This is a genomic window from Thalassotalea litorea, assembly GCF_005843925.1.
Classification (GTDB): domain Bacteria; phylum Pseudomonadota; class Gammaproteobacteria; order Enterobacterales; family Alteromonadaceae; genus Thalassotalea_A; species Thalassotalea_A litorea_A.
In genome coordinates, this window is record NZ_VCBC01000021.1 from 1 (window position 1) to 40,796 (window position 40,796).

General features: G+C 43.3%; 37 protein-coding genes and 1 pseudogene. 17 read left to right on the forward strand and 21 right to left on the reverse strand.

From position 1 onward, the window contains the following. Window positions 1-247: 247 nt before the first annotated feature. The gene (locus FE810_RS15965) at window positions 248-709 is read left to right on the forward strand and encodes a GAF domain-containing protein (protein WP_138321494.1); all 462 of its coding nucleotides are present in this window, start codon (window positions 248-250) and stop codon (window positions 707-709) included. Window positions 710-845: 136 nt separating this feature from the next. Continuing rightward, a complete protein-coding gene (locus FE810_RS15970) occupies window positions 846-2,189 on the forward strand; it encodes an amino acid permease (protein WP_138321496.1) in 1,344 nt (447 codons plus the stop codon). Between the two features lie 267 nt (window positions 2,190-2,456). On the opposite strand, the gene FE810_RS15975 is transcribed toward FE810_RS15970, so the two are convergent. Continuing rightward, entirely contained in the window at window positions 2,457-3,098 is a 642-nt protein-coding gene (locus FE810_RS15975) for a PEP-CTERM sorting domain-containing protein (protein ID WP_138321498.1), read from the reverse strand. 1,007 nt (window positions 3,099-4,105) lie between these two features. Beyond that, on the reverse strand, window positions 4,106-4,999 hold the full coding sequence (locus tag FE810_RS15980) for a hydrogen peroxide-inducible genes activator (protein WP_138321500.1): 894 nt from the start codon (window positions 4,997-4,999) through the stop codon (window positions 4,106-4,108). Between the two features lie 148 nt (window positions 5,000-5,147). On the opposite strand from FE810_RS15980, the gene ahpC reads away from it, so the two are divergent. The 3 genes from ahpC to FE810_RS15995 all read left to right on the forward strand — a co-directional run bounded on the left by ahpC (window position 5,148) and on the right by FE810_RS15995 (window position 8,945). Then, a complete protein-coding gene (ahpC, locus tag FE810_RS15985) occupies window positions 5,148-5,711 on the forward strand; it encodes an alkyl hydroperoxide reductase subunit C (RefSeq protein ID WP_138321502.1) in 564 nt (187 codons plus the stop codon). A 74-nt stretch (window positions 5,712-5,785) separates the two neighbouring features. After that, window positions 5,786-7,345 carry an alkyl hydroperoxide reductase subunit F gene (gene ahpF, locus FE810_RS15990; RefSeq protein WP_138321504.1) on the forward strand — a complete coding sequence of 520 codons (1,560 nt, stop codon included), beginning with the start codon at window positions 5,786-5,788 and terminating at the stop codon, window positions 7,343-7,345. A 160-nt stretch (window positions 7,346-7,505) separates the two neighbouring features. Then, on the forward strand, window positions 7,506-8,945 hold the full coding sequence (locus FE810_RS15995; protein WP_138321507.1) for an MFS transporter: 1,440 nt from the start codon (window positions 7,506-7,508) through the stop codon (window positions 8,943-8,945). An 88-nt stretch (window positions 8,946-9,033) separates the two neighbouring features. Here FE810_RS15995 and FE810_RS16000 read toward each other — a convergent pair whose 3' ends face one another. Continuing rightward, a complete protein-coding gene (locus FE810_RS16000; protein ID WP_138321509.1) occupies window positions 9,034-9,666 on the reverse strand; it encodes a PEP-CTERM sorting domain-containing protein in 633 nt (210 codons plus the stop codon). Window positions 9,667-10,150: 484 nt separating this feature from the next. On the opposite strand from FE810_RS16000, the gene FE810_RS16005 reads away from it, so the two are divergent. Both FE810_RS16005 and FE810_RS17305 read left to right on the forward strand, forming a co-directional pair. After that, a complete protein-coding gene (locus tag FE810_RS16005; RefSeq protein WP_138321511.1) occupies window positions 10,151-10,384 on the forward strand; it encodes a DUF2061 domain-containing protein in 234 nt (77 codons plus the stop codon). A gap of 7 nt (window positions 10,385-10,391) precedes the next feature. Then, window positions 10,392-10,523: a hypothetical protein gene (locus FE810_RS17305; protein ID WP_370738939.1), complete on the forward strand. Its 132-nt coding sequence runs from the start codon at window positions 10,392-10,394 to the stop codon at window positions 10,521-10,523. Here the strand turns inward: FE810_RS17305 and FE810_RS16015 are convergent. Next, complete coding sequence (locus FE810_RS16015) at window positions 10,520-11,050, reverse strand: DUF3574 domain-containing protein (protein WP_171022400.1); 531 nt, start codon at window positions 11,048-11,050, stop codon at window positions 10,520-10,522. The genes FE810_RS17305 and FE810_RS16015 overlap by 4 nt on opposite strands. Window positions 11,051-11,107: 57 nt before the next feature. On the opposite strand from FE810_RS16015, the gene FE810_RS16020 reads away from it, so the two are divergent. Then, window positions 11,108-11,800, forward strand: coding sequence for a hypothetical protein (locus tag FE810_RS16020; protein WP_171022401.1), 693 nt, complete (start codon window positions 11,108-11,110; stop codon window positions 11,798-11,800). A gap of 587 nt (window positions 11,801-12,387) precedes the next feature. Beyond that, the gene (gene arsB, locus FE810_RS16025) at window positions 12,388-13,407 is read left to right on the forward strand and encodes an ACR3 family arsenite efflux transporter (protein WP_138321519.1); all 1,020 of its coding nucleotides are present in this window, start codon (window positions 12,388-12,390) and stop codon (window positions 13,405-13,407) included. A gap of 192 nt (window positions 13,408-13,599) precedes the next feature. Here the strand turns inward: arsB and FE810_RS16030 are convergent, their stop codons facing one another. Further along, the gene (locus FE810_RS16030; protein ID WP_306416985.1) at window positions 13,600-14,313 is read right to left on the reverse strand and encodes a DUF6942 family protein; all 714 of its coding nucleotides are present in this window, start codon (window positions 14,311-14,313) and stop codon (window positions 13,600-13,602) included. On the opposite strand from FE810_RS16030, the gene FE810_RS16035 reads away from it, so the two are divergent. From FE810_RS16035 to FE810_RS16045, 3 genes are all read left to right on the forward strand, one after another. Then, entirely contained in the window at window positions 14,313-15,011 is a 699-nt protein-coding gene (locus FE810_RS16035; RefSeq protein ID WP_246037083.1) for a response regulator transcription factor, read from the forward strand. The genes FE810_RS16030 and FE810_RS16035 overlap by 1 nt on opposite strands. Before the next feature lie 15 nt (window positions 15,012-15,026). Further along, window positions 15,027-16,277: a sensor histidine kinase gene (locus tag FE810_RS16040; RefSeq protein WP_138321521.1), complete on the forward strand. Its 1,251-nt coding sequence runs from the start codon at window positions 15,027-15,029 to the stop codon at window positions 16,275-16,277. Window positions 16,278-16,343: 66 nt separating this feature from the next. Beyond that, the gene (locus FE810_RS16045) at window positions 16,344-17,420 is read left to right on the forward strand and encodes a type 1 glutamine amidotransferase domain-containing protein (protein WP_138321523.1); all 1,077 of its coding nucleotides are present in this window, start codon (window positions 16,344-16,346) and stop codon (window positions 17,418-17,420) included. Between the two features lie 96 nt (window positions 17,421-17,516). Here the strand turns inward: FE810_RS16045 and FE810_RS16050 are convergent, their stop codons facing one another. From FE810_RS16050 to FE810_RS16060, 3 genes are read right to left on the reverse strand one after another with little or no spacing between them, the layout of a single operon-like run. Next, the gene (locus tag FE810_RS16050) at window positions 17,517-18,074 is read right to left on the reverse strand and encodes a carboxymuconolactone decarboxylase family protein (protein WP_138321525.1); all 558 of its coding nucleotides are present in this window, start codon (window positions 18,072-18,074) and stop codon (window positions 17,517-17,519) included. Window positions 18,075-18,092: 18 nt separating this feature from the next. Beyond that, window positions 18,093-18,899 (reverse strand): SDR family NAD(P)-dependent oxidoreductase, encoded by an 807-nt coding sequence (locus FE810_RS16055; protein ID WP_138321527.1) that lies wholly within the window; start codon window positions 18,897-18,899, stop codon window positions 18,093-18,095. A gap of 8 nt (window positions 18,900-18,907) precedes the next feature. Continuing rightward, window positions 18,908-19,900, reverse strand: coding sequence for a zinc-dependent alcohol dehydrogenase family protein (locus FE810_RS16060; protein ID WP_138321529.1), 993 nt, complete (start codon window positions 19,898-19,900; stop codon window positions 18,908-18,910). A gap of 107 nt (window positions 19,901-20,007) precedes the next feature. Here FE810_RS16060 and FE810_RS16065 point away from each other — a divergent pair, with 107 nt between their 5' ends. Next, window positions 20,008-20,904 (forward strand): LysR family transcriptional regulator, encoded by an 897-nt coding sequence (locus FE810_RS16065; RefSeq protein WP_138321531.1) that lies wholly within the window; start codon window positions 20,008-20,010, stop codon window positions 20,902-20,904. An 845-nt stretch (window positions 20,905-21,749) separates the two neighbouring features. Here the strand turns inward: FE810_RS16065 and FE810_RS16070 are convergent. From FE810_RS16070 to FE810_RS16105, 8 genes and pseudogenes are all read right to left on the reverse strand, one after another. Beyond that, window positions 21,750-23,105, reverse strand: coding sequence for a leucyl aminopeptidase family protein (locus tag FE810_RS16070; protein ID WP_138321533.1), 1,356 nt, complete (start codon window positions 23,103-23,105; stop codon window positions 21,750-21,752). Window positions 23,106-23,334: 229 nt separating this feature from the next. After that, entirely contained in the window at window positions 23,335-24,906 is a 1,572-nt protein-coding gene (locus FE810_RS16075) for a cryptochrome/photolyase family protein (protein WP_138321568.1), read from the reverse strand. Between the two features lie 74 nt (window positions 24,907-24,980). Continuing rightward, window positions 24,981-25,106: pseudogene (locus FE810_RS17245) on the reverse strand (DUF2256 domain-containing protein); the annotation flags it as partial. Then, window positions 25,106-26,632, reverse strand: coding sequence for a DASH family cryptochrome (locus FE810_RS16085; protein ID WP_138321537.1), 1,527 nt, complete (start codon window positions 26,630-26,632; stop codon window positions 25,106-25,108). The gene FE810_RS16085 and the pseudogene FE810_RS17245, both read right to left, overlap by 1 nt. A gap of 299 nt (window positions 26,633-26,931) precedes the next feature. After that, the gene (locus tag FE810_RS16090; protein ID WP_246037084.1) at window positions 26,932-28,275 is read right to left on the reverse strand and encodes a magnesium transporter; all 1,344 of its coding nucleotides are present in this window, start codon (window positions 28,273-28,275) and stop codon (window positions 26,932-26,934) included. Window positions 28,276-28,280: 5 nt separating this feature from the next. Beyond that, window positions 28,281-29,105, reverse strand: coding sequence for a mechanosensitive ion channel family protein (locus FE810_RS16095; protein WP_138321541.1), 825 nt, complete (start codon window positions 29,103-29,105; stop codon window positions 28,281-28,283). Between the two features lie 207 nt (window positions 29,106-29,312). After that, window positions 29,313-29,573, reverse strand: a complete 261-nt coding sequence (locus FE810_RS16100) for a hypothetical protein (RefSeq protein ID WP_138321543.1) — start codon at window positions 29,571-29,573, stop codon at window positions 29,313-29,315. Between the two features lie 137 nt (window positions 29,574-29,710). After that, window positions 29,711-30,541, reverse strand: a complete 831-nt coding sequence (locus tag FE810_RS16105) for a LysR family transcriptional regulator (RefSeq protein ID WP_138321545.1) — start codon at window positions 30,539-30,541, stop codon at window positions 29,711-29,713. Window positions 30,542-30,769: 228 nt separating this feature from the next. Here FE810_RS16105 and maoP point away from each other — a divergent pair, with 228 nt between their 5' ends. The 3 genes from maoP (at window position 30,770) to FE810_RS16120 (ending at window position 34,285) form a co-directional block, all read left to right on the forward strand. Continuing rightward, window positions 30,770-31,111, forward strand: a complete 342-nt coding sequence (gene maoP / locus FE810_RS16110; protein ID WP_138321547.1) for a DUF413 domain-containing protein — start codon at window positions 30,770-30,772, stop codon at window positions 31,109-31,111. A 155-nt stretch (window positions 31,112-31,266) separates the two neighbouring features. After that, complete coding sequence (gene gshB, locus FE810_RS16115; protein WP_138321549.1) at window positions 31,267-32,313, forward strand: glutathione synthase; 1,047 nt, start codon at window positions 31,267-31,269, stop codon at window positions 32,311-32,313. Continuing rightward, window positions 32,297-34,285, forward strand: a complete 1,989-nt coding sequence (locus FE810_RS16120; protein WP_138321551.1) for a flavohemoglobin expression-modulating QEGLA motif protein — start codon at window positions 32,297-32,299, stop codon at window positions 34,283-34,285. Before gshB ends, FE810_RS16120 begins: the two co-directional genes overlap by 17 nt. A gap of 115 nt (window positions 34,286-34,400) precedes the next feature. Here FE810_RS16120 and FE810_RS16125 read toward each other — a convergent pair whose 3' ends face one another. The 5 genes from FE810_RS16125 to FE810_RS16145 form a co-directional block, all read right to left on the reverse strand. Further along, a complete protein-coding gene (locus tag FE810_RS16125; RefSeq protein ID WP_138321553.1) occupies window positions 34,401-34,850 on the reverse strand; it encodes a hypothetical protein in 450 nt (149 codons plus the stop codon). A 726-nt stretch (window positions 34,851-35,576) separates the two neighbouring features. Further along, complete coding sequence (locus FE810_RS16130; RefSeq protein ID WP_138321555.1) at window positions 35,577-36,554, reverse strand: transposase; 978 nt, start codon at window positions 36,552-36,554, stop codon at window positions 35,577-35,579. A gap of 312 nt (window positions 36,555-36,866) precedes the next feature. Continuing rightward, complete coding sequence (locus FE810_RS16135; protein ID WP_138321557.1) at window positions 36,867-38,174, reverse strand: MFS transporter; 1,308 nt, start codon at window positions 38,172-38,174, stop codon at window positions 36,867-36,869. 17 nt (window positions 38,175-38,191) lie between these two features. Then, complete coding sequence (locus tag FE810_RS16140) at window positions 38,192-38,533, reverse strand: cupin domain-containing protein (RefSeq protein WP_138321559.1); 342 nt, start codon at window positions 38,531-38,533, stop codon at window positions 38,192-38,194. A gap of 204 nt (window positions 38,534-38,737) precedes the next feature. Then, window positions 38,738-39,616: an NAD(P)-dependent oxidoreductase gene (locus FE810_RS16145; RefSeq protein WP_138321561.1), complete on the reverse strand. Its 879-nt coding sequence runs from the start codon at window positions 39,614-39,616 to the stop codon at window positions 38,738-38,740. 934 nt (window positions 39,617-40,550) lie between these two features. Here FE810_RS16145 and FE810_RS16150 point away from each other — a divergent pair. Beyond that, the coding region (locus FE810_RS16150; RefSeq protein ID WP_138321563.1) for a hypothetical protein at window positions 40,551-40,796 on the forward strand (246 nt) is incomplete at its 3' end.

Here is a 40,796-nt window from a genome sequence, read left to right on the forward strand (position 1 = left end):
CTGCAATCAAAGCCTTGTCTAAAAGCCTTTAAATTCTCACTGAGTGAGCAATAATTTAATGGGATTGGTATTATTTTATCACCTGCAATGCAATTTGATTGCTAATTGAGTGCATATCGAGTGCAAACGCGTTGAAAGCTAAGGGAAGCGCTCGTGGTGGAAATCCTGTTTTTTTACTGATATCCAAAATGCCGTCTATCCTTAAGTCAAGCTCAGCACTTCTGATCAATAATCGGTGATTTTCGGTATGTATCCTCAGGATTTCAAATCTCTTTGTAACGACATATTAAAAGAAGGACGCCAACGACTGGCGATGAGTATGGGTATCGTCAGTCATATTCACGATGATCGCTATAAAATTGTCGCGATTTCTTCTCTAACCGGTGTTTTTGTCGCGGGAGAAGATTTCCCCTTGAAAGATACCCATTGTCGCGACGTTTACGAACAACAAAAAACCATCGCACTCACCCAAATAGATGATATTCCTGGGCTTCAACTTCACCCCCTATATGACAGCCTTGCGCTAGAGGCATATATATCTTCACCGATTATTGTCGACAACAACGTCTGGGGGACGGTAAATTTTAGCTGCATGCAAGTTCGAGAAAAACCATTCTCTGACAGTGACATTGCGTTTGTAGAAAATGCGGCAAGCTCAATTGCAAATGAACTTATCAGTTTTTCCAAGCCGATAATAATTAATTGCTAAAGATTCCACTTCGCTTTTATACTCCGCGCGGTTAACACGGCCTGTTGCTATTCCTGTGTTTAAAACATTCCTTCCTTTACAACATTCCTCCATCCACGTAGGCTGTTTCGCACAAACTACCAATAAAGCCTGATGCATGTCACAACAAAGCAACACTAATCACTCTCAAAAATTAGGATTCTGGACTGCCACCTCGGTAGTTACTGGCAGCATGATAGGCAGTGGCATATTCTTGTTACCCGCGTCTCTGGCGCACTTCGGTAGCATCAGCCTTGGCGGCTGGCTGTTTACTGCCCTAGGCTCATTATCCCTAGCGTACGTTTTTGCCAAATTGTCCCAATATATTCGTGGCTCTGGGGGACAATACCTATACTGTCGGCAAGCATTCGGTCCATTAACCGGTTTTTTCACCGCCTGGGGCTACTGGCTTTGTGTGGTGTCGGCCAACGCTGCCATTGCCATCGCGTTAGTCAGTTATCTAACGGTATTTTTCCCGGCGTTAAAAGACTCTAACACCCTATCTATGCTAACGACGTTGGGCTGTATCTGGGGCCTCGCACTTATCAATATCCGCGGCGTCAAGCTTGCGGGCCAAGTGCAGTTATTGACCACCTTATTAAAACTTCTTCCCTTAGTTGCCATCGCTTTTATTGGCCTTTTTTACATCAACCCTGAGCATTTCCAGCCACTTAATTTAAGTGAACAATCGGATTTCTCAGCATTAACCGCAACAGCAGCCTTAACAATGTGGGCATTTGTCGGCATGGAAGCGGCCAACAACATTGCTGGTGAAATTAAAGATCCGGAAAAGAATGTAGCACGTGCGGCAATGCTCGGTACGTTAGTCAGTGCCGTAGTTTACATTTTTGGATTTATCGCAGTGATGGGAATTATTCCTCCCGAAACACTACAGCAATCAAATGCGCCCTACGCAGAAACCGCGGCGTTTTTATGGGGCGATACCGGTTATTACCTGATTGCTGCCTGTGCGGTTATTTCATGTTTTGGTGCATTGAATGGCTGGACCCTTGCGGTTGCTCAAATTCCTTTGGCCGCAGCCAAAGAAAATATGTTTTTATCCACCTTTGGCAAACTGTCGAGATTTCAGACACCTGCAAACGGAATCATAATCTCAACGATACTGGTCAGCCTGTTAGTGCTGATGAACTATAACGAAAGCCTGATCGATCAATTTACAATAGTGATCTTGCTGTCGACCTTAACCTCGGTATTGCCTTATTTGGTATCTTCCCTTGCCCACATAAAAATGTCCGGTAAAGATAGTATTCGCCATTCAAAAGTGAACACGACCATTACCAGTTTTGCCGCATTGTTTTCGGCCTGGATCATATACAGCATTGGGATGAAGACAGTAATATTTGGGGTTATCTTGCTGTTGGCAGGTTTCCCTATGTATTGGTATTTACAGCGAAAAAGCGCCAATCAATCCCTAAATGATAAAATCGTAGATACGCATTAAGTAACGGATTTAAACTACTTTAGAAAAGTTTAATCGATAGAACAACAAAAAAGGCGATGTGTTGAAACCAACAATCATCGCCCTTTTTTTCTTAGCTATTTAGCTATTTAGCTATTTTTACCAAGCCTGTTAATGGTTAAGAACTTAACAAATAACAGCCTAAAGCTATTTACTTTCAAACGTCGACCAGCGCCGTTATCTTTTGGGTTTTGAAAAATAGGCCCGCTTAATTAAGGCCCACGACTAGCCCCACCACCAGACCCGGAACTATTGAGAGCGACGATATTTCATCCCGCCAATTCCCAACAGAGCCGCCGCAAATAACAGCATGGTGCCAGGTTCAGGGATCCCTTGCGGTGGTTCACCAATAAAGAACGTTAGTGACTCTAAGTATCCCGTAAATTGGTCGGTGGCACCTGCGATAGTGAATGCGCTACCGGATAAAGGCACATCTAACGCGGAACCCACTTCGTAATATAAGGCTGTATCCAAAATACCACCCGCTACGAGTACGAGTCCGTCGGCCATTTCCTGATGACCATCTAGGCCCATCAAACCATTGAAGCTAATGCCCGTTATGGTTACTGCTTCGTTGAAAGAGAGGATCAGTACATCGCCGTAGGCTAAATTGTCGCCATCAGCCGCACTGTCGACACCGAGGCCACCATTCGCGGGGAAATCCTGAATGACTATTTCCTGGCTTGTCACAATGAGTTCAAGACCAAAATAGCTAAAGGACAAGCCCATGCCTTCACCAACAATATCCGACGAGACTAAATCAAAAATGAAGGTTAAAGAACCATCTTCATTTTCGATATAATCGGTTTGTCCGGGGATCACAGCACCAAAACTTTGGGCTGACAAAAAGGTCAAGCAGGTTGCAAAAATTAGTTTTTTGAGAAGTTTCATGAACTCTCCTTACTGAACATTAATTAATGACAAAAATTCAAGGAGGTATTTATTGGTGTTATTAACCTGAACAATCGTACCGCGCTTGCTCTGCAAGCCACTATCCAATGCAGGAACTGCACCACTTTAATAACTTTTTTATTTAAATCTAATTATCAATACGTTACAAATTACTGATAAATAACTTATTACAATGAAGTGTCAATTTGTAAAAGACTCTGACATAAGACGCGGAGTCAAATCTAACGCAAACGCAGATCCCCACTTTCGTGAGAATGACGGAACAAAGTGCCAGCTAAAGCTCTAAAGGTGACAAACACAGCTAAAAACACTGTGTTAGGGTGACGGCCGCAGCAAACAACACTGCGTCTGGTGACAAATTGAACTGAAGTTCTCTTAGGGTGACTACCCTTGCCGTCATTCCCAGACACTACTGGGAATTTAATGCAAAAGCAGATCCCCACTTTCGTGAGGATGACGGTGGGAGTTAGGGTGACGGCAGGGGCAGTGCCCGTTTGGCTTTTAACCGACGAAGTCGTCCACCCAAAAACCTGCAGGGACTAAGGTTTTATCCACCCGACGAAGTCCTCCACCCAAAAACCTGCAGGGACTAGGGTTTTATCCACCCGCGCAGCCTTCTCGTCATTCCCAGACACTACTGGGAATCTAACGCAAAAGCAGATCCCCACTTTCGTGAGGATGACGGAGGGAGTTAGGATGACGGCTGGGGCAGTGCCTGCTAGGCTTTTAACCGGCGAAGTCCTCCACCCAAAAACCCGCCAGGGCTAGGGTTTTATCCACCCGCGCAGCCTTCTCGTCATTCCCAGACACTACTGGGAATCTAACGCAAAAGCAGATCCCCACTTTCGTGAGGATGACGGTGGGAGTTAGGATGACGGTGGGAGTTAGGATGACGGTGGGAGTTAGGATGACGGTGGGAGTTAGGATGACGGTGGTGAGGTACTTGGATGACGACAGTGCGATTGAGAATGTACCCTCATAGCTCGTTAATCGGCCAGCTGTTGTTTAAAACACTCGATCAAACACTCGATATTGGCGGTGCCAACATAATTTGGCCGAATCAAAAATGCCAGTGTCCGGTGAGGCCCAGGTTCATTAAGATGCACGGCTTTAAGCTCGCTGCTATTTGTCACAAGTGCGTCTAATGCCATTTCTGGGACGATTGTCGTACCAAGCTGACCCGCCACCATTTGCACCAATGTCGTTAAACTTGTAGCACTAAGTCCCCGATTATTGGAACTCACGGGCAAGTGACAAGCCGCCAACGCATGCTCTTTTAAACAATGCCCGTCCTTTAGCAACAACAAGTGGGATAATTCCATTTCATCGGAACGAATTTCCTGTCGCTGCGCCAATTTATCTTCTTTGTTGGTGATCCAGTAGAAATCTTCTTGCCAAAATTCAAAGGCGATTAACCCATCATGGGGATAAGGTAAGGCTAAAATTGCCGTATCAAGTTCGCCGCGGCGCACCATATCAACCAGAACATTGGACTTGTCTTCGACAATTCGCAATTGCGATTGAGGATACTGTTGGCGTACACCGGGTAAAACCTTGGGTAATAAATACGGGGCGATCGTCGGTATCACGCCAATACTCATTGGTGCGGACAACGGCTGTTTATGCATTTTTGACAGCAAATACAATTCATCGACATCCAGCTTTATTTTTCTTGCCTGCTGTAAAATTCCCTTCCCTAACTCTGTAACCAGCACTTTTTTGTTATCCCGTTCAAAAATGCTTACCCCGAGTTGCTTCTCCAGCTCATTTATTGCGGTGCTTAATGCCGATTGTGAGACCGCACAGTGATCCGCAGCATTCTTAAAATGTAAGAACTTTTCCACCGCCAGTGCATATTTAATTTGTTTTAACGAGATCATATAAACTCATAGTTCTATAAAACTGATTATTAAATTCTATTTAATTAATTTTATTAATCAAGCGAAAATCACTAATCTGTGTTCATCGAGTCGGGGCATCCCGAACAGTTAACCGTAATTTCAAGCACGACAAAAGAGGAAAACAACAATGGCTAAAATCAATCAATCTATCCCAGAATTTAAAGCGGAAGCGTTTCATAATGGCGAGTTCAAAACCATTAGCAGTGATGATGTGAAAGGCAAGTGGTCGATCTTTTTATTCTATCCGGCGGACTTCACGTTTGTATGCCCAACCGAGTTAGAAGATATGGCAAATCACTATGATGAGTTACAACAGCTTGGTGTTGAAGTTTATGCGGTATCCACTGACACTCACTTCTCTCACAAAGCCTGGCATGACACCAGCGAAGCGATTGGTAAAATCAGATTTCCGATGCTTGGCGACCAAACCGGTCACATCACTCGTGGCTTTGATGTGATGATCGAAGAAGATCACATGGCAATGCGCGGTACCTTTCTGGCTGACCCTGACGGCATTATTCAGGTGGCAGAAATTCACAACGGTGGTATCGGACGCAGTGCCAAAGACATGGTTCGTAAAGTGAAAGCGGCACAATATGTACGTGAAAATGATGGCGAAGTATGCCCGGCGGCGTGGGAGCAAGGGGAAGAGACCTTAACCCCAAGTCTGGATTTAGTTGGCAAAATTTAATTCCCGACAAACCGTCTAATCAAGCGGGCTATTCGGCTCGCTTACTTTCTTACTTTACCCGGAATGTAAAACCTATGCTTAATAACGATATTCTAAATGCTCTAAAGGCTTACACGAAAACCATGACAAATAACGTCACCCTGGTTATGCAACCGGGTGAACATCCAAAACGTCAGGAGTTGGAGGAGTTTCTGGAGAAACTCTGTTCAGTCAGCGAAAATCTGAACTGGCAAATCAGTCACTTTGATCTCGGATTAAACAGTCCACTAAGTTTCGCAATACAAGTGAATGATGAGCTCAATGGCGTCGTTTTTTCTGGGATCCCAGCGGGACACGAATTCAATTCTCTGATCTTAGCGATTCTGCAATCTTCAGGGACTGCATTAAAGCTCGATAGCAGCCTGCAAAGCCTGATCAAATCCGTTGCAGAACCTCTGCACTTTGAAGTATTTGTCAGTCTGTCATGCCACAATTGCCCGGATGTCGTACAGGCATTAAATCAGTTTGCGATGTTAAACCCACAGATCAGTAGTGAAATGATCGACGGTGGTTTATATCCAGACATTATAGAGTCGCGCAATATTCAGGGCGTCCCAAGTGTTTATCTAAACGGTGAACCGTTTGCAAACGGCAAGGTTGATACCGCAATCCTTATTGAAAAATTGCAAACACACCTGGGTGAAAACTTTAAAGCGTCTGCTTCGATCGAACAGAGCCCCACGCAGGACGTAACTGTTATTGGCGGCGGACCCGCAGGCGTTTCAGCAGCGATTTACAGTGCCCGTAAAGGCCTGAAGGTAACATTGATTGCCGACCGCATTGGTGGTCAGGTAAAAGATACTGTGGGGATTGAAAACCTGATTTCCGTTTCAAAAACTACCGGTAGCGAACTGACCAACAACCTTATTGCGCATATGAATGATTATACGATCAATCTCAAAGAGCATATTCGCGTCGACAAAATCGAAAAAGGTGACGTCAAAACACTAACCCTGTCCAGTGGAGAAGTGTTAACGACGAAAACCCTGATCATTGCCACCGGAGCAAAATGGCGAGAACTCGGTGTCGAAGGTGAAAAAGAAAATATTGGTCAGGGCGTCGCCTACTGTCCACACTGTGATGGTCCGTTTTTTAAAGGCAAAGATGTCGCGGTAATTGGCGGTGGTAATTCAGGTGTCGAAGCGGCTTTGGATTTGGCTGGTATGGTAAAAAGCGTCACCTTATTCGAATTTTTGCCAGAACTTAAAGCGGATAAAGTATTAGTCGAAAAAGCCGAACAAAGTGCCAACATTAAGATAATAAAGAGTGCGAAAACGGAAAAAGTGCTGAGTGATGGCACTAAGGTCACCGGGCTACGTTATCAAGATCGGAATACCGAAGAAATAATGGATGTCGATTTGGACGGTATTTTTGTGCAAATTGGTTTAGTGCCTAATTCGGAATTTGTCAGCAATCTGGTTGAGCGCAACAACTTTGGTGAGATCATTATTGATGAAAAAGGGCAAACGTCAGAGCCTGGGGTCTTTGCCTGTGGCGATGTCACTACAGTTCCCTATAAGCAAATAGTGATTGCAATGGGCGAAGGTTCTAAAGCCTCATTATCCGCCTTTGACTACCTGCTGCGAGCGGCGTAACCCCAAAACCAATGCAAGTTGGCTGTTTCGAAAAAGAAATGGCCAACTTTTTTGTTTCTGAACGAGTTTCTTGATTGTATTTTCTGGTTTGTATTTTCTTCATTAAAGTTTGCGCTAAGCTTAATCTTAAGTACTGGTTTTTATCCCATCAAAAACAGCCATGAAGTCTTTCCCTGCCCTGTATTTCAGTAATCTGTTATTAGCCATCGGCACTGGCTTATTGACCACATATCTCGCTCTGTACTTAACCAAAAGTAATGTTAATGCATTTTGGATTGGCTTGTTGATGAGTAGCTATTATGCTGGCTTGCTGACTGGCTCTAAAATGGGGTATCTGTTAATCAAACAGGTGGGACATATACGAGCCTACGCTGCAAGTACCGGAATGATAATTGCCTGTTGTGCCGTCCACGCGTTAAATGATCACATTTTGGTATGGCTGGCCATTCGCTTTATCTTTGGCATCGGCATGATGTGCAACTTTATGATTTTAGAAAGCTGGTTAAATGAACAAGCAGAACCAGAACAACGAGGACGATTATTCGCCTTTTATATGATTACCGCTTATTTAGGCATGGTCATTGGGCAGTATACAATTTCCTGGTTTAGTGACCTCGGAACTGAGCCATTGTTAATGGTTATTATTTGCATATCCCTTTGCATTATCCCCATCGCCACCACAAGGCGGATCCACCCATCGCCGTTAAAAGAAACCCATTTTAGTGTCCTTTCGTATTGGCGAAAAACACCACAGGCGCTGACCACCATTCTTTTTTCTAGCATGATTATCGCCAGTTTTTACGGCCTATCTCCGGTATTGATGAAAGACACTGGATTTAATGCTCAGCAGATTGCTTTGGTCATGAGTTGCACCGTTCTCGCAGGGCTTATTGCACAATGGCCAATGGGAATATTATCTGATAAATTTTCGCGAAGTGTGTTAATACGCATCAATGTGTTGTGTCTGACGTTTATCTGCATCGGAATTTTCATTGTCCCCTTTACCTTTACCCATATGATTTTGCTAAGTTCATTGTTTGGCTTGTTTGCATTTTCTCTTTATCCGCTTGCATCGGCACTCGCAAATTCTCGTGTTGAGCAGGGAGACAGGGTTGGAGTGTCTTCCGCGCTCTTAATGACGTTTGGGGTTGGTGCCGGCTTTGGTACACCTTTAATCGCCAAGGCGATGGACATTTTTGGCTATGTATTGCTGTATGGGATCATGGCGAGTATTTCCACAGTTCTATTGATTTTATTGATATTTATGAATACTCGTCTGCGAACTGAAACCCCCGAAAATAGTGAATATGTCGTCACCACATCCGATCTTAGCTCATCGCCTCTTGCTGCATCGTTTGACCCTCGTATTGACGAAGAAGTTGCCCATGAGCAATTGCTGGATGAAAAACTAGAAATGGATGTTGAGCAAGAAATGAATTCTGAAAATGTGAAGAATACAGAAGATGCCAGATGTGAAACTGATTTGAATACAGGCTTGGCTGAGGATTTAGCTGAGAAGTTCAAGAACAATAAAGACAATAAAGACAATAAAGACAATAAAGACAATGATGACGATACGCCAGACAATAAAAAAGAGTGAGACTTTAGGCTCACTCTTTTATCGATTGTTTACTTAAAATTGAATGACAACACAAATTATAAGTTGTATCCAACTTAAGGTTTATTGCTTAGCTGCGACGTTTTAAGAAACGACAGCCAAATAAGCCAGAAGCTAACAGCAATAGCGTACCTGGCTCAGGTACGCCAAGTGGCGGCTCGCCAATGAAAAACGTGATGGATTCCACATAACCGGTAAAATCTGCATCTGCGACCACATCAAAGCTGGAAATCAGACCGCTGTCTGGTAATGTGCCTTGCCCAGTCAATGAATAAGCGGCAGCATCTAGACTGTTACCATTCACAGAAACCATGCCATCAGCCATTTCTTCATGGCCATCGCCTGACTGCAAACCATTAAAAGCTATACTGATCAGCGTAATAGGATCATTAAAAGCAAAGGTCATTGATTCACCACCTGCTATATTGTCGCCATCAGGATCTGGCTCAATACCTAAGCCCCCATCGGATGGTTCATCTTGAATGACAATATCACTGCCCGTGACCAAAACTTCAAAGAAGTCGATGCTAAAAAGCAAGCCATCGCCCTCGCCTTCAATATCAGACGTGACAAGATCAAATATCATGGTTATGGAAGAGTCATCGTTAACGATAAAATCCGTTTGACCCTCAACGACAGCAGAATGTGCCTGAGTACTTAAAGCCATTGCACCGGCTAGTGACATATATTTTAGAAATTTCATAGGTTGCCCCTCGAATCGTTAAAAAGTGATCGAAAGACATAAGTGGAGATTTTTATTAGTATTCTACAACCATTTACATCTAACACCGTTTTACATTTAACACATCCCCAAAATTAATTACTGTCTGGGGAACCCACCTTTTCGTACAAACACTACTACCTGGAAATTCTTATCTCGAAAAAGTCGGCATCATAGCAATGCATTAATTACGCCAAAATATAGGTAAATTATATTTATGTTTTGAAACAATAAGTTGGGTTGGATTTTCAAAGAAGCTTGATGCAACGTCGATTGCAGACGTAAATAATTCCGACAACATGAAAACGGTGAAAGGTAAAAGCAGAAAGATGAAAGGTGGCAGAAGGAAGGGAAAAAGACAAAAGTAATTCACTATATTAGAACGTTATGTTCGGCAAAATTTAATGTCGTTGTGGCGCGAACTATTAGAAAATATCGGTATTGAATTCCCCTTGAGACCTCGAACATGAACAAGACATTTAGCTTTGCCATCACCCACTTTTCTGTAGCATTCCTGGTGACCTACTTGCTTACGGGCGACCTATTGCTTGGCAGTTTAGTCGCGATTGTCGAACCTCTCGTAAACACCTTTGCCTACCACATTCATGAAAAAATCTGGAATGCAAAAATGCACACAGGAGAACAAAAGCATGCCCCTTCATCAAAACATGGATCCTTATATTTTGCTCAGCACGCTTAATATGAAGATGCGTAATGACAACGTCGGCTTACTTCACGTTTGTTGTCAGTATGATTTAAATGAAAAGCAAGTCTGCAATATACTTAACCCACTGGGGTGGCATTATGTCGAGGCGATAAAGCAATTTAAACCTGCCTAGTCGCCCTCCACAAATAACCAATGTTGCAATGCAGAAACCGTAACCATAACCGATTGTTGATTAAACTCGACTCGATAGATATCACAGACATTTGTCACCGTTTCCAGCTTATCTTTTGTGGTAACGAAAACAACGACTTTACTACGTTCTTGCTGCCCTTGATAATAGCCTTTACTATCGAATACCGTGAAGCCTATCAAGCGCTGCGCCAGTGTGTTTTTTTCAAATTCGAGCCAGCGTTTTTCAGAGATCGCTGAGCCATTTTTCTCGGTCAGGCCAAAATACATGTGTACAACAACGTCCGTGCTAACCTGCACAGTTTCTACTTGCTCCTGATACACTTGAGACTGATTGGATTGGGCTGGGCTCGCTTCATTTTCTGCTAATGACTGACAACCTAAAACTAAGTTCATCAACAACATGCCAACCATTAGGCGCAGCCAGAATTTCTGCTGTATCAAGCGCCGCTGGCGACTTAGTTTGCGTTTGGCAAACATCGATGTTTCCTCTATTTCAAAAACTTTCAAACTTTTTCCCTTATGGTCGCGACTATTAAAGTATCGCCAAACCGCTAGGAAAACAAAATGCAAATTATCAAAACTCTCAACACTGGTGTTGTTATTCTGACTGCCAGTTGCCTTCCCTTCTTTGTTTCGACATACGTCGATGCCAATGAAGTGTCTACTCAAAATCAAGAGCAAGTTCAGAACCAAGTGCAGAACCAGAAACACGCGAATGTACGGTCGAAAACCAAGGAAAGTAATCACATACATGTCGTCAATTCAAGCAACAAAGGAAGTCATCAAGGCACCGTTTTTCATGTTAATGGCACGACATTTACCTGGGAACAACTTAACAAGGAACAGCAACAACAACTTATTGGCATTGAGAAAAAACTGAAAGAATCTGAACAACAACTAACGGCCCAAACCGATGGAATAGAACAAATTGCAAAGCAGATAGAAGTGAAAGCCAAGGAGATCGAACAACAAGCTCGTAAGATGGAAACAGCGACGATAAAAATTGAACTTGAAGAAATGAGCTACCGGGAACTGGAAGGATTACAGCATAAATTGGAGACAGCCACCCGTCAATTCGAAAAAATTATTCGAGAGAAAGAACAGGAACTCAGGGCCATCGAAGGTACGCTCCCTGAAATCGACCAAAAACATGTTCAGGCTATTGAAGCCCAGGCTCGCGAATATGAAGCGGCACTAGTGGTTATTGCCAAAGCGTTCGCCCCGACAATTGAACAGAAAGTCGATGAAGCGAAGTGATAGAGTCAAACCCCAGACAGTCAAACGCTTTAACAAGACACCCATCACAAAATTCGTCGACGAGTGATTAAAAACACTTTAACTAGACACCCATCGCAATATTCGTCGACGAGTGACTAAATATCTCCAATTGTAGCGAAATAATGCAGGAGAATTAAAAACTACCTTCCTCCTCCGTCATTCAGACTCGAATTGTTATGCCAAATAGTAGCAAGATTACTAAAAAGCGCGATTAGCCCTCGTAGCTTTGCCGCTTTTCGCTTCCCAACCGCCAATTATATTCGGATTGAACGCTGCCCTAATTGCCCCAAAAAATTAACGCCCTATCAACAGTTATCAAGACACCCATAGTTATCAAGACACCCACGTCAAACAACATAAAAGGCAAATCCTCCTAAGGCAATGAGCATGCAAGATAGCCCCAATAAAATATGTACTTCCCAAGTTTTTCGTAATCAGAATAAGGATTCTTATTTGTGGGTGTCTGGATAACGATTTATAGATGGGTGTCTTGATAAGGATTCATTTAGGCGTATATTTTCGGCTAAGCTTTAGTACATTCTTAACTTTGGGGCAAATTAACCGAAATGGGCATCTTTGAACGCTATCTCTCTTTGTGGGTCGGCATTTGTATCATTGCCGGTGTTATATTAGGGAATATTTTTCCTGATTTATTTGCATCTCTGGCGGCACTTGAATTTGCCAACGTTAATTTTATTGTCGCCATTTTGATCTGGGTGATGATTTATCCGATGATGGTGCAAATCGACTTTTCATCCATTAAGGATGTCGGTAAAAAACCCAAAGGCCTTATCCTGACCCTGGTGGTGAACTGGTTGATTAAACCGTTTACCATGGCCGCATTAGGCTGGCTATTTTTCCGGGTTATTTTTGTCGATTTGGTTGACCCGCAATCGGCCAATGAATACATCGCGGGAATGATTTTACTGGGAGTAGCGCCCTGTACCGCTATGGTCTTTGTCTGGAGTCAACTCACCAAAGGCGATGCCAACTACACCCTGGTTCAGGTATCGGTTAATGATATCATCATGATATTTGCGTTTGCGCCCATTGCCGCTTTTCTGCTTGGGGTTAGTGATATTCAGGTACCTTGGGAGACATTGCTATTCAGTGTTGTTCTTTATGTCCTCATTCCCTTAATTGCCGGCATATGGACCCGCAAGAAATTGGAGTCAAGTAAAGACAAACATGAGCTGGAGCACTTTCTGGCCAAGATCAAGCCCTGGTCGATGGCGGGATTGCTTGGTACTGTGGTGTTGCTGTTTGGGTTTCAGGCAGAAGTCATCACTGAGAAACCGCAAATTATCGTACTTATCGCGATTCCCTTATTGATCCAAACCTATGGCATTTTTTTTATTAGCTATGGCGCCGCCAAAGCGATGAAATTACCTCACAATATTGCCGCTCCCGCATGCATGATCAGTACATCCAATTTCTTTGAATTGGCTGTTGCTGTCGCTATTTCTCTTTTTGGTTTACATTCTGGCGCAGCGTTAGCAACGGTCGTTGGCGTGCTCGTGGAAGTGCCGGTAATGCTATCGCTGGTTGCGATAGCAAATAGAACGAGACATGTGTTCGACAATTAAACTTAAAAACCCCCTGCGGGCGTTTTTTGCCTTAAGAGGGAAACTGCGCTGTTGGAGTCAAAATAGGATTTTGAAGGTGGAGTCGAAGTAAAAGTCACTTCGATGGTGGAGTCGAGATGAAACGCATCTCGATGTATGGGCGCAGTCGCCGACAGAGTTCTAACTTAACAACCGTCCAACTTGCGACATTTCTTATTGAATGTCAGTTAGCTTCTTTATCAAATCACACAGATAGATGATTTTTATATTTGATAGTTGTCGATAATCAAAATAAGGACAGACGATTAAGTTTTGGCTTTCGCTAATCGCAAATTCTTCGTTCAGCCACACAAGATTAGGTATTGCCAGCGTTTTAGCGTAGGTTCGCCCCATAACAATACGAATGCTTGCATCTGGATACAGATCAAAATCTGGCTTTGAAAACAACAGCACCGTTTGGCTTTGACATTGCAAAAGTTGTTGGTCACGATATTGTTGCCAACTCGAAAAGTCCTTCGATATGCCGCTAAACTCATTAGGCGCGCCTTGCATCCCTGCCAAAGCATAGACAAATTTTGCATAAACATTGAATACCTTACGCCAGCCGTTGCCACAAGCGTTACCGATCATTTCAATCTCAGAATTTCTCAGCGGTTTTACCTGGGAAAGTTCCGATAAATCGTCATGTTGTGGAACATTGGCAATGTAAACTTGCAGCGATGCATGGGGATCACCAAGCCCATATGGGCAGACGGTAGATGGGCTATCAGGTATATTCATATTCAATTTTTCTTGGCTAAGCTCAACCAAGAGTTGCATTATCTCTATAAGGTTAATATCGTTGATGGTAAATAATCGTACTGATTTCACCACAATTTCACCGATGAAGGAATAGATTACTTGCTGATACGCAAAAGGATAACGCATTGAACATACTTGTAATCGAAGACAATCAAACCATCGCTAAGCAAATGGTTGAATTTCTATCTGGCCATCAATATCAAGTGGATTATGCGGATAACGGTACCCTTGGTGAGCATTTAGCGTTATCCAATATCTACGATGTTATTTTACTCGACTTAAACCTGCCGGACATTGATGGTTTAGATCTTTGCACACAGATAAAATCAAAAGCCAATTATAATCCTCCCATATTAATGTTAACCGCCAGAGACAGCTTTAAAGATAAAGCTGCGGGATTTCACCAGGGCGCGGACGACTATCTGACGAAACCCTTTGACTTACGAGAGCTGCCTTTACGTTGTGAAGCTCTCGCCAGACGCCATAATCTGCACCGTTCAAAAGTTCTAACCCATGGCGAGATAACCTTAGATCTCGACTCAAAAACGGCGACAAGAAAAGGACAACCATTGTCCCTTACAGGTATTGGTTTTAAAATATTGAAAATATTGATTGATGCGCACCCTCAGCCCGTTTCCCGCTCAATGCTAATTCATAAACTCTGGGGCGATTTCCCTCCAGCGAGCGACGCGTTAAAATCCCATATCTATGCACTGCGTAAATCCTTGGATAAACCTTATTATAAGCCTTTACTCACGACGCTTAATCATATTGGCTTTAAGCTGGAACGCTCAAAAACTGATGACACAAACACCAACGATTGAACAGGAAAACAAATCATGAGTTTCAGGCTTTCAGGGATTAAGCAACAGACCCTACTCATCATGGTAAGTTTTGCCATAGGATTGACGGTGTTGTATCTGGGACTGTCAATTATTACAGCCTTCATTGTCGAAGACACCATGATTAGCAAAGTGATGAAGCGTCAGGCCCAAAACATTTCTCAGCAATACAACTTAAATGGTACTTTACCGCCATTGGATGAGTCGATATTTACTCTCTACACCGACGAGCAATCGATGCCAAAATGGTTGCAACACGCGGTAAAAAAGCAATCTGATGATCAGGAAATATTCACCGAAGACAACCACCACTATCATTACATGGCCATTTATTTGAGCGAAGAATCAAAAGGCTATCTGATCGCGGAAGTGTCCTCATGGCTGGTGGTGTCAAATCAGCCAAAAGTCTTTCTAATTTATATCGTTGGATTGGTTATTGCCTTATTAATAGCGATATTTCTGGCGTTTCACTTAACCCGCTACATCGTCAGCCCTGTTCTCATGCTCACTCGAGCGGTTGAAGAAAAACAGAGTATTGAGAGCAACGCTCGAATGCCGCACTTAAAGCATGAATTAGGTTATTTATCAGATTCCATGCAAATGAGCTTCGACCGCCTTGATCAAGCCTTGCTCAGAGAACAAAATTTTACCAAGGATGTCAGCCATGAATTACGTACACCACTGACGGTACTTACAAATACCGCCACCTTAATGGCGCAGCGTGGCTGCAAGCAACAAGATATCGAAGATATTCACACCGCCACCCAAAAGCTAAGTCAGCTTGTTGAACAATTATTTGTATTGGCACGGGGTGAATCCCATGAATCGCAACGGTGCCTGGTAAAACCAATGATCGAGCAAGCGTTATTGTCATTGTTAGAAACGGATATCGGTGAATGGGATATTCGTTTAACCATCGACGACCAACAATACCTTCAGGCACCGTCAGCACTATTGAATATTCTCATCCGTAACCTTATTGAAAATGTATTTCGTCACGCCAGCGCCAAACGTATAGATATTGTATGGCACCAACAAACGTTAACGATTGCTAACCCAATTGTTGAAAGTCTGCCGGATAACCTTACCCACTCTCAAGTAAAATCAACCGCAAGCAATGGGCTTGGCCAAGGATTATTTCTGGTGCAGCGGATCTGCCAGCAATGCCATTGGCAGTTAACCACAACGATGACAGAGGGGTGTCGCAAACAATTTATGATCGCCATAGACTTTTCCAACCAATATTAGTTAATGAATTTCACCTGAAATTCACCTTAACCTGGTTATCCTCATTACAACTTAGGAGGAAACATCATGTTAAAAAAACTTTTCATTACCTTGGGCATTGTTGTCAGTATCATCGGCATATCCACCGTTAGTGGTTATTACTGGTTAAAAGGCGTGATCCCAAAACAGGATTATGCAGCTTTAAAAGCCAGTAAAGCTCAAGACATCCCTTATCTGCAACAACAAATCACACCGTCACGGGGAAAAATCCTCGCTGTAGTTACCAGCATTGATACGATGGGTGAGAGCGGTAAAAGTACGGGCTATGAACTTACGGAGTTGGCCCGGGCATACTGGGTATTTAGCATTAATGGCTATGAAGTCGATATTGCCAGTACCGAAGGTGGTAAGCCTCCGGTTGTGATTGATGGCGATGATATGGGCGCGTTTGACTATGCCTTTTTAAATGACGATATCGCTCAGCAAAAAGTTGCCAACTCGTTACATATCGATAACGTTAGCAGCGAAGATTATCAGGCGGTCTATTTCGTTGGCGGTAAGGGTGCGATGTTTGATTTCCCTGATAATCATGCGTTGCAACAACTGGTAAAAGAGCTTTTTCAGCAAGATAAAGTCATTGCGGCGGTATGTCACGGCCCGGCGGCTTTAGTGAATGTTAGGCTAGACAATGGTGAATTTTTAATCGCCAATAAACAAATGAGTGCATTTACCAACGAAGAAGAGTTGTTTTTAATCCCTAATGCCGAGCAAATATTTCCTTTTTTACTGGAATCGAAATTGCTGGAAAATGGAGCCGATTTTGAAGGTGGCACCGCTTATTTGGAACAAGTAAGTCGTGATGGTAACTTAATCACAGGACAAAATCCCTGGTCGGTATGGCCATTAGCTGAAGAGATCATTATCGCGTTGGGACATAAGCCTGTGCCCAGACTACCAACCAATGAAGAAACCAGTATCGCGTTATTGGGCAGCTATGAACAAAACGGCTTTCATTATAGTAAGCAACGGATACTCAACAGCAGTGAAAACTATCAGACAACGTTAGTGTTAATGCACGGTATTCTGGCGATGATGAAATTTGAAATCCGTAAAGGTATCGAACTTATGCGTCTTGCCGATTTGATCAGCGATCAACAGACATAAACAGATATGTGGTTCCTACCTTTCTTTAACTATGCAGACAATCAACGCCCTGACAAAGGACGTTGATTGTCATAAATTGAGTAGATTATAAAGTCGCTAACTATCCTTAGGATCCCAGGCAAATGGTTGAAATGGTTTGTCCACAGGAGTGTCGGCAATATGGTTGGTGTAGTTACTCATCACCTTCATGGCGATGCCAAGAATAATTTCGAGAAGTTGTTGCTGACCATATCCCGCATCATAAAAACGTTTAACCTCATCGTCACTTATGTGACCTCGGTTTCTAACCAGAATCAATACCGTATCCTGCAGTGCCTGCAGTTTGTCATTTGGCATCGGCTGACGGTTTCGTAATGCTTCGGTTAAGGCCGGATCAACCTTCATCGAGTGGGCAATGCCGGTATGGGCAGGCACACAATAATGGCATTCATGTTCAACATTGACGGTTTGCCAAACTACGGTAAGCTCCTCAGCGTCGAAGGAAGTTTGCTCGAACAATTTGCCAAGTTGCTGGTACCCTTCCAATAAACCTGGAGCTTCCGCCATCACGCCGTGGAGGTTGGGTATCATCTGATAAGCTTGTTGCGATGCCTCTAGCAGAGGCTTACTTTTCTCAGGGGCAGTTTCCAGATTATGAATGGTGAATTTACTCATGGGTTTTCCTATAAAGGTTTATACAAATTGTACAAGAATGTCATCCATAGCCGCGACTAAAGCTGCATTCTTTTCTGCGTTTTGCGCGTCGCTATGGGGCTTGGCAAATTGACCGCTGTCGTTATCAAAATATTTCCCCGATGCATCATTAAATTCGTCCGATAACGCCGCGCGACACAAAATATCGGCGCCGATAGACAGATCACCGCCTGCAACACCATAAGCTTCTTTAACCATTTTGCTGCCCAGAAACGATGCGGGGTTAACGGCGATTATCGCAGGCCCAGCATCTCGCAACTGATCCGCGAGATGTTTTGACCACATAGTTATTGCCAGCTTACTCTGCGCATAAGCACCATTGTCATCCAGCGCTTTTTTCCCCTGTAACGCCTGTAAATCAACGCTTGTCTGTGCCGCCGAGGACAGGTTTACCACGCGCCCCCGGTTATCCATTCTCGACAGTAACGCTTTGGTCAACACGTACGGTGCTAAAGTATTAACCACAAACCTGACATCAAGATCATCAGCAGTGATACTTTGCGGTACCTTAAAAACGCCAGCATTATTGATGATGACATCGAGATGCTGATGATGCTCTGCAATATTATCTGCCAATTCAGTAACATCTCTGAAACTCGACAAATCGGCAACGTAAGCCTCAACATCCGCTATCGGATATTCGGCCTTTAATTCGCTAATGATATGCGCGAGCTTAGCCTCATTGCGGCCATGCAATAATAAATGGTGTCCGTCAGAGGCCAGTTTCTGCGCCGTTTGCAAACCGATACCATCGGTGGCTCCTGTTAACAAAATCACTTTTTTCATCGTTACTCTCACAATGTGTTGTCAATAATCACTTTCCCCATGGCTTTGCCACTGTTCAGAAAGTCCTGTGCTTCACCAGCCTGTGCTAATGAAAACACATTGTCATCAACCACAGGCTTTAATCCGTCAGCATCAGCAATTTCAGCAAGGTGTTGGAGGATTTGACCATGTTCCTCGCGTCTGACGTTATGGATCATTTGAATAAGCATAAACACCACATGTAGCGACAGTCCTTTCATATGCGCTAGCGATAAATCCAACTCCACGAGTGCAACTGTACTAGCGATCTGGCCGTTTAACGCGGCAGCTTCAAAGGAGTTCAGCATATTTTCGCCACCGACCGAATCGAAAATCAACTCGAATCCTGCTCCACCTGTATGCTTGGCCACATAATCGGCTACGGATTCGGTCGTGTAGTTAATTCCCGTAGCCCCCAGGCTTTCAATCATCTGCAATTGCTTGTCTCCGCCACCGGTCGAAAAGACTTTGCCACCAAAGTAATTCGCCAGCTGAATGGCAATATGACCAACACCACCACTGCCGCCGTGGACCAAAACACGTTGCCCTTGAGTGATACCAGCGCGTTGCAAACCTTCGTAGGCAGTAATACCTACTAAGGGAATGGCGGCCGCTTCACGCATTGATAAAGATTTCGGTTTGTGGGCGATCAGCTTGGCATCTGCTAGTATAAATTCTGCTAACGTTCCGGATAAATCCCCTAAACCGCCGGCACAACCATACACTTCATCACCGACGTTGAATCCAGAAACATTGTCACCCACTTCTTCAACAGTACCCGCAAAATCCATACCTAAGATGGCTGGCAATGGCGGCGCAAACGGTAAATCTGTGCCCATCGCTCGGATCATGGTATCAACCATATTAACGCTACTTGCGGCAATGTTAATCAACAGGTGTCCGGGTTTCACCTGCGGCTTTTCTACATCGGCCATTGCAAACACATGACTATCACCAAAACTACGAATAAGGTTGGCTTTCATTTCAGATTCCTCATTTATGATTTGCTTGAAGATTAGTATATTTACGTGCAAAACATTAACAATCTGCGATATTCTATAAGCAGTTTTTAGTTTTTATTGAAAGTGCTATGAACATAGACCATTTGAAATTATTCGTTCGACTGGCAAACACTCATAATATTAGTTCAGCTGGCAAGGAATTGGGGCTTTCTCCTGCGGTTGCCAGCTCGTATTTAAATAAGCTTGAGTTGGAACTCGGCACCCGCTTGCTTAACCGCACTACTAGAAAAGTTTCATTGACCGAACAAGGCCAGGCGTTTTTACCACACGCTTTGGATGTGTTAGATCAGGTAGAAGCGGCCAGAGCCTCCGTCGGTGTGGGTAAAAAAACGCCCCAGGGGACATTGCGAATCGCGGCTCCCGCCTCGTTTGGTCGCATGCATATCCAGCCAGCACTGAAAGCCTTCCTGGAAAAGTTTCCAGATTTAACCCTAGATTTAAGACTTTCGGATACTATGGTAAATTTGGTCGAAGGAGGGTTCGATATCGCCATTCGTAATGCCGCCCTCCATGATTCCACACTGATTGCCCGTAAATTAGCCCCTGATACGCGGATTCTGGTCGCATCACCTGATTATCTTAAAAAACATGGCGAACCAGAATCTCCTCAAGACTTAACTGCTCATTGGTGTGTCAATCTTATTGGTTTGGAGAATTGGGTGTTTAGCGATAACGGTAAGAGTTATTCCGTTCGACCGACAGCACGATTACGAGTTGATGATGGTCAGGCGATGCGCGATGCCTGCATTGATGGTTTAGGGATCAGTGTATGTTCTACCTGGATTGCCTATCAGGCTTTGGAAAACGGCGAATTAGTTCAAGTATTAAAAGACTATCAATTAACCTCTGACACCGATATCTGGGCGGTGTATCCCAGTGCTCGATTACTGGCGCCTAAAGTTAGAGCCTTTATCGATTTTTTCGCCGAACGATTCGGGGATAAGCCTTACTGGGATAAAATTTAAGCAGAATTTTACATAGTAAAATCTAGCTATCCAATTTTATCCCGGGTGACAGCCAAAGATCTAAGCGGAATAAAATTTGCGCTGAAAATTTTATTCCAGGTGACAGCCAAAATTTAAAAAAACAAATTTTGTCAGGGTGACATGAGGCGATAGACAACAACGCCTCAAGCTGACAATCGCGAAAAACACATCGCGATAAGCTGACAAACTAAAAGCTCGGATGGATAAAATCTAGCTAGCCAATTTTATCCTGGGTGACAGAGGCGATAAACGACATCGTCTCAAGCTAACAATCGTGAAAAATACATCGCGATAAGGTGACAAACTAAAATCTCGGTTGGATAAAATTTGCGCTGAAAATTTTATTCCAGGTGACAGCCAAAATTAACAAACAAATTTTGTCAGGGTGACATGAGGCGATAGACAACAACGCCTCAAGCTGACAATCGCGAAAAAGACATCGCGATAAGCTGGCAAACTAAAAGCTCGGATGGATAAAATCTAGCTAGCCAATTTATCCTGGGTGACAGAGGCGATAAACAACAACGCCTCAAGCTGACAATCGCGAAAAACACATCGCGATAAGGTGACAAACTAAAAGCTCGGATGGATAAAATCTAGCTAGCCAATTTATCCTGGGTGACAGAGGCGATAAACGACATCGTCTCAAGCTAACAATCGCGAAAAATACATCGCGATAAGCTGGCAAACTGGGCCCTTCGTTGTCACCCTTTGGCACCGTGCAGAATTATATATTCTGCATTGTCACCGTGCAGGGCCTTTATCCTGCACTGACACCTTTAAAAGCGGACACCTTTTAAAGCGGACACCTTTTAAAACGCGGATTAACTAAACCGCGTTTGCAAGTAATCAAACACCGCTCGTATACCAAACGCTTCACCGCCTTTCGGTCGACCTGGTAAGGCGCGAATATTGTAGGCCATCACATCAAAGTGACACCAATCAATATCATCTGGCAAGAATTTTTGTAAGTATAGGGCTGCGGTAATCGCACCACCAAATGGGCCAGAGGCACAGTTACTGAGATCGGCAATATCGCTTTGCAACATGTTCATATACGGTTGGTGTAGTGGCATCCGCCAAACAGGATCCTGATTGGTTAATCCCGCATCGGTGATGCCTTGAGCGGTAGCATCTTTGGTGGCAAAAAAACCCGGAAGTTCTGTCCCGAGGGCAACTCGCATCGCACCGGTTAACGTCGCAAAATCGACGATAAGCTCAGGCGCATCTTCTAATGCAACATCTAATGCATCGCACAATACCAGACGGCCTTCGGCGTCAGTATTATCAATTTCCACGGTCAATCCGTTACGGGTGGTAATAACGTCCCCGGGTCGGAACGCATTACCCGCAATGGCATTTTCAACGGCGGGGATCAATACCCGTAAATTAACATTGAGATTAAAAGCCATGATCATCCGGGCCAGCCCGAGTACATGGGCAGCGCCGCCCATGTCTTTTTTCATTAATCGCATACCTGCGGCGGGTTTTACATCCAATCCACCACTGTCAAAACACACGCCTTTCCCCACTAACGTGAGTTTCGGTGCCTGTTTATCGCCCCAGCGGATATCCAGTAATCTGGGTTGATGCTGACTGGCACGACCCACCGCGTGTATGGTCGGGTAGTTTTCGGTAAGTAAGTCATCACCAACAACTTCACTAAACTCAGCGCCAAACTCAACGGCGAGCTGAGCACTGACTTCAGACAAATGCTGCGGCATCATATCTTGGGCCGGAGTGTTTACCAGATCTCTGACAAGTGCGGTTGCTTTGGCCAGCTCTGTTGCCTTATCGACTATGGTCTGGTCGCCAACGGCGAGAACAGGCAAAGCCTGCTTAGAAGATTTATAACGTTCGAACCGATAGGTACCGGTTAAAAATCCAAACGCAATCGCGATTTTATCGTCATCATTGGCATACAAAAAATATTGTCCCGCTGGCAACTGATTCGCCAAATCACCACAGGCAAAAAACTCACGGCTATCTTTTACCGCAAATACCACACACGCAATATTACCATCGGCTGACGGGATCAAGCTCATGCCCTTGCCCTCAAAACCAGTCGCGGTTAACCATTGCACCACATTAGGTTGTTGTTTTTGCAACCAGGCCTGATAGTCCTGATGATTAATGACATGTAAGGCAATGCCCTGATTTTCGGCATTTAATAATGACATAAACAGATTCTCTGTAGAGGATAAAATTGGCTTTATCTTAGCAGTTAAGATGGCGCTGGAAAAGTTGCGGCAACCGCGTTGTGTAAAAGCATAGCGATTTCACCGATAGTGCCATCGTTGTATTAAAAATTGTGCTATTGCTAGCCAATGTCTATTACGTATTTAGGAGGGTGTAGTCAGGAGGAAACGACGCATAATATGTCTGGATATCAATGCTACAAAACCGTTACTATACTTCGTCAATCCGACGCAAAAGTTGATCGGCTTTTTCTAAAATCGACGTTTGTTGTTCAGCCGTTTTCTTTTGCCAGTTTGCATAAACCATGCGGGTACGGGGATTGGCTGAAAATTTATCGATATTGCTGCTCATAAAGTGCCAGTACAATGCATTTAAAGGACAGGCATTATCGGTATCAATCTCCCTTACCTCATAGTGACAATCACCACAATAATCACTCATTTTGTTGACATAATTACCACTGGCAGCATAAGCCTTGGAACCAACAATCCCGCCATCGGCGAATTGACTCATTCCTCGGGTGTTTGGAAGTTCTACCCATTCAATGGCATCCACGTAAATCCCTAAATACCAGGCATCGACCTGATTTGGATCGATTCCTGCAATCAAACAAAAATTTCCGGTGATCATTAACCGTTGAATATGGTGTGCATAGGCAAAGAGCAAGGATTGGGAAATGGCATGGTGCAAGCAGCGCATTTGGGTTTTTCCGGTCCAGAACCAGTCTGGTAATGTCCGTGAAGCCTGCAATGTATTCAAGCTCGCATATTGCGGCATATTGGCCCAGTAAATGCCGCGGATAAACTCTCGCCAGCCAAGGATTTGGCGCACAAAACCTTCTACCTGAGACAAGCTGATCTGCGCTTGATTAAGCTGATAGCATTGAACCACTCGATCGATGACTTCCTGCGGCGACAGCATTTTACTGTTCAGCGAAAAAGACAGACGGGAATGAAACAAACTCCATTGCTTATCCTCACCAAAAGGGTCAAGTTTGTCGGTCATCGCATCTTGAAACGTACCAAAGTTCGGCAGGCAAAAACGACAAAAATGCTCCAGTAGTTCTAGAGACTGTTGACTATTAACCGGCCATAACAGCCTATCCTGCGCCTCCCCTAAAGTCTGGACTTGGTGTCGGGTCAATCGCGTTAGAATGTCACTGACATCGTTGGCGAACATACAAGGTTCGGGCACTGTCTTTAAATCATCAGGCTTTAATTTATTGCGATTGTCTTTGTCGTAATTCCACAGTCCTCCTTCGGGCTCATCGCCTTGCATCAAGACATTGAAACGGCGCCGCATTTTTCGATAAAACGCTTCCATCTGATGGCGCTTTCCCGATTCAAAATGTTGCGATAACTGAGCATCATCGATAAAAAAATGCTCTGTCGAAACCGCACGGTAACGAATGGCCAGCGAGCGGGAAAAATCCGCGAGTTGACGGCGAAGACGGTACTCGTCCGGCAATTGATATTGAAACTCCTGAATTTGATACTGTTCACAATAGTGGCGAAGCAAATCGGGCAAATCGTTAAAGCGTACCGTATCATCGAGGGTCAAATGAACGACGTCGAAATCCAATTGCCGCAAGCCATTAGCAAAATGTTCCATCGCAGAGAAAAAAGCGCAAATTTTTTGCACATGATGACGTACATAATCGGTTTCCTGGTGAAGTTCTGCGATAATGTAGAGCGTGTCACAGTCCACATTTTGATACCAAGAATGGCCGGCGTTTAGCTGATCCCCAAGTATTAGCCGTAAACGTTGATAACGAGTTTTCATCATTGCCTCCTCGCTTTTTGCCTATCGTCGTTAAAACTGGCGCGCTTAACCGAATTGCTAAGGACCTTCATGTTGCGCATACCAGCACAACGTTTTGAGCAATATTTCACCTTGTCCCAATCGCGTTCCCATTTTTTGCGCCACTCAAAGCAACGTTGACACACTGGACAAAGTTTAGAAGCATTGTTCGCTGCCCGCATTATCGTTCACCTTCCGGCATTATTGGCCAATCAACCATATCGACCGAATCAAGCGATGCACCATCACCTCTCCCCTGCCAGGTTTCAATAAATACGCCATCTGGGTCAAACATCTGCGTTTGTTTTTGTAAATTGAAATGCCGACCGCCGCGGGGATCAACACCAACGCCCGCAATGTATTGCCAATTTCCCCAGTTACTCGCAACATCATAGTCGATTAACTGTTGCTGAAAATACGCCGCACCGTAACGCCAATCGATGCCAAGTTCATTAACCAGGCAGCTAGCCACCAATTGTCTGCCTCTGTTGGACATAAATCCGGTCGAATTTAATTGCTGCATACAAGCATTCACAATGACATATGGCGTATTGCCTTGACACCACTTTGCAAACCGCTCCGGGAAGAAACTGGTCAAAGGCGCTGAGCGAGCTAATCCGCGAAAGCGGAACAGTCGCTGTTCAAGCATCAACGCCAACCATTGGAAGTACTCACGCCATAACAATTCAAAGTAAATCCAATAAGTGGATTCATTAACGCCATGATCCTGCTCATACTGTTTTAAGTGGTAATAAATCTGGCGAGGGGAGATATTACCGATGCCAAGGTACGGGCTGAACCCAGTACTGTTAAAACGGCCATCGAGTGCATTTCGGGTATTTTTATAGGTCGACGCAGCGCCGCTGGCAAAATAATCCAGCATATGTTGCCATCCAGCGGTTTCGCCACCCCGATATTGGTATGGGGAATGGTTTAATTGGCGGTTATTTAGTTGACGTTCGCTAGGATGGCTATTGCTAGATTGACTATCGCTCGGTTGGATTTTGTCAGGCTGGCCTATGTCCGCTTGACAAGGGATGGGATCCTGCGGATGCGCAGCGTCACGTTGGCAAAGTGAAACCCTCTGCGTCTGAGTTAACAAGGATAAAGATTGTTTATCGGCAATGACACTTTCAATATCTACAGATTTAACGGGCCGGGCGTTGAAGGATTGCACGTTGAAGGCTTGTGCGACAAACGGGAGTACCCCCGCTTTTTCTACTTTTTTGCGAAAATAACTGAAGCTCTTCCAGCCTTGCTGTTTATCTGGCAGTGCTTGAGCGGATCGCAATTGCGCCGGGGTGTAAAGCGTATGGGACCAATCTGTCAGAAGAGCAACCCGAGAGTGTGCTTTTAAGACGGTATTGCGCTGATGACGTTCAAATAAACCGATAGGATTTGCCATGGCCAAGGTGTCAAAGCCAGCGTACTTGAGCAAGCTGGTTAGTGCATTGACTGGCGACCCGAGCACCACGTTTAGCACATGGCCATAGGATTGAAGCTGAACTTCCAGATCGCGCAAAGCCTGGCAAGTAAATTGCCAACGTATCGCCCCCATGGGCAATTGCTGGTAATTGGTTGGTTTGAACCACAGGGGATCAACAACATAGATGAAGGCTATTTCATGACTTTGGTCGACCGCGTCTTGCAGTAACTGGTTGTCTGCCAAGCGTAAATCATGAGTAAAACAATATAGCGTTTTTCGCATTGGCACCGGACTTTTGAAGGATCATAACAATGTTTACGAACCTACCGCCGGAAAAGATTAGGTAGCCCTTTAGAACTCAACTGGTGAGCATAGTCAATTTGGAACCTAGATAAGCGTGGCAACTACCAAAGATTGCTTGTATTACAAACACAGAAACGTATGGAAAAGCACATTTCTCGCATACAGAGTGAACATCAAGATCAACGCCCGGTCTTTGCGCGATAACAAGTTAATGTTCCAGCGTCACCCATTCCCATATACCTTCAATGAATCCAAGGGCGGCGCATGCAAGGCTCACATCAAGACAAAAAAATCACCGAGGCTCCCCCCAGAAATACCATAAAGCCGACCACATCAGTAATGGTGGTTAATATGACAGACCCCGCCAAGGCAGGATCAATACCAACCCGATCGAGTAATCTGGGGATCACAATACCGCAAATGGATGCTACCAACATATTAATGATCAGTGCCAGGGCAAGAATGATCGCAACCAGGGGATTATCAAACCATACATAGGCAATCGCACCGACAACCAGCGCCCATACCAGGCCATTAAGTGCGGCAACAATAACTTCTTTACGGCGCAAATAGTTGAAGTTAGAACTGTTTAATTGCCCCGTGGCGATACCGCGGATTGCCAGCGTTAGCGTTTGACTGCCGGTGATCCCGCCCATACTGGCAACAATCGGCATTAAAACGGCGAGTGCAACGACTTCAATCAACACCTTATCAAACAAGCCGATCACCGCCGAGGCCAAAAATGCGGTAAGTAAATTGATGCCGAGCCAAACCGCTCGACGTCTGGCGCTGAGCAATATTGGCGCATACAAATCTTCGTCGCTCACCTGCCCCAAATGGGCCAACTGGCTTTCATAATGCTCCTGAAAAACGTCCAATGCATCCTGAATGGAAAAGTTACCAACAAATCGCCCCTGTTCATCAACCACTGGCAGTAATGACCGTTGACTACCACGCACAAGGTTAGATGCCTCTAACAAGGATAAATTCGACGAAATACAGGTATCGGCTTTATGCACTAACTCATTGATGGTTTGCGCCCCTTCAGCGGCAAGCAACTCATTAATAAACACTTCGCCAACATAAGTGCCATGGCCATCAATAACCACATAAGCATGGCTGTCTTGAAAATGTTCTTCCGTTTTTAATTCCTGCAGTACATCATTGACTTTGGCTGCGGATGCGATGGTATAAACATCCTGATTTGCATACCTACCCACTTGGTCGCTGGTATAACTTAACGATGTTTCTACCTGACTTTGTGAATCCGGAGCCAGTTTCTTGATCAGGCGGACAATGGTTTTTTCCGGAAGTGAATCAAAGATTTCGACCACTTCCGTGTTACTCCCTGTAACCACAGCTTCTTCAATATTGGTTTGGGATAACTCCGATAAAAAATGGCCTCGAGCGTCTTCGCGCATTTCCGAAAGCACGCTACTTTTCAGCTCCGCTGGCACCGATTGCCAAAGCAATAAACGTTGAGAATTCAATAAGCTTTCGAATATTGACGCCCACTGATAAGCATTTAGCCCCTGAAACGTTTCAGGCAGCATAAAATCCGAAGATGTCAGTTCGTTAATTAACTCATCGATATCGATATTTAAAGCCTGGTTATCATTCATCACTCTCACTCACTCGTTGCCATTTTTTCAGTCTTTAACTCGAATTCTCGCCACAATGTTAGCAAATCACTGGTGAGCTTTTGCTCAATCTCAAATGCCTCGCCGGTTGGACAAAACAGGCTAAAACTTACCTTTATACGCCCTAATTCTGTGGTAGAAATATGGATATCCGGTTCAGGTCCGGAAATTTTCACATCCAACCGATTCTCAATCAGCGCGTTGTAACGCTCAGCGACCTCATTAAAGTCCTGACAATAAATCGCTGCCTTTTCTAATAAAGCCGGCTTTAAAAGAAATGGATTCACCTCGGTATTTTCTTTCACCACGGAAAAAGTGTGATTAACGTAACGACGCATGAAATTCAGGTTTTTCAATGACGACGTCATAAACTGATTATTGGGAATAAACACACTTTTACCGGTATAACCGTACGTGGCAGGGTCGACTTCCAGTAAAATGACCTTCGCCCAGTCAGTCTCAGATACTTCGCCCGTATGATCGCCAATTTTGATCCAGTCGCCAATACGAAAAGGTGCGGTGCTCTGGATATAGATAAAGCCGATAAAACATTGAATGATTTCCTTAGTGACCAAGACGATGGCAACGACAAACGCCGCGACAGAGAGCGCAAATTTTTGCAACTCTACGCTCCACACAACAAAAATCGCGATAACCATCAACAGGTTAAGAATATTCTTTATGGTATTTAAGGTATGTCGATTATCTGCACCGGTGCGGTTAGACTTTGCTTTAAGGCCCCGTGTAACTAAGGTTTTCAATAACCAGCAAAACATCACGATTAACAAGGTTATCAGCAATTTTGAATGCATTAAAAATATCCGTTTAATAAAAAAGAGCGGCGTAGTAAATTCAAATAGGTGTTTATCTCACAAGAACTATAATCCATTGTAATTAATTGAATTACATAAATATATTTGAATTTGAAAATACCTGTTATGGAAACTGGCTGGCCGTATAAACAGTGGCTATGGATGCAACCTTTTCGAACCAGCCCGGAACGCTAATACGGCGAACTATTATTCTTCGCTTTTGATTTGATTCAGAGCCATTTTTTCGATCTCTTCGATGCTTTTGAACTGACTATGCTCATAGTATTTAAGCTCTAAATTAATACATTCCAACAACAAATTTTTATCCAGATAGTCCTTGGACTGCATACTGATGCAATACTCATACACTTCTTTGACAAACTCCGTGTCAATGGTGCTTGTTTGTTCATTCGCCAGCGTTGATGTTGATGCGACGAATAACGGCAATAAAAAATATAGCTTTTTCATGGTCTTCTCCTATAAAAGCGCCGCCAGCATAAGAAGTTAGCGATTAAATCACCAACGAATTATTTCTATGGATAAGACAAATAATTTTGCGAATACGGGCTAAATCAAAGCACGAGTTTACCGGACAAGCTTCAGAGTCACTGAATTCTGGCAAACAGTTTTCGAAATTCATTCACCAGTAATTCATGACTGCTGTTTTTTCTAAACACCATATAGATCGGCCTTTTTATTTGTAGCGGTGATTCAATCAGGAATAGGGATTTATCATTGATAAAGTCGTCTATCAGGGATGTTGGCAGATACGCGAAACCGCCTTTAGAAAGAATCAGCTCCAGAGCTATCATAGCCGTAGAGGTTTTAAAGCTCGGTAGTACCTTGTGGTGCAAAGCATGCTCTTTTTGAAAGGTGATCCCCCAATCAACGAGTATGTAATCATCGACACTGGCGCTAAACTCGGACCGGTTGCCGACTAAAGATAAATCAAAGTGACCGATTAATTCGTTGACAAAGTCATCGTCCTTAATAGGATCCGTTAATAACCCGACATCCAATGTTCGTTCATCAAGCTTGCGCTGGATTGCTTCGCGCACGGAAATCTCAGTGCCCAATACTAACGTATCAAAAAGCTCTAAAGCCTCGTGAATTCGCGAGCTAAAAAATGCATCCCAGACATTAGGGGTCGCTGCAATGTTGAACGACAGTTTTTGTTGATCGGCGATGGAAACACTGAGTTTCGATTGTTCCATTTGACTGACGAGAAGATGGGCATGGGCCAGCAAGGCTTCTCCCGCAGGCGTTAAGCGTAAATTGTTTTTCTCACGAATCAATAACTGCGTTGCGTAAAACTCTTCCAGTTGCTTGATTCTGGCACTGACGGCAGCCTGAGTGATATATAAGGTTTCAGCTGCTCGCCCAAAATGCTTATATTCTGCTACGGCAAGAAAGGTTTTATATACTCTTAAGTCCATGTTGTTCGCCACAAATATTTAATTACCCCCAAAGTAAATAAATATTGTCTTTACGACAAATATTTTTTGATTTTCTTTTATAAAATTTTCTCCTAGATTCAACTCAATTGGTATTAGTTACCCATTACTCAGTTTCAATACTCGGTTGTTTTCTTTTCAACAGGAAGCGAATTGTCCGGCCTTCTGTTGATTAAAGAATTGTTAAGTCAATCTGTACAGGAGAATCACATGCAGACCACGATTCGCAAAGGAAAATCACCTTTTTATGGTGAGCAGTCATTTGTCCATGGCATATCAAGAAGCGGCTATTTTAATCGCCGCGAATCACAGGAATTACAGGAATACGGAAAAACGTTTCAGGATTTACATGGCGGTACCTTGGCGCCAGAAAACGAAGAAGAGCTTCGTTTTGTTCAAGACATGCAAACCCATGATGAAAGTTCCCTTTACCCTGTGCGCTTATGGAAAAAATATTTAGCCGCGGTAGAGAAAAATAGATCTTTCCACAGTTTTTCGAGAAGCAATGGCAAACCAGAGACGTGGCAAACACTTCAAGAAGGATTCGCGTAAAGGTTAAAATAAATTCCATGTTTAATAAGCAATATTTTTGTTATCGATAAAAATTATTAGCAAGCATATTTCAATTATTTTCTATATGCTCCGCGACAATTTATATCGCTGCTACCATACAGTTGTTTAACTCGCTTAACATTAAGGCTAAGCCTATGAAAATTTGCTTTATTATGTACCCATGGGATCGTGTGGATCCAGAAAGCGACTCCACCCTTCGCTTAATTCACGAATGTGTTAAACGGGGCCATACGGTGGCCCTGTCGACCGTCAATAACCTCACCATACGCGACAGCGTAGCCAGTGCTTTTTGTGAAGTGTTCACAAAGAAAAATAAATGTTCGGATAATATCCCGAGTTTTTACAAAAATGCTGATTTCAAGCGAGCACAACTGCCTCTAGCGGGCTTTGACGCAATCATCATGCGGGCCAATCCTCCCTTAGATACATTGGCGCTAAACTTTCTCGATTCAGTTCGTGGCGATACCTTCATCATGAATGATCTCGATGGTCTGCGTATTGCCAATAATAAAATCTACACCGCATCGTTTCAGGATACGGCGAGTGAATTTATTCCGGCAACCCATGTATCTAAAAACCGAGATTACCTGGAACGTATATTTCAAGAATCCGATTCTGATCGGATGATCCTTAAACCTCTGGATGGATTTGGCGGTCGCGGCGTTATAGTTCTGGAAAAAAGTGCCAAGCAAAGTTTCAAATCTTTGCTCGATTTTTACATTGGTGGTGATGAGCATGGTAAAGGCAGCAATTACGTGATTTTACAGGATTATGTGGAAGGCGCCCAGGAAGGTGATGTGCGAATATTGATGCTTAATGGGGAACCAATTGGCGCGATGAAGCGCATCCCTGCCTCTGATGATGTCCGCTCAAATGTTCATGCCGGAGGTTCGGTGGTGAAACACAAATTAACGGCACAGGAGAAAAAACTGTGCAAATACATCGGGCCAAAGTTGGTTCGTGATGGTTTGTATTTCACCGGAATTGATGTCATTGGTGGCAAGTTAATCGAAGTGAATGTGTTAAGCCCGGGTGGCATAGTGCGGATAAATAAACTTAACCGAGCGAAATTGCAGGCACAGGTTGTCGACTTTGTTGAGAGTGTGGTCCACGCCAAAGAACTGGTGATGAGCCGAAAAAATGAATTTCGTCAGGTGATCGAAGATGCTAATGCTATCTGAACAAGCATGTATTGCCCGTATCAAGAATCGAGAATGTTTCCACGCTGAAGTTGCTGACGGCGCATTCATCGTTAAAATTGACGAGTATACGCCAGTCATTTGCGCTGCGATCCACAATGGCCATCGTCTTCGTGATGAGTTACAAAAAAGCTTTTTGCTAACGAAACAGGAGCGTTATTTTGAGGAAGATCCTTACACTGACGAGCTTATTTCGTCATTTCCGATTCAACTGATCGGTAATGATTCACGCTTTGAATATGATTTAAATCGCGCAAAAACCCTGTCGACTTACTTTAAAACCGCCTGGAATAAGCAGGTTTGGCATAAACCCCTGAGCCAAAAGCAACGGAGTAAGAGTCATCGCAAGCATCAGTCTTTTTATAATGTTCTGGAAGCGATTATCGAAGTCATAGAAACAGAATTTAAAAATGCCATCGTCTTTGACATTCATTCATACAATTACAAGCGTATTGAAAAAGACACGCCTACGTTTAATATCGGATCCGGACAAATTGATGTTGAACGATGGGGCCGTGTGGTCAATTATTTTGAAAAGCAGCTCAATCAAATAGAGTTGCCGAATCTTAAAGTCAGAGCGGCAACCGATGAAATTTTCCATGGCCGAGGCTACTTGATTACCCATGTAAATTCGCATTTTGACAATACCTTGGTATTACCAACTGAGGTAAAAAAAGTATTCATGGATGAAACATCAGGAGACGCTTATCCTTTAGTACTGGAAGAATTAAAAGCTGGGTTTAAAGATGCCATTTCCGAAACCGCGGCTTACTTTATGCGTCGTTATGGCTCCAAAAAAAGTGTTCGCAAAGCCGATATTCTGTCATCCAATATCGGTGCAGAAGTGATCAACCTTGATAAACAATTGTATAGCCTGAGTCGTCACATAGAAACACTCAATTTCATTAATCCGGTGAACCTGACAGCGCAACGAAATAAATTTTTAAAGCGCAATAGCTATCTATCGCCGGCGTTTACTTATCGACAATTAGATATTGATCCCTATAGCTTTCGGGAACAACTGTACAAGCTTCCCGTGGACAATATTCTCGATGCCGGCATTGCCCAATTATACCGGCACGTTATCGACAATCTAGCAAACAAGATAGACTTATTAACTTCGATTGGCACCGATGATTTTATATACAATTCATTGAAATACTATGGTGAGCCAAGTCAGACCGACATTGCCAACGCTCGATTTTTATTGCATTTAAAGCCCGAAAACAATGATGATGAACAATATCTGTCTGCCGATCAGGCGGTTGCATATTTTCGCCAACAGGCATCTGATTGGGGACTAAAATGCCGAGTTGAGAAATCAGCGAAAATTGTCGCCAAAGCCATGGTGAATAATGACAAAGCACTGCTTTTGATCAACAAAGATGCCAGTTTTAGCAACAAAGAGATCCATGCATTTGCCTACCATGAATTGGGCATACATATGTTGACCACAATTAATGCCAAGCAACATCCCCTAAAAGTATTTAGCCTGGGGTTGGCTGGCAATACCTATACCCAGGAAGGACTGGCGTTATATAGTGAATACTGCTCAGGGAGCCTGACCATTGCCCGATTACAAACCATTGCATTACGGGTGATCGCGGTCAAATACATGCTAGAGCATAATGATTTTGTCAAAACCTATCATGCATTGCTTAATGAGTTTGAGTTAGACAAAGCCTTTGCGTTCACCTTAACAACCCGGGTATATCGCGGCGGTGGCTTTACCAAAGACTTTCTGTACTTGAGAGGCTTTCGCGACGTTCTGGCACTGGCCAAACAAGGCTCCATTGACAATCTTCTGGTAGGTAAAACCGGATTACTGGATTTTGATGTCATCAATGAGCTCGTCGAGCGAGGGATGGTTAATAAACCGAAATCACTGTTTGATTTAAGTTACAAGGAAAGTGGCGATACCGTTCTCGACTTCATCGTAAACTCATTGTATTAGATTGAATATACGAGTGAAAATCCAACAGTACCGTTAAGTAGTTGGCGATTGCTTTGCATTGAACCCATATAGAGGAAAGCCCCCTAAATGGGTTCAATGCCGATTACGTCTGCCGCTATTCTCTAAACTTCATTTCTTGTAGTAATGATGTGCTCATAATGGTCCGATACTCCGCACGATCACCACTTTCACTTTGCATTTTATCCATGCTTTTCTTAACCCAGTCCAGATACTTCTTCCTGCGTTGCTCGTTCTCTTCGACTGACGCCATATTTTTAAATACGCGTACAATATAAAGATCAGGCTCATCGGAACGTGAATGCACATTGCTGATGATATAGTAATCCTCAAGCCAGCCTTCAGACTTGGAAAATTCAAGGTTTTCACGCCATTCACTTGCTAACCACTTGGCATATTTCAACCCAGCTCCATCCGCTACTTTGACGCCTGTAACCTCCCAATAATTTCCACCAATAAACGGTGGCTCATCATCAGCATAAACATGTTGCATCGTAAACATACTGAAAAAGAAAAACAGCAGACCTGTTAATAAGTTAGTATTCATATTCGTCTCCGAAATGGGCACCCAAAATTGAGCACCAGAGTTAAACAGACTAGTTTAGATTACTCATTTGTCTAACTCACAAGCCAAACAACTTAAAGCTCAAACAGCCCATGAGAAAAATATAAGCATTTCAGCGATTAGATTGGAATATCAGTCTCTCATCGGAGCGATTTTTATAACCCCAAAGAAATCTTTAGACACCCATCATTAAATTTCTATAATCAGTGGATAGTCGAAGAATAAATAAAAAATTACTCAGACACCCATGGTTAAATATCAATAATCGCGAAAAGGCACTGTCATCTACAGCGATTATTAAGACACCCACTTAGCGTCTATGTTTTTTTCATCAAAAAACGCCAAACGGAGCCGTTCGAGTTTCGGGGAAGTGAAGATCAGGTCTTAATAAAAAAGCGAGATGATTTTTTGGTCGTTAATTGCAATAAAAGCCAGCACGAGGCCCAGACCAGGCTCATTACCTGTACCGTCTAATATAGACAGCCATCATTAAATGGGACAAAACCAGTGCATCGATTATTGAGTCACATCAACTCCCGAAACACGCAAAAGTCCCTTGAGGCATTACAATTCGTATTTAATATTAACCCGTGTTGGCTGAGGAATCGCTTTTAACAAATAAACCTGAAGAACCTGCGAGGGTCATTACAAAAAATAGACATCACCAACCACAGTCTATGACTTTTAAAATCTTTATAGGCTAAATTTTTATTTTCCGAACAATTTTAGACTACTCAATAAATTGGGCCGTCGAATTCGATCTTGAAGTTCACAGAAATGACTTAACGATGAACATTGTCCAACAGCTCCTTTAAAATGAGTTTCAAACCTAGTGGTTAGATTCAGCCAATTTTGAGAAGAAATATTTAATCTTGATAGGATATTTGGTAGGTGACTATCTATGTATCCGGAGTCTTTATCTCGTATAGAACGTCCGGTTAAATCGACTAATTCAATATAGTCTTGAACTGAAAATGGTAAACAACAGTTCAATTGCTCTTTAGAGCTACTGTCGAATGTCATCAACTTTTGTGGCTGTTTACCACGTATTGCAGCACTGATGCGTTGTTGGATGCTCGTGTACTTTGAAGATTCTGGTGTTTTAGATTGACCAGCTCTGATTGGATTCAGATCTACGTAAGCCATACAGGCTAGAAGCGCAGCTTCATCCAACAGTGCTTGACTGGTAAATCGCCCTTCCCAAAAACGCCCAGTGCAATCATCTTCAGCATTGGCCATTCTTGCAATTGGCTCATTTAGAAGCCTCATAAACCAGCTAACATCAAACAAGCGCTTTCGATAGATGTCTATGCAGCTTTTTAACGTCGATTCCTGATAGCCCTCTACTTGGCCATTATTTTCAAATTGACGAGTAATTTCGGTGCCTTTACAGACCTGATGCCAGCGAAGAACGACTTGCCGGTCGGTCAGCTGCAAAGCTTCTTTTCTATTGATATGAAGCACTAGATGACTATGATTACTCATTACAGCATAGGCACACACATCGATACAAAATACCTGCGCCAAAAACAATAGCCTTTGTTCAATCCAGCCCCTACGATGCTCATAACTGATATTGGACGCTTTATCTACTCCGCATAAGTACGCTCGTCGTACACAACGACTAATGCAATGATAATATGGTGTGGCCTGCAGACACACTTGCTGTTTTCTTGCGGTTGGCATGTTTCCTTTCCTTGGAATTTATTCTTAAGTACTAGCGTAGCCGCCTTTTTTAAGTTGTGTTAGAGGAATGCATGATTGGGTGTCTAAGTTATGGCTAACTGTGGTGTGAACGATGGGTGTCTAAGCAAGCGTGTCTCCGCAAGCTGAATAACAGGTTAATCGACGAAGTTTAGAGGGTGGGTGTCTTGTTAGTAATTAGTAAATACATTAAAGGGATGAATCGTTGGGTGTCTAAATTAAGTTTTTGAGAGGGTGGATACAAAAAAAGCAGTAGCCTTTTGAGCTACTGCTTAATACCTAAAACGGGTTTGTTTATTTAAGCTTTTTCAATGGTTCGACTTTCGGGATCAAGATCCAAACTGCCGCCATCGCAATAATTGCCAAAGACGCGCCGATAACAAACGCTGGTGTGTAGTTACCGTCAGCGGTTAAAATTGGAACCAGTGAAGTTAAACCAACCGCACCAAGTTTCGCCGCCATGCCAGAAAGACCAGCAAGCGTACCCACCGACTTCTTACCAAGTAAGTCACTCGGTAGTGTCTGAACATTACCAATTGCCGTTTGGAAACCAAACAAGATAACCGCCATGATTAATACCGCAACAACAGGTGCACCAGGGTTCGCCATGGCAAGCAATGCTGGCAACATGATCAAACAACCTAAGGTGATAGTCAGTTTACGGGTTTTATCGGTATTCCAACCGGCTTTCAGGCGATTTTGTGCCAATAATCCACCAAACCAAGCACCGAACATTGCGCCCACATAAGGGACCCAACCATATATGCCGATAGATTTTACATCCATGCCATACACTTCGTTTAGATAAATCGGGATCCAAAAAACAAATAACCACCAAATTGGGTCGATTGCAGCAGAGGCGATAATGACACCCCAACTTTGTTTACGGGAAAGTAGCTCGCCGGTTGACGGATTGTATTCCTCTTCCTCGACGTCACTTGAACTTTCATCCGTATCACCACGCCTTTGACCGGTTAAGATATATTCACGTTCTTCTTCGGTGATCCAAGGGTGAGCACCTGGTGGCGCTTTGACTAAGATTAACCAAGGTATAAGCCATAACAGACCAACCAAACCAACGATCACGAAGACCATCTTCCAGCTGAAATATACGGTTAAAAATGCGATCAATGGAATTGCAATAATGCCACCAATAGCGGCACCTGAGTTGAAGATACCTTGCGCTAAAGCACGCTCTTTGGTTGGAAACCATTCGGCGTTACCTTTGGCAGCACCAGGCCAGTTACCCGCTTCCGCAACACCTAAAATGGCACGGAAAAAACTAAAACTTAATACGCCTTGCGCAAAAGCATGGGCAACGGTTGCTAATGACCAAACACCAATCGATAGTACAAAACCGATACGGGTACCGACCCAGTCAAATATCTTACCAAAGATAGCTTGACCAAAGGCATAGGCGAAAACGAACACAATCGAGATATTCGCATAAATTTGCTTACGCTCTAATGCCGATTCATCTGGGAATAAGTCTTCAACGATATCTGGCCACAATACACTCAGTGCCTGACGGTCAATGTAGTTGATGATGGTAGCTAATGCGATTAGCGCAATCACCCACCAACGTAATCCTTTAACTTGCATATTATTATTCCTTTTGATTACTCGACAAAGTCTTCGCGTGCCGGGCTAAAGGTATCAATCAAAATACCACCGGTTGGAGAAACTGCACCATGCTCAACATTAGGTGGGATCAAACAGCTATCGCCTGGTTTTAATATTTTCACCACACCACCAACGTTAAAATGAAACTCACCTTCTTCAACGTAAGTGACCTGTGAGTGGCGATGCTTATGGACATAGCCTTCTGCACCTTTATCGAACCAGACTTTCACAGCCATTAATTCATGGTTGTAACCAAGCATTTGACGTTTTAAACCACCGCCTAAATCTTCAATCTCAGTTTCGTTGCCAAATAAAAAATGTTCACTTTGCTTATTCATTTTTTCATTCCTAATAGTTAATCAGTACGTAACGACGAATCGATCATTTTGTTGTTTATGAACGATCATACTTCTTAATTGAACGCTCGTTTTTCAGAACGATGTTTGTACCAATAGCTTGTGTAATAACGAATAAAGGCGCGGTAACTGCACTATCTCGAAAGAATACAGAAAACTCGCGCCTCAGGTAAATCTAATCTCTAATTACTTTTTAAGTTCACGAAAGTAATCAAAAATTTCTGGAACGTTACCGTTACCCATGCCAGCATCAAATGCAGCTTGCAAGTTAGAAGAAGAACCTTCTGCTATTTTCGAAACAGTACCTAGGTCTTCAACCATTTTTAAGAAATAGCCAAGGTCTTTGTTGGCATTAGCAATTGAGAAACCAAGATCGCTGTTGTTATCAACGGCGTAGTTTTTACAAAATTGCATGAATGGAGAATTTGAAGGACCTGTCGACATAATATCGAAAAGTTGTTGGCGATCAACACCAGCCAAATCCGCCACTGCGAATGCTTGTGACATTGCACAAACCGTCGTCATACCCATAAAGTTATTGATAAGCTTAGTCGTGTGACCTGCACCTAGAGCGCCCAGGTGGAAAACGTTTTCACCCTGTTCATCAAGAACTGGCTTCACTTTGTTAAACGTATCGATATCACCAGCAGCCATAATGTTCAGTAAACCATCTTTCGCGTGTGCCGGGGTACGACCTAATGGGGCATCAATCATGCCAACGCCTTTAGCAGCTAAATCAGCACCGATTTTTTGTGTTGACGTTGGGATAGATGTACCAAAGTCAATTAATACGGAACCTTCTTTAATACCGGCTAAAATGCCTTCATCACCGTAAACCACTTTCTCAACGATTGCAGAAGTGGTCAAACAAAGCATGACGATATCACTGTTCTGAGCAAGTTCTTTAGCAGAATTTGCAGCAGTTGCGCCACGAGCAACACATGCTGCGACCGCATCTTTATTAAGGTCCATTACGTTTACCGTAAAGCCTCTGTTTTGTAAATTTTCGACCATATTGCCGCCCATAAGGCCTAGGCCGATGAAACCAATGACAGGTTTAGACATACTTTAACTCCTGAATCGTTTAGTTCACGCGGTTAACAGCCAGATATACTATTGGCTCAAAAATGCGCAAAATTACGTTTACTGTTACTTTAACTAAATTAAACAATGCTTCTGGTAACAACGAATGACCACAGCATTATACTTTACTTGTCTTTTTAATGCGCTTTACACAGCCACTAAAAAGTAAAACAATCAATAAATAGCGAATTATTTACATTGATGACGAGCAATCGCAGACGACAACAACTTATTCCTAACTACCGCCCATCTGGCTTTTTGTTAAGCGTAATGTACTTTATTCTCTAATCATTGATTTTAAATACATATAAGCGCTCATTCAAACAATAGGTAAAACAATTGTCAAGCATTTTGGTTAACCACTTTGTTTTACTCTCATCACCACACATAAAAACCATCATTACCAATATTACGCCAACAGTCTTAAATAAAAGCTTATTCCAAGGGATATTACTAACTATAAACCCCGTTTTGCATACGTTAATTAATGAAAACAGAATGATATTTTCCACTTAACAATTTCTACTCAAGCCGACACTTATAACAGTGTGCGTATTTTTTATTGCTCTAAATCATCCAATTTAATGGTTCTGTCTAATATCTAAACACTTTTTACCGATTTATTTGTGTTTAGTCGCCGGCGAAACTTGCTACTACTCCCGCAATCATAGGGCTGCAGGCACCTCTCTGCATAGTTTAATCACTTACAACGTAAGCTTAAAAACATAAATCCAATCGGTATTTTTCCATGACGTTGTGGCCAAGCGCACAAAAATGGGGCAAATGGTAATACCATATACGTAAATTATTTGTGAACTTTGTAATACCATTTCTTGACCATCGGTTTACAATGTGTAATCTTTAACCAATCCAAAGATGGATGAAAACACTATAAAAATAATCTAAGGGGAGAACCATGAAATTTAAACTTTCACAGGTTTCATTAGCAATGCTTTCTGCGTCGACCATGGCATTCGGATCCATGGCTTACGCACAAGAAGCAGAAGAGACAACACAAGATATTGAAGTTATTGAAGTTTCCGGCATTCGTTCAGCACTTACCAACGCCGTCGCAGAAAAACAATCTGCCAATAACTTAAAAGAAGTTATTCAAGCCGTTGATATCGGTAAACTGCCTGACCAAAACCTTGCAGAAGTACTG

What these genes read in the sequence shown, in the direction of transcription:
- FE810_RS15965 (WP_138321494.1), top strand. Translation starts at nt 248, where the DNA reads ATGTATCCTCAGGATTTCAAATCTCTTTGTAACGACATATTAAAAGAA.
- FE810_RS15970 (WP_138321496.1), top strand. Translation starts at nt 846, where the DNA reads ATGTCACAACAAAGCAACACTAATCACTCTCAAAAATTAGGATTCTGG.
- FE810_RS15975 (WP_138321498.1), bottom strand. Translation starts at nt 3,098, where the DNA reads ATGAAACTTCTCAAAAAACTAATTTTTGCAACCTGCTTGACCTTTTTG.
- FE810_RS15980 (WP_138321500.1), bottom strand. Translation starts at nt 4,999, where the DNA reads ATGATCTCGTTAAAACAAATTAAATATGCACTGGCGGTGGAAAAGTTC.
- ahpC (WP_138321502.1), top strand. Translation starts at nt 5,148, where the DNA reads ATGGCTAAAATCAATCAATCTATCCCAGAATTTAAAGCGGAAGCGTTT.
- ahpF (WP_138321504.1), top strand. Translation starts at nt 5,786, where the DNA reads ATGCTTAATAACGATATTCTAAATGCTCTAAAGGCTTACACGAAAACC.
- FE810_RS15995 (WP_138321507.1), top strand. Translation starts at nt 7,506, where the DNA reads ATGAAGTCTTTCCCTGCCCTGTATTTCAGTAATCTGTTATTAGCCATC.
- FE810_RS16000 (WP_138321509.1), bottom strand. Translation starts at nt 9,666, where the DNA reads ATGAAATTTCTAAAATATATGTCACTAGCCGGTGCAATGGCTTTAAGT.
- FE810_RS16005 (WP_138321511.1), top strand. Translation starts at nt 10,151, where the DNA reads ATGAACAAGACATTTAGCTTTGCCATCACCCACTTTTCTGTAGCATTC.
- FE810_RS17305 (WP_370738939.1), top strand. Translation starts at nt 10,392, where the DNA reads ATGCGTAATGACAACGTCGGCTTACTTCACGTTTGTTGTCAGTATGAT.
- FE810_RS16020 (WP_171022401.1), top strand. Translation starts at nt 11,108, where the DNA reads ATGCAAATTATCAAAACTCTCAACACTGGTGTTGTTATTCTGACTGCC.
- arsB (WP_138321519.1), top strand. Translation starts at nt 12,388, where the DNA reads ATGGGCATCTTTGAACGCTATCTCTCTTTGTGGGTCGGCATTTGTATC.
- FE810_RS16030 (WP_306416985.1), bottom strand. Translation starts at nt 14,313, where the DNA reads ATGCGTTATCCTTTTGCGTATCAGCAAGTAATCTATTCCTTCATCGGT.
- FE810_RS16040 (WP_138321521.1), top strand. Translation starts at nt 15,027, where the DNA reads ATGAGTTTCAGGCTTTCAGGGATTAAGCAACAGACCCTACTCATCATG.
- FE810_RS16045 (WP_138321523.1), top strand. Translation starts at nt 16,344, where the DNA reads ATGTTAAAAAAACTTTTCATTACCTTGGGCATTGTTGTCAGTATCATC.
- FE810_RS16050 (WP_138321525.1), bottom strand. Translation starts at nt 18,074, where the DNA reads ATGAGTAAATTCACCATTCATAATCTGGAAACTGCCCCTGAGAAAAGT.
- FE810_RS16055 (WP_138321527.1), bottom strand. Translation starts at nt 18,899, where the DNA reads ATGAAAAAAGTGATTTTGTTAACAGGAGCCACCGATGGTATCGGTTTG.
- FE810_RS16060 (WP_138321529.1), bottom strand. Translation starts at nt 19,900, where the DNA reads ATGAAAGCCAACCTTATTCGTAGTTTTGGTGATAGTCATGTGTTTGCA.
- FE810_RS16065 (WP_138321531.1), top strand. Translation starts at nt 20,008, where the DNA reads ATGAACATAGACCATTTGAAATTATTCGTTCGACTGGCAAACACTCAT.
- FE810_RS16070 (WP_138321533.1), bottom strand. Translation starts at nt 23,105, where the DNA reads ATGTCATTATTAAATGCCGAAAATCAGGGCATTGCCTTACATGTCATT.
- FE810_RS16075 (WP_138321568.1), bottom strand. Translation starts at nt 24,906, where the DNA reads ATGAAAACTCGTTATCAACGTTTACGGCTAATACTTGGGGATCAGCTA.
- FE810_RS16085 (WP_138321537.1), bottom strand. Translation starts at nt 26,632, where the DNA reads ATGCGAAAAACGCTATATTGTTTTACTCATGATTTACGCTTGGCAGAC.
- FE810_RS16090 (WP_246037084.1), bottom strand. Translation starts at nt 28,275, where the DNA reads ATGAATGATAACCAGGCTTTAAATATCGATATCGATGAGTTAATTAAC.
- FE810_RS16095 (WP_138321541.1), bottom strand. Translation starts at nt 29,105, where the DNA reads ATGCATTCAAAATTGCTGATAACCTTGTTAATCGTGATGTTTTGCTGG.
- FE810_RS16100 (WP_138321543.1), bottom strand. Translation starts at nt 29,573, where the DNA reads ATGAAAAAGCTATATTTTTTATTGCCGTTATTCGTCGCATCAACATCA.
- FE810_RS16105 (WP_138321545.1), bottom strand. Translation starts at nt 30,541, where the DNA reads ATGGACTTAAGAGTATATAAAACCTTTCTTGCCGTAGCAGAATATAAG.
- maoP (WP_138321547.1), top strand. Translation starts at nt 30,770, where the DNA reads ATGCAGACCACGATTCGCAAAGGAAAATCACCTTTTTATGGTGAGCAG.
- gshB (WP_138321549.1), top strand. Translation starts at nt 31,267, where the DNA reads ATGAAAATTTGCTTTATTATGTACCCATGGGATCGTGTGGATCCAGAA.
- FE810_RS16120 (WP_138321551.1), top strand. Translation starts at nt 32,297, where the DNA reads ATGCTAATGCTATCTGAACAAGCATGTATTGCCCGTATCAAGAATCGA.
- FE810_RS16125 (WP_138321553.1), bottom strand. Translation starts at nt 34,850, where the DNA reads ATGAATACTAACTTATTAACAGGTCTGCTGTTTTTCTTTTTCAGTATG.
- FE810_RS16130 (WP_138321555.1), bottom strand. Translation starts at nt 36,554, where the DNA reads ATGCCAACCGCAAGAAAACAGCAAGTGTGTCTGCAGGCCACACCATAT.
- FE810_RS16135 (WP_138321557.1), bottom strand. Translation starts at nt 38,174, where the DNA reads ATGCAAGTTAAAGGATTACGTTGGTGGGTGATTGCGCTAATCGCATTA.
- FE810_RS16140 (WP_138321559.1), bottom strand. Translation starts at nt 38,533, where the DNA reads ATGAATAAGCAAAGTGAACATTTTTTATTTGGCAACGAAACTGAGATT.
- FE810_RS16145 (WP_138321561.1), bottom strand. Translation starts at nt 39,616, where the DNA reads ATGTCTAAACCTGTCATTGGTTTCATCGGCCTAGGCCTTATGGGCGGC.